Consider the following 57,326-nt stretch of genomic DNA (forward strand, 5'->3'; position numbering starts at 1 on the left):
CGACGTCTCCGCCGACCCGTACCTCGCCGAGCTGTACGGCCCCGAGGCGCAGGCCGTCGACGGCTACCGCCGCGACCGCGGCGTCTTCGACCCGGGCATCACGACCGAGGACACGCTGGGCCTCGTCGTCGAGTACGCCGGCGGCCCGGTGCTCACCTACTCGCTCACCGCCAGCGCCCCCTGGGAGGGGTACCGCGTCGTGGTCAACGGGTCGCGCGGGCGCGCGGAGCTCGAGGTGGTCGAGCGCGGTTCCGTCGTCTTCGGCGCCGACGGCAAGGCGACCGTGGACCCGAGCTTCACCGCCACCTTCGGCAAGGACACCGTGCGTCCCGAGGGCGAGCGGCTCGTCGTGCAGAAGCACTGGGAGCGCGCCGAGGAGCGGCCCATCGTCGCCGTCGGCGCGGGCGGCCACGGCGGCGGCGACGCGCTGCTGCTCTCCGACGTCTTCCGCGGCCGCGTCGAGGCCGACCCGCTGGGCCGCGCCGCAGGCTTCCGCGACGGGCTCCGCGCGTCCGGCATCGGCTACGCCGGCAACCGCTCGCTCGCCACGGGCGACCCCGTGCGCCTCGACGACCTGCGCCTCGGCATCGATCTGTAGGCCCATCGGGCTGTAGGCCCGCCGAGATCGAGGTCTCCGTCGCGGGGTCGACCTACCGAAGGTCGACCTCGCCCCGGAGGCCTCGATCTCGGCGCGGGTGGGTCAGGAGGCCCAGGGGGCGCCGAGCTCGGCGAACGTGCGCTGGGTGCGCGCCACCTCGGCGCACCAGCGCTCGACGTCGGCCACCACGGGCCGGCGGTCGGCGCCCTCGCCGCGCCACAGGACGTGCTCGGCGGCGATCGGGGTGGGGTCGGCGCTCGTGCGGACGGCCTCGAGGACGCGCATGAACGCGCCGGTGTCGCGGACGTCGCACAGCAGCGCGCGGGACTCGTCGGCGCGGGCGGCCAGGAGGTCGTCGAGCAGGGACGTGCGCCCGTACGTCTTGTCCATCTGGGCGGCGTCGGTGCGCAGCAGGAGGCGGTCGTGCTCGTACTCGAGCGCGAGGTCGCCGCGGGTGCCGTGCACGACCACGCGCGCGGGGGAGCGCTCGGGCGCGCAGAGCGTGAGCCCGAAGCCGTAGCGCCGCCCGTGCGCGTCCTGCACGCGGACCGACGACGTGTCGTCGGCCTCGATCGGGTTGGCGCGGTACAGGTCGGTGTCCACCCAGGTGACGTCCCGCGCGGTCGTCGCCCCGCCCAGGCGCAGCGCGGTCGCGACGGCGTGGGCCAGGGGGTTGGTCACGACGCCGTCGACGACGTCCCGCCCGTCCAGCCGACGCCGCCCGGCCCAGGCGGCGCGGCGCCAGTACGACACCGTGCGCACCCACGTGCCGACGGCGCCGAGGCCGACGACGTCACCGATCTCGCCGCGCGCGAGGACGCCCGCCGCGGCGGACAGCGCGTGCGAGCCGAACGTCTGGAACCCCACCTGGCAGCGGCGGCCCGTGCGCTCGGTCACGGCGACGAGCTCGGTGTGCTCGGCGAGCGACGCCGCCGTCGGCTTCTCCAGCAGCACGTCGATGCCCGCCTCCATGGCGGCCCGGGCCAGCGGCAGGTGCGTCGGGATGGGCGTGCTCAGCACCACCACGTCCACGCGGACCGACGGCGTGGACAGCAGGTCGCCGAACGTCGGGAACCAGGGCGCGCCGGCGTCGTGCGCCTCGTGCCCCGGGCCGGGCTCGCGCGGGTCGACGACGGCGGCGAGCCGCGCCCCGCCGGCGCGCTGCAGCTCGAGCACGCGGCGCACGTGCGAGGCGCCGTGGCCGTGCAGCCCGACCACCGCGATCTGCGGGACGAGGCCGTCGGAGGTCGGGTACGTCATCGTCCACCAGTCCTGGGGTGTCGTCGTGGCCCGGCCGGGGACCGGCGGGGCGTGGTTGCCGCGGTGCGTCAGCGCAGCGTGGCGGCGAGGGCGGTCGCCTCGTCGAGCTCGAGCGCGCGGTCCACGAGGGCGGCCACGATCCCGGTCTCGACGGTGCCGCCCGCGGGCACCCGCAGCGGGGTGTCCCAGGCCAGCGCGGGCCCCGCGCCCGGGTACTCGGCGGCGCGCAGGAACCAGTGCCGCGGCGGCGAGGTCTGCGCGATCAGCAGCGTCGTCGAGCGGTCCTCGGCGTACGGGTCGTGGTGCTGCTGCACGAACGCGACCCACGGCGACGCGCTGCCGTGCGCGTGCTCCTCGCCCTCGCCGCCCTCGGACAGCACGACGGTGCGCTGCGCGATCGGCGCGCGCCAGAAGACGCCGCCGTACCCCGCGCCGGGCCGCCCGTTCGTGGCGGGGGAGCGGATCTCCAGCGGGCCGTGCGAGGCGTGCAGGGTGGAGCGCCACTCGAGCGCCCAGCCGTCGTCGCCCAGCAGGCGCGCTCCGAGCCGGCGCTGCTCGTCGAGCAGGGGCTCGCCGTGCTCGTCGTCCCAGCGCACGGAGTCGAGCAGCACGTGCGGGGCCAGCGGGTCGACCTCCGCGCGCGTCGTGACCTGCCGGCCGTGGTTGGGCAGCAGGGTCGGGCCGACGTCGGCGACGAACGTGCGACCGCCCCAGAAGCTGGTGCCGTTGACGTCGGGCACGGCGACGCTCACGCCGTAGTGGTGCCGGTGGTCGACCGGCTCCGACTCGGTGAGGGGCACGCCCGCGAGCGAGTGCACCGGGTGCAGGAACGGGCGCGGGGAGTGGATGGCGGGCAGCCGCTCGCCGTCCACGTACCGCGCCAGCGGGACGCGGTCGCGCGTGTGCCGCAGCACCACCTCGCGCGTCTCGACGGACCACACGGGCCCCGGGTCGACGACCTCGGCGTCGGGCGCCGCGACGGGCGCGGGCTCGGTCACGACCGTGCGCGTGAGCCGGCGGGGCACCGGGCCGGTGCTGGAGCGGGCCTCGAGGCGGGCGGTGAAGCGGGTGGTGGACGCCGCGTGGGCGTCGTCGTCGATGACGGCGTGCAGCTCGCGCCAGGCCTGGCGGCCCAGCTCGGCCTGCGGCACGGACACGGTGGTGAGGGCGGGCGTCGCGTACCGGGCGAGGTCGATGTCGTCGTACCCGGCCACGGAGATGTCGCCGGGCACGGCCACGCCGGCCTCGTTGAGCGCGGCCAGGAGGCCGAACGCGACGAGGTCGTTGTAGGCGACGACGGCGGTGGCGCGGCTCGCGAGCACCGGGCCCGCGGCGGCGTGCCCCGAGGCGAGGTCGGCCCCGACGGCGAGCTCGACCACCTCCAGGTCCGCGTGCCGCTCGCGCGCGGTGGCGAGCCCGGCGCGCCTTGCGGCGTCCGTGGCCGCGGCGCGGGGCCCGGCCAGGTAGGCGAGGCGCCGGTGGCCGAGGCCGACCAGGTGCTCGACGACCTGCACGGTGGCCTCGGCGTAGTCGATGACGAGGCTCGGCGTGCCCGCGTGGTCGACCTCGCGGTTGATCACGGCGGCGGGGGTCACCAGCGGCAGCAGCGCGTCCAGGGCGGCGCCGGGCATGCGCGGGGCGACGAGGATGAGCGCGTCGCAGCGCATCCGTGCCTCCCGCGCGATGGCGGCCTCCTCGGACGGGTCCTCGGCGGCGTCGGCCACGAGCACCCGGTAGCCGTCCTCGGCCGCGGCGGAGGTGACGCCGCGGAGGATCTGCTGGAACACGGGGTTGCCCAGGTCCGGCACGACGAGCGCGACGGTCGTGGTGCGGCCCAGCGACAGGCTGCGCGCCACGTTGCTGGGGCGGTAGTTCAGGTCGATCGCCGCCTCCTGCACGCGGGCGGCGATCGCGGGGTCGACCGTGCTGCGGCCGTTCATCACGCGGGAGACGGTGGCGCGCGAGACGCCGGCGGCGGTGGCGACGTCGGCGATGGTCACCGTCGGTCGCCGCAGGTTCACGTCAGGCATCGATGCCTCCTCGGGCTCACGAGCCGACCGTACACCATTGGAAACCGGTTGCTCTCGTGATACCTTCCCGGGAAGCAACCGGTTTCCGGGCGACGTGGCCCGGGCACCGCGGATCGAGGGAGATCGGGAGGCCGGCGATGACGCCCACCAGCACGCCGCACGGCGAGGTGCCGCGATGGCGGTGATCCAGGAGGTGGCCCGCACACGCGGCGCGGCCAAGGAGCGACGCAGGGGCGACGGCCGGGCCGCCGCGGTCTTCCTCGCGCCGTGGTTCGCCGGGGTGGTCCTCATCACCGCGTTCCCGCTGCTCGCGTCGCTGTACCTGTCCTTCACGGACTACAGCCTGCTCGAGGCCCCCGGCTGGATCGGGCTCGAGAACTACACGCGGATGTTCGACGACCCGCGGTTCTTCCAGGCGCTCAAGGTGACCTTCACCTACGTGCTCGTCTCGGTGCCCCTGCAGCTCGCCGCCGCGCTCGCGCTCGCCGTCGTGCTCGACAAGGGCCTGCGCGGCCTGGCGTTCTACCGGTCGATCTACTACCTGCCCTCCCTGCTCGGGGGCAGCGTCGCCATCGCCATCCTGTGGCGGCAGGTGTTCGGGGCCGACGGCCTGGTCAACCAGCTGCTCGCGTTCGTCGGCATCGAGGGCGTGGGCTGGGTGTCGCACCCGGACTACGCCCTCGGCACCCTCATGGTGCTCAACGTCTGGACGTTCGGCGCGCCCATGGTCATCTTCCTGGCCGGGCTGCGGCAGGTGCCCGCCATGTACTACGAGGCCGCGTCGATCGACGGCGCCGGCCGGTGGCGGAGGTTCCGCAGCATCACGCTGCCGCTGCTCACGCCGATCATCTTCTTCAACCTGGTGCTGCAGCTCATCGGGGCGTTCCAGTCGTTCACGCAGGCGTACATCGTCAGCGGCGGCACCGGCGGCCCGGTCGACTCCACGCTCTTCTACACGCTGTACCTCTACGACAAGGGGTTCGGCTCGTACCAGATGGGGTACGCGTCGGCGATGGCGTGGTTCCTGCTGCTCGTCGTGGCGGGCATGACCGCCGTGAACTTCCTCGCCTCCAAGCTCTGGGTCTTCTACGATGACTGACGCTCCCGCGCGCCCCGAGTCGCGCCCCGCACCCGCCCGCCCCTCGCTCGCCGAGGTGGCCGCCGCCTACCCCGAGCGCCGTCCGCCGCGGCGGCGCGCCTGGGCCGCCGTCCGCCGCGTGTCCCGCCACGTGCTGCTCATCGCGTTCGGCCTCGTCATGCTCTACCCGCTGCTGTGGATGCTGGCGAGCTCCTTCAAGCCCACCTCGCTGATCTTCCGCGAGCCCGGGCTGATCCCGACCGAGTGGGACTTCAGCAACTACACCGACGGCTGGAACGCGCTGCTGCACCCGTTCGGGCACTACCTGCTGAACTCGGCGCTCGTCGTGCTCGGCTCCGTGCTCGGCAACCTGGTCTCCTGCTCGATGGCGGCCTACGCCTTCGCCCGGCTGAAGTTCCGGGGCCGCAACCTGTGGTTCGCCGTCATGCTCATGTCGATCATGCTGCCGATCCACGTGATCATCGTGCCGCAGTACATCCTGTTCTCGTCGCTGTCCTGGATCAACACGTTCCTGCCGCTGATCGTGCCGAAGCTGCTGGCCACGGACGCGTTCTTCATCTTCCTCATGGTGCAGTTCTTCCGCGGCATCCCGAAGGACCTCGACGAGGCGGCCCGGCTCGACGGGTGCGGCCACGGCCGCATCTTCCTGCGGATCATGCTGCCGCTGTCCCTGCCGGCCCTCGCCACCACCGCGATCTTCACCTTCATCTGGACCTGGAACGACTTCTTCAGCCAGCTGATCTTCCTGACGAAGCCGGAGATGTACACCGTGCCGATCGCGCTGCGCACGTTCGTCGACTCCACGAGCAACAGCTCGTGGGGGCCCCTGTTCGCGATGTCGATCGTGTCGCTGGTCCCCGTGTTCCTCGTCTTCCTCTTCGGCCAGAAGTACCTGGTCAAGGGCATCGCCACCACCGGCATCAAGTAGCCCGCCGCTCATCCCACCGCACGGTCCGCACCGTCGTTCGAAGGAGAACCTCATGCGAGTCACAGCCACCCGCGCGACGCGCCGCCGCGGCGCCGCGCTCGTCGCCCTCACGGCGGTCGGGGCGCTCGCCCTGACCGCCTGCTCCGGCGGCGACTCGGGCATCGTGCCCTCCGACCAGGACGGCGGGAAGGACGGCGACGTCGAGATCCGCTTCTCCTGGTGGGGGTCGGACGACCGGCACAAGACGACCCAGGAGATCCTCGACCTGTTCGAGGAGAAGAACCCCGGCATCACCGTCGTGCCGGACTACACCGACTGGGGCGGCTACTGGGACAAGCTCGCCACCGCCACGGCCGGCGGCGACACCCCCGACGTCATCACCCAGGAGGAGCGGTACCTGTCGGACTACGCCTCCCGCGGCGTGATCGCCGACCTCGGTGCGCTCGACATCGACACGTCCGAGATCTCCGACGACATCCTGACCACCGGCGAGGTGGGCGGCACCCTGGTGGGCATCCCGACCGGCGTGAACGCGTACGCGCTGGTGGCGGACCCGAAGATCTTCGCCGACGCGGGCGTGGACATGCCCGACGACACGACGTGGACCTGGGAGGACTACGTCGACGTCGCCGGCAAGATCTCGAAGGGCGCCGGCAAGGGCGTGTGGGGCACGCAGGACTACGGCTTCAACGAGGCCGGCCTCGCCGTCCTCGCGCGGCAGAAGGGCGAGACGCTCTACACGCCGGACGGCAAGCTCGGCGTCTCGAAGGAGACCGTGGCCCAGTTCTTCCAGACGTCGCTGGACCTCATGGCGAACGGCGGCCAGCCCGACGCGTCACGCTCGGTCGAGTACCAGAACGCCGGCCCGGAAGGCTCGCTGCTCGGCACCAACTCCGGGGCCATGGGCGTGTGGTGGAGCAACCAGCTCGGGGCGCTGTCCGACGCCTCCGGCCGGGACCTGGAGCTGCTGCGCCTGCCCGGCGAGTCCGAGGGCGAGCGCACCGGCATGTACTTCAAGCCGGCGATGTACTACTCCGTGTCGGCCAAGAGCGAGCATCCCCAGGAGGCGGCCAAGCTGGTCGACTTCCTGCTCAACGACCCCGAGGCCGCGAAGCTGCAGCTCACCGACCGCGGCCTGCCGGCCAACCTGAGCGTCCGGGAGGCGATCCTCCCCGACCTCACCGCCGCCGACCAGCGGATGGCCGACTTCATGGCCGACCTCGAGGACGACGTCGTGGACAACCCGCCGGTGCCGCCGAACGGCGCCAACGAGATGCAGGACATCATCACGCGCATCAACACCGAGGTGCTGTTCGAGCGGATGACGCCCGCCCAGGCCGCCGACGCCTTCCTCAAGGACGTGGGCGCGGCGATCGGCGGCTGACCGGTCCGTCCGAATCGAGCGTGCTGACGTGATCCTCGAACGGTCCGTCTGAGGATCACGTCAGCACGCTCGATCGCTCTCCGAGTGGTCAGGACGGGTCCACGACGCGCGCGACGACGGCGCAGCGGTCGTCGCCCGGCGCCGCGCCGGTGGCGGCGCGCACGAGCAGGTGGCGCAGGGCGTCGCGCTCGGCGGCGTCCAGCCCGGCGAGCAGGTCGTCCTCGGCCGTCCGGACGCGGGCGTCCAGGTCGGCGAGGACGGCGCGGCCGTGGTCCGTCACGACGATGCGGCGCGCGCGCCGGTCGGCCGGGTCCGGCTGCCGCTCGACGAGTCCGCAGCCGGCGAGCTCGTCGAGCAGGTAGGTCATCACGGTGCGGTCGATGCCGAGCCGGGCGGCCAGCGCCGCCTGCGTGGGCGGGGCGTCGCGCGTGACGGCGGCGAGCACCTCGTAGCCGCGCCCGCCGTGGGGCACGTCGGCGCACGCGGCCGCGACCCGGGCGCTCCACTCCCGCAGCAGCGCGGCGAGGGACCAGCCCAGCGGGGACGGGTCGACCGGGGCGGCGGAGTCGGCGGGGCCGCCGGTGTCGGCCGTGCCGCGCGGGCGGCGGGTCCGGTCGGTCGTGGTGCTCACCTCGCCATCGTACGGGGAATGGGCGGTCGGCCAGAAGAGTTGCCGCTGATATCGTCTGTGCGACAGACGATCTCCCGTCGCGAGCGGGAGCGGTCCTCCCCGCGAAAGGCCCCGCATGACGGACTACGGCCACGACCTGGTCTTCGGCACGTTCCTCACCCCGACCAACCGCGACCCGCAGCAGCCCGTGCGCCTCGCCCAGGTCACCGAGGCGGCCGGGCTCGACCTGGTGACGTTCCAGGACCACCCGTACCAGCCCGGGTTCCTCGACACGTGGACGCTGCTGTCGTGGGTGGCCGCGCAGACCGAGCGGGTGACCGTCGCGGGCAACGTGCTCAACCTGCCGCTGCGGCCGCCGGCCGTGCTCGCGCGCGCCGTCGCGTCCCTCGACCTCCTGTCCGGCGGGCGGGCGGCCCTCGGCCTCGGGGCCGGCGGCTTCTGGGACCCGATCGTCGCGATGGGCGGCACGCGCCTCACGCCGGGGGAGTCCGTGGACGCGCTCGACGAGGCCCTGGACATCATCCGCGGCATCTGGGACGGCCAGGAGCGCCGCCCGCTGCGCGTCGAGGGTGCCCACCACCGCGTCGTCGGCGCCAAGCGCGGGCCCGAGCCCGCCCACGACGTCCCGATCTGGCTCGGCGCGCTCAAGCCCCGCATGCTGCGCCTCATCGCCCGCAAGGCCGACGGCTGGCTGCCGTCGCTCGCCTACCTCAAGGACGGCGACCTGCAGCGCGGTCACGCGATCATCGACGAGGCGGCCGAGGCCGCGGGCCGGCACCCGGCCGAGATCCGGCGCCTGCTCAACGTGCAGGGTGCCGTCAGCGACGAGCCGCGCGGCTTCCTCCAGGGCCCCGTGGAGCAGTGGGTCGACGAGCTGGCCGCCCTCGCGCTCGAGGACGGCATCGGCACGGTCATCCTCGCGGCCGACGACCCGAGCCTCATCCAGGTGTACGGGCAGGAGGTCGCGCCCGCCGTGCGGGAGCTGGTGGCGCGGGAGCGCGCGTCGTCGGGCACGGCCCCGGCGGCGTCCCAGCGCGGTGCGCGGGCGATCGCCCTGCGGCGCCCCGGCATCGACTACGCCGCCGTCCCCGCGGCGCTGGCGGCCACCGCCGTCGAGCCCGGCGATCGCGCGTACGACGGCGTCCGGCACAACTACCTGCGCTCCGGCGCGCCGGGCCTCGTGCTGCGGCCGCGGGACGCGCAGCAGGTGGCCGAGGCCGTGCGGTTCGCGCGGTCGCAGCAGGTGCCGCTGGGCGTGCGGTCGGGCGGCCACGGCATCAGCGGCCGGTCGACCAACGACGGCGGCGTCGTCGTCGACCTCGGCGCGCTCGACCAGGTCGAGGTGGTCGACGAGGCCACCCGGCGGGTGCGGGTCGGCGTCGGAGCCACGTGGGGCCGCGTCGCCGAGGAGCTGGCACCGCGCGGCTGGGCCATCAGCTCCGGCGACTCCGGCGGGGTCGGCGTCGGCGGGCTCGCCACCGCGGGCGGCGTCGGCTTCCTGGGCCGCGCCTACGGGCTGACGATCGACCACGTGGTCGCGGCCGAGGTCGTCACCGCGGACGGCCGCGTGGTGCTCGCGTCGGCCGACGAGCACCCCGACCTGTTCTGGGGCCTGCGCGGCGCGGGCGGCAACCTGGGCGTCGTGACGTGGGTCGAGATCGAGGCCATGGCCCTCGGCGACCAGGGCCACGTCGTCTTCTCCCAGATGACGCTCGACGCGACCGACGTCGCGGGCACCCTCGAGCGCTGGGGCGCCGTCGTCGAGTCCGCGCCGCGCGAGCTCACGAGCTTCCTCATCCTGTCCCCGGGCCGCCGCGGCCGCCTCGCCGACGGCAGCGACGACCAGGGCCCGGTCGCCCAGCTCATGACGGTCTGGGCGGGCGACGACACGGACGCCGCCGTCGAGCAGCTCGAGCGGCTCGCCGGGGCCGGCCCGCTGCTGGCCCACCAGGCGTACCTGCTGCCGTACGCGGGCGTCGTGCAGGCCGGCGAGAAGCACCACCAGGGCGGCGGGGACCCGGCCGTCCGGTCCGGGCTGGTCGCGCACCTGGACGGGCCGACGGCCCGCGCGTTCGAGAAACTGGCCCTGTCGGGCGAGGCGTACTTCCTGCAGGTCCGCGCGACCGGCGGCGCCGCGCACGACGTCGAGGCGGACGCGACGGCGTACGCCCACCGGCACCAGAACTTCCTGCTGTCGGCGATGTCCTCCGACCAGGGCCGGCTCGACGCGGTCTGGGACGACGTCATGGCGCCGTACACCGACGGGCTGTACCTGTCGTTCGACACCGACACCCGGCCCGAGCGGATCACCGACGCCTTCCCCGGGCCCACGCTCGCCCGCCTGCGCGAGGTGAAGCGCGACTGGGACCCCGACAACGTGTTCCGCGCCAACTTCCCGGTGCCGCCCGCCGAGTGATCGCACCGCGCGTGACGTCGGCCGGGTGCGCGAGGATGGGGCCATGCCTCTCGCACCTCGGTACCTGGCCGACGACGCCCGCTACGAGTCGATGACCTACCGCCGCACGGGCCGCTCCGGCCTCGACCTGCCCGCCCTGTCGCTGGGCCTGTGGCACAACTTCGGCGACGTGAACCCGTTCGACACGCAGCGCGCCATCCTGCGCCGTGCCTTCGACCTCGGTATCACCCACTTCGACCTCGCGAACAACTACGGCCCGCCGTACGGCTCGGCGGAGGAGAACTTCGGCCGCCACCTGGCCAAGGACCTCGCGCCGTACCGCGACGAGCTCGTGATCTCCACCAAGGCCGGCTACGACATGTGGCCGGGCCCGTACGGCGACCACGGCTCGCGCAAGTACCTGCTCTCGTCGCTCGACCAGTCCCTGACCCGCATGGGCCTGGACCACGTCGACGTCTTCTACCACCACCGGCCCGACCCCTCGACGCCGCTCACCGAGACGATGGGCGCGCTCGCGTCCGCCGTCCAGCAGGGCAAGGCCACGTACGTGGGCGTGTCGAACTACTCGCCGTCGCGCACCCGCGAGGCCGCGCAGGTGCTCGCCGACCTGGGCGTGCCGCTGCTCATCCACCAGCCCAGCTACTCGATGTTCAACCGGCACGTCGAGATCGCGGACCGCGAGGACGCGTACGACGGCCGGCAGAGCGAGTCCCTGCTCGACGTGGTCGAGGACCTCGGCGTCGGCACGATCGTCTTCTCGCCGCTGTCGCAGGGCCTGCTCACGGGCCGGTACCTGGGCGGCTCGGCGCCGGAGGGCTCGCGCGCGGCCCGCAGCGACTCGCCGTTCCTGTCGTCGTCGAACCTCACCGACACGTACCTGGACCGCGCCCGGGCGCTGAACGCGGTCGCGGAGGGCCGCGGGCAGACGCTCGCGCAGCTCGCCCTCTCGTGGGTGCTGCGCGACGACCGCGTGACGTCGGCGCTGATCGGCGCGTCGTCGGTGGCGCAGCTCGAGGACAACGTGGCCGCGCTGCGCGCCCCGGCGCTCACCGACGAGGAGATCGCCGCGATCGAGCCGCACGCCGTCGACGGCACCGGCCGCTGAGGATCCCGCGGCCGAGAGGGGAGCAGGGATGGTGGTCTGCTGGTTCGTCGGGCTGACGACGCTGGACGTCGTGCACCGGGCCTCGGCCCGCCCGGGCCCGGACGAGAAGGTCACGGCCGTGCGGCAGGACGTCGCGGCCGGCGGGCCCGCGGCCAACGCCGCGGTCACGGCCGCGGCGCTCGAGGCGCACGCCGTCCTGGTGAGCGCCCTGGGCGCCGGGCCCGTCGCCCAGGCGGCGCGGGCCGACCTCGACGAGCGCGAGGTGCAGGTGCACGACGTCGCGGGCCCGGACGAGGAGTTCCCGCTCGCGGTCTCGGCGGTCCTCGTCGACGACGCGACGGGGCAGCGGTCCGTGGTCTCGCCCGACGCGGCCCTCGTCGCGGTGCGCGCCCCGCGGCCCGACGCGATCGCGGGGCTGCCGCGCCCGGACGTCGTGCTGCTCGACGGCCACCACCCCGAGATTGCGCGGGCCGTGCTGGCGCACGTCGCCGAGCTGCGCCCCCGGCCGCTGGTCGTGCTGGACGGCGGCCGGTGGCGGCCGGTGTTCGCGGAGCTGCTGCCCGCGGCGGACGTCGCGGCGCTCAGCGCCGCCTTCACCGTGCCGGCCGAGCTGGCCCCCGGCGCGACCGACGCCGCCCACGGCGCGCTGCTGCTCGGGGCGGGGTCCGTGGTGGTCACCCACGGCGCGGCCCCGGTGGAGTGGGCGCGGCCGCGGCGCGCCGACGACGGTGTCGTCGAGGTCGGGGAGCGGGGCACCGTGCCCGTGCCGGAGGTGGACGTGCAGGACACCCTCGGCGCCGGCGACGCGTTCCACGGCGCGCTGGCCGTGGCCCTCGCCCGCGGGGAGTCGCTGCCCGACGCCTGCGCCACGGCGGTGCGCGTGGCGAGCACGCGCGTGCGGAAGGTCGGCCCGCGGTCCTGGCTCGCGCACCTTCCCGAGCTGACGGAGCCGCACGGAGGGGCGGCCCGACCCGGCCCGGAGCCCGCGCGGGACGACGGGTGACCCCGGCCGCGGCGACGACGGCGGAGCTCGTCGCGCGCGCCCGGCGGCTGGCGGTGCCCGGCGAGCGGCGGGTGCTCGGCATCGTCGGCCCGCCGGGGGCGGGGAAGTCCACGCTCGCACGCGCCGTCGTCGACGGGCTCGGCCCGGCCCTCGCCGTCGAGGTCGGGATGGACGGCTACCACCTGTCGAACGCGGTGCTCGCGGACCTCGGCCGCGGCGCCCGCAAGGGCGCGATCGACACGTTCGACGACGCCGGGTACGCCGCGCTGGTGGCACGCCTCGCGGAGGCCCGGCCCGGCGACCCGCCGGTGTACGCGCCCGTCTTCCGCCGCGAGATCGAGGAGCCCGTCGCGGCCGGCGTGGCCGTCCCCTCCGACGTGCCGCTGGTCGTGACGGAGGGCAACTACCTGCTCGCGCCCACCGGCGCGTGGCCGTGGGCGCGGGCGCGGATGGCGCAGGTCTGGTACCTCGACGTCCCCGACGCCGTGCGCCTCGCCCGGCTCGAGGAGCGCCACCACGCCTTCGGCAAGAGCCGCGACGACGCGCGCCGCTGGGCGAACGGCTCCGACCAGGTCAACGCGGACGCCGTCGCCGCCACGCGCGCCGCGGCCGACGTCGTCGTGCGCTGGGCCGCCTGACCGCCCGCACCCCAGCGTGCCGGAGGGTCAGGCCGTGCGGTCCAGGAGGGCGCGGTCGACGGGGGCGGCGAGCGGCTCGCCGGCCAGGAGGCGCAGCACCTCGTCGACGGCGAACGCGCCCATGCGGTGCAGCTCCAGCCCGATCGAGCCCGCGACGTGCGGGGTGAGCAGCACGTTCGGGTGGTCGTAGAGCGGCGAGTCGGCGGGGAGGACGTCGGGCGTCGTGACGTCGAGGACGGCGTAGACGCGCCCCGCGACCACGGCCTCCGTCAGCGCGTCGGTGTCCACGAGGGCGCCCCGCGCGGTGTTCACGAGCGTCGCGCCGGGGCGCATCGCCGCCAGCTGCCGGGCGTCGATCAGGTGACGGGTCTCGGGCAGGTCGGGGGCGTGCAGGGACACGACGTCGCTCGTGGCCACCAGGGTGTCCAGGTCGACGAGGCGCGCGCCCAGCGCCGCGGCCGTGGCCTCGTCGGCGTACGGGTCGCTGAGGAGGAGGTCGAGGTCGAACGGCGCGAGCAGCTCCAGCACGCGGCGCCCGATCTTCGACGCCCCGACGACGCCGACCGTGCGTCGGTAGTTGCCGGCGTCGGGCACCTCGACGCTCCAGTTCTCCGCACGCCGGTCGGCGCGGTAGCGCGCAGCGATGGGCAGGATCCTCTTGTTGGCGAGCAGGATCGTCGCGACGGTGTACTCCGCGACCGGCTGGGCGTTGACCCCGGCGGCCGTGCTCACGGGGAGGCCCGCGTCCCAGAACTCGGGCGGCAGGTGGTGCCGCACCGAGCCGGCGGCGTGCACGACGCCGCGCAGCCGCGGCGCGTGGCCGAGCGCGTCGCGGGTGATCGGCGGGCACCCCCAGCCCGTGAGCAGCACGTCCGTGCGCGCGAGGACGTCGCGGGCGGCGTCGTCGGTCAGGTCGTGCAGCACGCCCGGCTCGAGGCGGGCGACGGCGCGCAGCCGGTCCAGGTCCTCGGCGGCGAACAGCCGGTCGGGCAGCCCGGGCTGCATGGCCAGGGTCACCGTGGGAACGCTCGGGGTGCTGCCGGGCTGCATGGTCTCTCCTCGTGGCGGGCCGTGGGTCGTCATTGTGCGCGGGCCCGGCCGACCGGGGTCAACCGGATCCGTGCAGAACGAACAGAGTCGGTCACGGGGCGGAGGTCGAGGCGCGCACGACGAGGCGCGGCAGCAGCGTGACCTGCTGCGTCGCCGGCGCCGGGCCGCGGGACAGCCGCCGCACGGCGAGCTCGACGGCGGCCCGCCCGACGTCGTGCTTCGGCGGGGCGACCGCCGTCAGCGGCACGGGCGCGAGGGCCGACATCTCGTCGTCGTAGGCGACGATCGACAGGTCCTCGGGGACGCGCACGCCCTGGTCGGTGGCCAGCCCGAGCAGCACGAGCGCGTCGTCGTCCGCGTGGACCAGGAGACCGCGGGTGCCGGTCTCGGCGCACCGGCTCAGCAGGTCGGCGAGCCGGCGGTCGCGCTCGGCGATGCCGTCGGCCTCGGTCGCCAGCTCGATCGGCGCGAACCCGGCGACCGCGGTCCCGCGCGGTCCGGTGGCGTCGCGGAAGCCGTCGACCAGCCAGGACGACGTGGGCGTCGACGTCCGCACGGCCAGCCCCACCTTCCGGTGCCCGAGGGCGGCCAGGTGCTCGACGGCGAGCCGGGCGCCGGCCGCGTGGTCCGTGCGCGCGTACTCGGCGTCCGGGGCGTCCCGCCACCGCTCGACCAGGACCACGGGGACCCGTGCGGACGCGAGCCAGCGGGGCGGCTCGTCCTGCGGGGGCCGCGCGGTCGCGACGAGGAGCGCGTCGGCGCCCGCGCGCAGCATCCGCTCCACGAGGCGGGCCTCCTCGTCCGCGTCGTACCGGGACACGGCGAGCACCAGGCGCATGCCCGCCCGCGCCGCGGCCTCCTCCGCCCCCGCCACGACGCTCCGGTAGTAGTAGCGCGACGCCGGCAGGATCATCCCGAGCGTGGCGAGCGGCCGGCGCGACCCGGAGCCCCCCGCGGGCAGGGTGGCGCCGCCGTGCACGCGCTCGAGCTCGCCGGCCGCGACGAGCGCCGCGATGTCGCGGCGGACGGTGACCTCGGAGACGCCGAGGCGGCCCGCGAGCTCCGCCACCTTGACGAAGCCGCGCAGGCGCGCCTCGTTGCGGATCAGCTCGTGCCGGTGTGCCGCCAGGCCCGGGCCGCGTGGGTCGCTCATGACCGCGAGCCTATGTTCGGGTCTGTACGACCTCCTTGCCGGTCGGCGGCGCGGCCCGGTTGACTCGTCGCACGCCCGCTCGTCGCGGGCGTCCGCGAGGAGGGGGACACGGTGGGAGAGACGTGGACGCGGGAGCGGTGGGCGGACCTCGCGGACCGGATGCTGCTGGCGGTGCGGCCGTACGCGTCGGCCGGTCACGCGCGCGTCGTCCTGCCCGGCCGGCCCGGCGGGCTCGGCACCGACGTCGACGGCCTCGAGGGGTTCGCGCGGACGTTCCTCGCGGCGGGCTTCCGGCTGGCGGGCGAGCGCGGCGCCGACCCGCTCGGCCTGGCGGACTGGTACGCGCGGGGGCTCGCCGCGGGGACGGACCCGTCGTCCGCCGAGCGCTGGCTGCGCCCCGACGAGCACGGCCAGGCGAAGGTGGAGGCGGCGTCGATCGCCCTCGTCCTCGACCTCACGCGTCCGTGGCTGTGGGACCGGCTGGACGCCGGCGTGCAGGAGCGGGTGGTCGACTACCTCGCCACCGTCGTCGGCGACGACGGGTACGCCGACAACAACTGGGTCTGGTTCCGGATCGTCACCGAGCAGTTCCTCCGGTCGGTGGGCGGCCCGTGGTCGGCCGAGGACATGGAGCGCGACCTCGCGCGGCACGAGGACTTCTGGCGCAACGACGGCTGGTACTCCGACGGACCGCAGCGGGCCTACGACCACTACGTCGGCTGGGCGATGCACCTGTACCCGGTGCTGTGGTCGCGCATGGCCGGCGCGCAGGACCTCGCCGGGCCGCGCGCTCCCGCGTACCTGGAACGCCTGGACCGGTTCGTGGCCGACGCCGTGCACCTCGTCGGGGCGGACGGCTCGCCGCTGGTCCAGGGCCGCAGCCTGGTCTACCGCTTCGCGGCGGCCGCGCCGTTCTGGGTGGGCGCGCTCGCCCAGGTGCCGAGCACGTCGCCGGGGCTGCTGCGCCGGGCGGTGTCGGGCGTCGTGGGCCACTTCGTCGACCGCGGCGCCCCGGACGAGCGCGGCCTGCTCACCCTCGGCTGGCACCACGAGTGGCGCGCGATGGCGCAGGCGTACTCCGGCACCGGCTCGCCGTACTGGGCGAGCAAGGGCCTCCTGGGGCTCGCGCTGCCTGCCGACCACCCGGCGTGGACCGCGCCGGAGGAGCCGCTGCCGGTCGAGGCCGGCGACACCCTGCTGGTGGCCCGCGCCCCGGGCTGGGCGGTCGCGGGCACGCGCGACGACGGCGTCGTGCGCGTCTACAACCACGGCACGGACCACGCGTCCGAGGGCGACGAGACCGGTGACTCGCCGCTGTACGCGCGGCTCGGGTACTCGACGGCGACGTCGCCCCTGCTGGACGCGGAGGGCTGGACGGACCCGCTCGACCAGTCCGTCGTGCTGCTCGACGCCGAGGGGCGGGCCACGCACCGCACGGGCTTCCGCACGCTGGAGGTCCGCACGACGTCCGACCCCGACGACCCCGACAGCCCTGACGGGGACGGCGCGACCGCCGCGATCCTGGCGTCGCGGGCGCGCGCCCACTGGCTGGACGCGGAGCCGGCCGCGTTCGACGCCGGCTCCGGGCTCACCGGGGACGCGCACCCCGCGGGCACGGTCACGACGGTGAGCGTGGTGCGCGGCGCGTGGGAGGTGCGGCTGGTCCGCGTCGAGGAGCCGTCGCCGGTCGCCGTCGCGCTGCGCGTCGGGGGCTGGCCGGTCAGCGGGGACGACGCGCGGCCCGACGGCCCACACGCCGCCCGCGCGGGCGCGCTCCGGTCGACGCTCATGCCGGTCGTTCCGGGCCCCGGAGCAGGAGAGGTCCCGGGCTCCTCTCCGGCATGGCTCGCGGGCGTGGCCGCGGCCGACGACGCCACGCCCCTCGGGTCGCGCACCGCGACGCCGTGGGTGGCCGCGGAGCCGGTCCCCGTCGGTCACTGGCTGGCGGTCGTCGTCGGGCTCCACGGTGGCCTGCGGGACGCTCGCCAGCAGGACGAGCCGGTCGTGCCGGACGTCGAGGTCACGGACGCCCGGTCGGCGGGGACGGAGGTCCGCGTGCGCTGGTCGGACGGCGCCCTCACCCGCGCGGCGCTCCCGGTGGCCTGACCCGCGCCGGCATCGGGCGTGCGGTCGGCACCGGCGCGGGGCCGAGGACGGGCGGGTAGCGGGCGGGGAACGCAGGGCGGGCCGGCTCCGCTCGACGACCGCGCATCCGGCGTGTCGCGCGCCCGCGGACGTTGTCATTTCGCGTGGAGTCGGCCGCCCGCACATGGCGCCTGCTGGGGCGGCGCCGATTCGCCCCTGCCCGATTCTCGACCTGAGCAGGAGCCGCGATCGCTGGGCAGGAAGCGGTGCGGCTGCCCCGGAGGTTCGTGCTGAGCAGGCCTGGAGTCGGCAGAGCCGGACAACGTGCGCGTTTGCGGACCGCACGCAAAACGACAACGTCCGCGGACACGCGGCGCGCCGAGCGACACGGCGAGCGACACGGCGAGCGAGACCGCGCCGTCGCCGGTGACGTGTCGGTCAGAGCGCGCGCCGCGCCTCGTCGATGAGCGGCTGGATCCGGTAGGGGATGAGCTCGCCCATCGACAGCGACGTCTCGGTGCGCTCGACGCCGTCGACGGCGAGGATGGCCGCGTCGATGCGGAACAGGTGGTCGGTGTCCCGGCACACGACCTGCACGCGCAGGTCGGCGGTGCCGCTGCGGCCGAACGCCTGCACCACCTCGGGGATCTGCCGGAGCGCGTCGACGATGCGGCCCAGCTCCTTCTGCCGCACCTCGACCTCGAGGAACGCGGTGAGGGGGTGCCCCAGGAACTGCGGGTTGACCCGCCGGTCGAAGTCGAGGAAGGCGCCGGACTCCTCCAGCCGCGCGAGCCGCGCGTGCACCGTGTTCCGGGACAGCCGCAGGCGTTCCGCGAGCGCGGCGATCGTGGCCCTCGGGTCCTCGGCGAGGGCCGTCAGAAGGCTCAGGTCCACGGCGTCGTAGCTGCGCACATCGACCAGCCTAACGGGGGTGGGCTGCGCACTCTGCGCAGCCGGTCGTGAGGTGCTGGTCGCGCCCTGTGAGCGGCGTTACGTTCGCGGTATCCGGCGCTCGACGAGGAGCTACCGGCGACACGCGAGGTGAGGCGACGATGCCCAGCACCATGGGTTCGACGTCCCGCGACGACCTGTCACGAGCGGGCGGAGCGCGGACGGAGACGGCGTCCGGAACGACGGACGAGACGTATGCAGGCGGCACGGTACGGCTGCTCGACGAGAAGGGCGTGCGGCACCCCGACCCGGGGCTCGACCGCTGGCTGACGGACGTCGACGCGGGCACCGACGAGGCCCGCGCGGCGCTGCTGGCGCTGTACGAGGAGATGGTCGTGGCCCGGCGCATCGACGCCGAGGCGACGGCGCTGCAGCGGCAGGGCGAGCTGGCCCTGTGGCCGCCGCTGCAGGGCCAGGAGGCGGCGCAGGTGGGCTCGGCGGCCGCGCTGCGCGGGGACGACTTCGTCTTCTCCAGCTACCGCGAGCACGCGGTGGCGCGCAAGCGCGGGGTGTCCCCGGTGGACCTGCTGCGCGTGTGGCGCGGGGTCACGGCGTCGGGCTGGGACCCGTACGCGGTGAACATGGCGACGCCGCAGGTCATCATCGGCGCGCAGGCCCTGCACGGCGTGGGCTACGCGCTGGGGATCCAGGCCGACGTCGAGCGCGGCGTCGTCGTCCCGGGCGAGGACGGCTCGGCGGCCGTCGTCGCGTACGTGGGCGACGGCGCGATGAGCCAGGGCGACGTCAACGAGGCGTTCGTGTTCGCGGCCACCTGGCAGGTGCCGCTGGTGCTGTTCTGCCAGAACAACCAGTGGGCGATCTCCGAGCCGGTGACGCTGCAGTCGGGCGTGCCGCTGGTCCGGCGGGCGTCGGGCTTCGGCGTCCCGGGCGTCCGGGTGGACGGCAACGACGTGCTGGCCGTGCTCGCCGTGACCCGCGAGGCGCTGCACCGCGCGCGCACGGGCGGTGGCCCCACGTTCGTCGAGGCCGTGACGTACCGCATGGGCCCGCACACCACCGCCGACGACCCCACCCGCTACCGCGACGCGTCCGAGCTGGACGTGTGGGCCGAGCGCGACCCGATCGCGCGGCTCGCCTCGTACCTGCGCGCGGGCGGCCAGCTCACCGACGACGACGAGGCCCGCGTGCGCGCGGCGGCCGACGCCGTGGCCGCCGAGCTGCGGGCCGGCGTCGTCGCCATCGAGGACCCGCCGCCGCTGAGCGTCTTCGACCACGTGTACGCCGAGGAGCACCCGACGGTGCGCGCCGAGCGCGCGGAGCACGAGGCCTACCTGGCGGGCTTCGCCGACACCACCACCGGCACGACCACCGGCACGACGAGCGGCGAGGGGGCCGACCGATGACGACCCAGACGCTCACCCTCGCCAAGGCGCTCGGCGCCGGCCTGCGCCGGGCGATGACCGACGACCCGTCGGTCATGGTGCTCGGCGAGGACATCGGCCGCCTCGGCGGCGTGTACCGCGTGACCGACGGGCTCCAGGCGGAGTTCGGGCCGCGCCGCGTGGTGGACACGCCGCTCGCGGAGTCCGGCATCCTCGGCACCGCCGTCGGCCTCGCGTACCGCGGGTACCGGCCGGTGGTGGAGATCCAGTTCGACGGCTTCGTCTACGTGGCGTTCGACCAGATCGTCAGCCAGCTCGCCAAGATGCACGCCCGCACCAACGGGAAGGTGACGCTGCCCGTGACGATCCGCATCCCCGTGGCCGGCGGCATCGGCGCCGCGGAGCACCACTCCGAGTCGCCCGAGGCGTACTTCGTGCACACGGCCGGGCTGCGCGTGGTCTCGGTGTCGAACCCGCAGGACGCCGCGACCGTGCTCCGCCAGGCGATCGCGTGCGACGACCCGGTGGTCTTCTTCGAGCCGAAGCGCCGCTACCACGTCAAGGGCGACGTCGACCCGGACCTGCCGCTCGACGACGCCGCCCCCATGGGGACCGCACGCGTCGTGGCGCGGGGCGACGACGTCACCCTGGTGACGTTCGGGTCGCACGTCGCGACCGCGCTCGACGCCGCCGTCGCCGCGTCCGACGAGGGCGTCTCGGTCGAGGTGATCGACCTGCGCTCCCTGTCGCCGATCGACCACGACACGGTCGCCGCCTCCGTGCGGCGCACCGGCCGGCTGGTCGTGCTGCACGAGGGGCCGCGGCAGGCGGGCGTCGGCGCCGAGATCGCCACGAGCATGACCGAGCGCTGCTTCGACTTCCTCGAGGCGCCGCCCGTGCGCGTCACCGGGTACGACATCCCGTACCCGCCGGCCAAGCTGGAGGGCAACCAGGTGCCGGACCTCGACCGTGTGCTCGTCGGCATCGACCGCGTCCTGGGCCGCACCCCGGCGTCGGGCGCCACCGCCGGCGTGGAGGTGGGAGCGTGATGGCGACGCGCGAGTTCCGGCTGCCGGACCTGGGCGAGGGGCTGACCGAGTCCGAGGTCGTCGAGTGGCGCGTCGCGGTGGGCGACGCCGTCGAGCTCAACCAGGTGATCGCCGAGGTGGAGACCGCCAAGGCGCTGGTCGAGCTGCCGTCCCCGGTCGCCGGCGTCGTGCGCGTGCTGCACGCCGAGGAGGGCCAGACCGTCGAGGTGGGCGAGCCGCTGGTGACCTTCGACCTGTCCGGGGCCGCCGAGCTGTCAGGACCAGCCGACGGCATGCCCGGCGCAGGACCCGACAGCTCGGCGGCGGACGAGGGCCCGGAGCCGAACCTCGTCGGGTACGGCGCGCGGCCCGAGCGCACGGGGCGCCCGGCGCGGCGACGCCGGCGCGAGGTCCTCGCCCCGGTGCCGACGGCCGCCCCGGCCGCCGCTGCCGTGCCGCCGAACGGGACGGCGTCCGCCCCCGCGACCTCGGGTGGCCGGGGGGAGCGGCCGCGCTCGACGCCGGTGGTCCGGGCCCTGGCGCGGCAGCGCGGGCTCGACCTGACGACGGTCGTCGGCAGCGGCCCCCACGGGCGCATCACGCGGGACGACGTCGAGGCGGCGTCGGCCCCGGCCGCCCCCGCCGCGGCGCGCCCGGCACCCGCGGCGCGCCCGGCGCCGGCCGGCGAGACGCGCACGCCGGTACGCGGGGTGCGCAAGCGCACCGCCGCGGCGATGGTGGCGAGCGCGGCGGCCCCGCAGGCGTCGGTGTTCCTCACCGTGGACGCCACCGCGAGCATGGAGCTGCTGGCGCGGCTCAAGACGCACCCGATGGCCGGCGGGCAGCGCATCACCGTGCTGGCGCTGGTGGCACGGGCCCTGTGCGCGCTGCTTCCCGCGCACCCGTCGCTCACGAGCCGCTGGGTGGACCTGCCGGACGGCGAGGCCGAGATCGTGCGGCCCGCGCACGTGAACCTCGGCATCGCCGTCGCCACGGACCGGGGCCTGGTGGTGCCGCACGTGCCGGGGGCGGACACCCTGTCGCTCACCGGGCTCGCCGCCGCGCTCACGGACCTCACGACCACGGCCCGCGCCGGCCGCACCACGCCGGAGCGGCTGACGAACGGCACGCTGACCATCACCAACGTCGGCGTCTTCGGCGTGGACGCGGGCACGCCGATCCTCAACCCGGGGGAGCCCGCCATCCTCGGCCTCGGCCAGGTGGTCCGCCGCCCGTGGGAGCACGACGGCGAGGTGGCGCTGCGCCAGGTGACGACGCTCAGCCTCACGTTCGACCACCGCGTGGTCGACGGCGAGCAGGGCGCCCGGTTCCTCGCCGAGCTCGGGGCGGTGCTCGCCGACCCGGCGCTCGCCCTCCTGCTCGGCGGCGACGCCCCGGCCGCCGACGGCCCGACCGAGGGGGAGGCCCCGTGACCGTCCTCGACTCCGCCGTCGACCCCCGCGCCGACGCGGCCCGCGCCAACGACGAGGCCCAGCGGGCGCTCGCGGACCGGCTCCGCGAGCGCACGGCCGCGGCCGCGCTCGGCGGCACGGAGCGGGCGCGCGACCAGCACACGTCGCGCGGCAAGCTGCTGCCGCGCGACCGCGTGGCCCGCCTGCTGGACGAGGGCAGCCCGTTCCTCGAGGTCGCGCCGCTCGCCGCCTACGGCCTGGACGACGGCGCCTGGCCGGGCGCGGGCGTCATCGCCGGCGTGGGGCTGGTGAGCGGGCGGCAGGTGATGGTGGTGTGCAACGACGCGACCGTCAAGGGCGGCACGTACCACCCGCTCACCGTGAAGAAGCACCTGCGGGCGCAGGAGATCGCGCTGGAGAACCGGCTGCCGTGCGTGTACCTCGTGGACTCGGGCGGCGCGTTCCTGCCGCGGCAGGACGAGGTGTTCCCCGACCGCGACCACTTCGGGCGGATCTTCTACCACCAGGCGAAGCTGTCGGCGGCACGCATCCCGCAGATCTCGGCGGTGCTCGGCTCCTGCACGGCGGGCGGCGCCTACGTGCCGGCCATGAGCGACGAGACCGTCATCGTGCGGGACCAGGGCACGATCTTCCTGGGCGGGCCGCCGCTCGTGAAGGCCGCGATCGGCGAGGACGTCTCGGCGGAGGAGCTGGGCGGCGGGGAGCTGCACGCGCGGCGGTCCGGCGTCGTCGACCACCTCGCCGAGGACGACGAGCACGCGCTCGACCTGGTCCGCGACATCGTCAGCACGCTGCCGCCGGACCCCGCGCCGGCGTGGGACGTCGCGCCGTCCCGGGAGCCGGTCGTCGACCCGCAGGGCCTGTACGCCGCCGTGCCGGTGGACGTGCAGCAGCCGTACGACCCGCGCGAGGTGATCGCCAGGATCGTCGACGGCAGCGAGCTGCACGAGTTCAAGCCGGAGTACGGCACCACGCTCGTCACGGGGTTCGCGCGCATCCACGGGCACCCGGTCGGGGTGCTGGCCAACGCGGGCGTGCTCTTCCGCGAGTCGGCGCTCAAGGGGGCGCACTTCGTCGAGCTGTGCGACCAGCGCGGCATCCCGCTGCTGTTCCTGCAGAACATCTCCGGGTTCATGGTGGGCCGCGACGCGGAGGCCGGCGGCATCGCGAAGGACGGCGCCAAGATGGTCACGGCCGTCGCGACCACGCGCGTGCCGAAGCTGACCGTCATCGTGGGCGGCTCGTTCGGCGCCGGGAACTACGCCATGTGCGGGCGGGCGTACTCGCCGCGCTTCCTGTGGTCGTGGCCCGGGTCGCGGATCTCCGTGATGGGCGGGGCGCAGGCGTCGTCGGTGCTCGCCACGGTGAAGCGCGACCAGCTCGCCCGCCGCGGCGAGGAGTGGGACCCGGCCGAGGAGGAGTCGTTCCGCGCGGAGATCCGTGACGGCTACGAGGTGGCCGGCGACCCGTACCACGCCACGTCGCGCCTGTGGGACGACGGCATCGTCGACCCGCCCGACACCCGCCGCGTGCTGGGCCTGGCGCTGGGCGTGTGCGCGCGCACGCCCCTGCCCGGCGCCGACGACGACTCCGAGCCCCGCTTCGGGCTCTTCCGGATGTGAGGGCGATGGACACCCGAGGTCTTTCCGGCACCGCGTTCACCACCGTCCTCGTGGCCAACCGCGGGGAGATCGCGTGCCGCGTGATCGGCACGCTGCGCCGCCTGGGGATCCGCTCCGTCGCCGTGTACTCGGACGCCGACTCCGGCGCCCGGCACGTGCGCGAGGCCGACGTCGCCGTGCGGCTCGGCCCCGCGCAGGCGGCCCGGAGCTACCTCGACGTCGAGGCCGTGGTCGCGGCCGCCGTCGCGACGGGCGCCGACGCGATCCACCCCGGCTACGGCTTCCTGTCCGAGAACCCGGCCCTGGCGCGGGCGTGCGAGCGCGCCGGGATCGTCTTCGTCGGGCCGCCCGTCGCCGCCGTGGAGACCATGGCGGACAAGGCGGCCGCGAAGCGGCTCGTCGCCGCGCACGACGTGCCCGTGCTGCCCGGGACCGTCGACGACGGCCTCGACGACGCGGCCCTGGTCGCCGCGGCCGACGACGTCGGGTTCCCGCTGCTGGTCAAGCCCGTCGCGGGCGGTGGGGGCAAGGGGATGGAGGTGGTGCGCACGGCGGACGAGCTGCCGGGCGCGCTGGCCTCGGCCCGGCGCGTGGCCGCGTCGTCGTTCGGCGACGACGGGCTGCTCCTGGAGCGGCTCGTGGGACGGCCGCGGCACATCGAGGTGCAGGTGCTCGCCGACACCCACGGCTCCGTCGTGCACCTCGGCGAGCGCGAGTGCACGCTGCAGCGCCGCCACCAGAAGGTGGTGGAGGAGGCGCCGTCCCCCGTCGTGGACGAGGCGACCCGAGCGCGGCTCGGCGAGGCCGCCTGCGCGGTGGCGCGGTCGGTCGGCTACGTCGGCGCGGGCACCGTCGAGTTCCTGGCTCCCGGCGACGACCCGAGCACGTTCTGGTTCATCGAGATGAACACCCGCCTGCAGGTGGAGCACCCGGTCACGGAGCTGGTGACCGGCCTCGACCTGGTGGAGCTGCAGCTGCGCGTCGCGGCGGGCGAGCCCCTCGGCCTCGCGCAGGACGACGTCGCCCTGCGGGGGCACGCCGTCGAGGCCCGCCTGTACGCCGAGTCGCCGGCGCGCGGGTTCCTGCCCGCCGCGGGCCGCGTGCTGCGCTACGACGACGCCGGCGCGCCGGCCGGGCCCGGCGCCACGCCCCTGCGCCTGGACAGCGGGCTGCTGCCGGGCGCCGAGGTGACCGGCGACTACGACCCGATGCTGGCCAAGGCCGTCGCCTGGGCGCCCGACCGGGCCCGGGCGGTGGAGCGGCTCGACGGCCTGCTCGCCGACGTCGTCGTGCTGGGCGTCGAGACCAACGCCGGCTTCCTGCGCGACCTGCTCGCCGACGACGACGTGCGCGCAGGCCGCCTCGACACCGGCCTCATCGACCGCTTCGTGGCGGACCGCGGCGAGCCGGCGCTCGACGCGGACGCCGTCGCGGCGGGCCGGGCTCCCGACGCCTCGCTGGTCGCGGCGGCGCTGCTCGCGCTCGCCGGCCCGGAGCACCCGGCCGGTGCGTGGGCCTCGGACGGCTTCCGCCTCAACGGGCGCGCCGCGCCGCGCGGTGCGGTGCTCGTCGACGCGACGGGCGCCGAGCACGCCGTCGCGGTCGCCGGGACCGCGGACGCCGCCGTCGTCACGACCGGCGACGGCGAGCCGGTCCGCGCGTCCTTGCGCCCGCTCGTCGACCCGCGCGCCGACCCGCAGGCCGGCGGCCGCCACATGCTCACCGTCGACGGCGTCACCCGCACCGTGGCGAGCGCGCTCGACGCCACGACCGCGACGGTGTGGGTGCACGTGGACGGGCGGACGTCGTCGTTCGCCGTGCCGGGGCGGGCGGCGCTGGCCGCGCGCCGGCGCGCCGAGCGCGCCCTCACCGGCGGTGGCGACGACGGCGCCGCGCGGTCCGCGGCGGTGCGGGTCGCGATGCCCGGCACCGTGTCCGCCGTGCCCGTCGCGGACGGCGACGTCGTGGCGGCGGGCCAGCCCGTCGTCGTCGTCGAGGCGATGAAGATGGAGCACCCGCTGCTCGCGCCCGTCGCCGGCGTCGTCCGCGTCGACGTGCGCACGGGCGACCAGGTGCGCCTCGACCAGGTCGTCGCCGTCGTCGACCCGCCCGCCGACACCCCTGTGCGCAACCCCGCAAACCCCGCTCCCGCCCCGGCAGACCCCGCCGTCGCGGCAGCACACTCCGACACCCGAGGAGCGTCATGATCAGCGAGACCCAGTCCACCGTGCTCACCGACGAGCAGCGGAAGCTCAGCGCCGTGGTGCGCGAGTTCGCGGACCAGGTGGTGGCCCCTGCGGCCTACCGGTACGACACCGAGCGGCGCCTGCCGGTCGAGATCATCGCCCAGATGGGCGAGCTCGGGCTGTTCGGCCTGCCGTTCCCCGTGGACGTGGGCGGGCAGGGCAAGGACTACGTGTCCCTGTGCCTCGCGGTGGAGGCGCTCGCCCGCGTGGACCAGTCGATCGCGGTGACGCTCGAGGCCGGCGTCGGGCTGGGGATCATGCCGATCTTCCGGCACGGCACGGAGGAGCAGAAGCAGCGCTGGCTGCCCGACCTCGTCTCCGGGCGGGCGCTCGCCGCCTTCGGGCTCACCGAGGCGGGCGCCGGCTCCGACGCCGGGGCCACCCGCACCACGGCCCGGCTCGACGAGGCCGCCGGCGAGTGGGTGATCGACGGCTCCAAGCAGTTCATCACCAACTCCGGCACGCCGATCACCAGCGTCGTCACCGTCACCGCGGTGACGGGCGAGCGGACCGGCGCCGACGGCGACGTGCACAAGGAGCTGTCGTCGTTCCTCGTGCCCTCGGGCACGCCCGGCTTCGCCGTCGGCCCCAGCTACGACAAGGTCGGCTGGCACACCTCCGACACGCACCCGCTGACGCTCGACGGCGTGCGGGTCCCGGCCGGGAACCTGCTGGGCGAGCAGGGGCGCGGCTACGCGAACTTCCTGCGCGCGCTCGACGAGGGCCGCATCGCCTTCGCCGCGCTCGCGACGGGCGCGGCGCAGGGCTGCCTGGAGGAGGCTCTGCGCTACTCGCGCGAGCGCGAGGTCTTCGGCCACGCGATCGGCAGCAACCAGCACATCGCGTTCACGCTGGCGCGCATGCAGGCGCGCGTGCACTCGGCGCGGCTGTGCTGGCTGGACGCCGCGCTCAAGCAGGTGCACGGCAAGCCGTTCAAGGCCGAGGCGTCCGTGGCCAAGCTGGTGGGCGGCGAGGCGGCGATGGCCAACGCCCGCGACGCCACGCAGATCTTCGGCGGCTACGGCTTCCTCAACGAGAACCCGGTGGCGCGGCACTACCGGGACTCCAAGGTGCTCGAGGTGGGCGAGGGCACCACGGAGGTGCAGCTCATGGTCATCGCCCGCGACCTGGGGCTCGCGTCGTGAGCCCCACCGGGGAGGAAGGAGCACGTCATGCGTGACGAGGTGCAGCGGGGGCTGTACTACGACGAGCTGGAGCCCGACGTGCGGTACGTGCACCGGCCGGGCCGCACGATGACGGAGGCGGACGACGTGCTGTTCACGTCCGTCACGATGAACCCGCAGGGGCTGCACCTGGACGCGGCGTGGGCGGCGACGCAGCCGTTCGGCCGTCCCCTGGTGAACTCGATGCTCACGCTGGCCACGCTGGTGGGGCTGTCGGTGGCGCACCTGACGCGGGGCACGCTGGTGGCGAACCTCGGCTTCACGGAGGTGGCGTTCCCGCACCCGATGTTCCACGGCGACACCCTGTACGGGGAGACGACGGTGGCCGACCGGCGGCCGTCGCGCTCGCGCCCGGGGCAGGGGATCGTCACCGTCGAGCACGTGGGCCGCAACCAGGACGGCGACGTCGTAGCGCGGGCGGTGCGCACGATGCTGATGTGGACCCGCGAGGGGCACGAGGAGCACGAGCACCGGCTGGCGGCCGAGCACGGCGGGGGAGTGCTGTGAACCCCGCCCCGTTCACCCTCGGCCCGGCGCTGCTGTTCTGCCCCGCGGACCGGCCCGACCGGTTCGCGAAGGCCCTGGACCGCGCGGACGCGGCGATCCTCGACCTGGAGGACGCCGTCGCGCCCGGCCGCAAGGAGGCCGCCCGCGCCGCGCTCGTGGAGACCCCGCTCGACCCGGACCGGGTGGTCGTGCGGGTCAACGCGGTCGGCACCCCGGACCACGACGCGGACCTGGCGGCCCTGGCGCGCACCCCGTACCGCACGGTGATGCTGCCGAAGGCGGACGGGCGCTTCGTCGGCCCGTTGCTGGCGCCGGACGGGCGCCCCTACGCCGTCGTCGCCCTGTGCGAGACGGCCGCGGGGGTGCTCGCGGCGCCGGCGCTGGCCGCGCGGCCGGACGTCGTCGCGCTCGCCTGGGGCGCCGAGGACCTGGTGGCCTCCCTGCACGGCACGTCCAGCCGGGGCGCCGACGGCGGGTACCGCGACGTCGCCCGGCACGCCCGGTCCGCGGTGCTGCTGGCCGCGGGCGCCGCGGGCAAGGCGGCGGTCGACGCCGTGCACCTGGAGCTCGACGACCTCGCCGGGCTGCGCGCCGAGGCCCTCGACGCCGCGGCCAGCGGGTTCGTGGCGTCGCTGTGCGTGCACCCGAGCCACGTGGCGGTCGTGCGGGCCGCGTTCGCGCCGTCGGAGGCCGAGGTGGAGCGGGCGCGCGAGGTGCTCGCCGCGGCGTCGGGGAGGGCGGAGGCGCTCACCGCGCTGGCCGGTGCCGACGGACGGGACGGCACCGCCGACGCGGGCGTGCTCACGGTGGGCGGACAGATGGTCGACGCGCCGCTCCTGCGGCACGCTGAGGCGGTGCTGCGGCGCGCCGCGCAGGCGGAGCCGGGCACCGAGGACGACGGGCCGCGCGCTCCCGACGGGGCCGCCGGCGGACGTACGGTCGAGGAGAACGGGGGAGCACGATGACGAGGACCACCACCCGGCGGCAGCCCAGCGCCGTGGCCGCGCTGGAGGGCCTGCTGCACGACGGCATGACGATCGCCGTCGGAGGGTTCGGCCTGAGCGGCAACCCGAACGACCTCATCGAGGCGGTGCGCGACTCGGGCGTGCGGGACCTGACGATCGTGTCCAACAACATGGGCGTGGACGGCAAGGGCCTGGGCATCCTGCTGGAGAACGACCAGGTGCGGCGCGTGCTCGCGTCGTACGTGGGGGAGAACAAGCTGTTCGCGCAGCAGTACCTGGACGGCGCGCTCGAGGTCGAGTTCGTGCCGCAGGGCACCCTCGCGGAGCGGCTGCGCGCGGGCGGCGCCGGCATCCCCGCCTTCTACACCCCGACGGGCGTCGGGACGCCGGTGGCGGAGGGCAAGCCGGTCGACGAGATCGACGGTCGCCGCTACGTGCTGGAGCGCGCCATCGTGGCGGACCTGTCCCTCGTGCACGCGCGCCGCGCCGACCGGTTCGGCAACCTCGTCTACCGGTACACGGCGCGCAACTTCAACCCGGTGATCGCGACGGCCGGTCGGGTGACGGTGGTCGAGGCGGAGGAGATCACCGACGAGCCGATCGACCCGGACGTCGTCGTGACGCCGGGCATCTACACGCACCGGCTCGTGCTCGCGCGCGAGCGGGTCAAGGACATCGAGCAGCGGACGGTGCGCCCCGCCACGAACCACAGCCCGGCGGGCACGGCGACGACGGCGGGAGGTGCGGCATGACCTGGACGCGCGACGAGATGGCCGCGGTGGCCGCCGCCGAGCTGCACGACGGCGACTACGTCAACCTCGGCATCGGCATCCCGACGCTGGTGGCGAACCACCTGCCGGCCGGGGTGGGGATCACCCTGCAGAGCGAGAACGGCCTGCTCGGCATCGGCCCGTTCCCGCTCGAGGGCGAGGAGGACGCCGACCTCATCAACGCCGGCAAGCAGACGGTCACGGCGGTGCCGGGGGCCAGCTACTTCGACGCGGCGGCGTCGTTCGCGATGATCCGCGGCGGCCACGTCGACATCGCGGTCCTCGGCGCGCTGCAGGTGTCCGCCACGGGCGACCTGGCGAGCTGGACGGTGCCCGGCAAGCTCGTCAAGGGCATGGGCGGGGCGATGGACCTCGTGGTCGGCGCGCGGCGCATCGTCGCGCTGATGGAGCACGTCGCCCGCGACGGCTCGCCCAAGCTGCGCAGCCGCTGCACCCTGCCGCTGACGGGGGAGGGCGTGGTCGACCGGATCGTCACCGACCGCGCCGTGCTGGACGTGACCGACCACGGGCTGGAGGCCGCGTTCGTGCTGCGCCGGCTCGCGCCCGGGGTGAGCGTCGACGACGTGCGCGAGGCCACCGAGGCGGAGGTCCTCGTGGAGCTGGAGGACGAGAAGGATGTCGGGACGGGTCATGGCGTGCCAACGCCGATCGACTGAGGAGGAACTGTCATGACCGTGATCGTGGGGTACCGGCGGACGGCGTTCGTGCGCTCCAACGGGGCGTTCGCCACCGTGCCGGCGACGGCGCTGGGCGCGCACGCGCTGGCGGGGGCGCTCGCGGCGGCGGGCATCGCGCCCACCGAGGTGGAGATCGTCGTGGGCGGGCAGGTGCTGCAGGGCGGCGCGGGGCAGAACCCCGCCCGGCAGGCGGGCGTCGGCGCGGGGGTGCCGATGACGGTGCCGGCGATCACGCTCAACGCCGTCTGTCTGTCCGGGGCGGAGGCGGTGACGCAGGCGCACCGGCTCATCGCGGGCGGGGAGGCGCAGGTGGTGGCCGTCGTCGGGATGGAGTCGATGACGCTCGCGCCGCACGCGTGGGTGGGTTCGCGGGCCGGGAAGAAGTTCGGCCCGGTGGAGCTGGTCGACACGATGGCGCACGACGGGCTGACCGACGCCTTCGAGCGGGACTCGATGGGGCTCAGCACGGAGCGGCACGGCGAGCGGATGGCCGCCGCGGCGTGGAACACCCGCGCCGCGCAGGACGACCTGGCCCTCGCGTCGCACGCGCGGGCCGCGAAGGCGGCGGACCTGCTGGCCGAGGAGATCGTGCCGTTCGAGGTGCCGGGGCGCCGCGGCGCGGTGGTGGTCGACACCGACGACGGCGTGCGGCCCGACTCCACGATCGAGGGGCTGGCGCGGCTGCGGACCGCGTTCCGCGAGGACGGCACGATCACCGCGGGCAACGCGTCGCAGATCTCCGACGGCGCGGCCGCCCTGGTGCTCATGGCGGACGACGCCGCCGCGGCCCGCGGCCTCACCGGGGTGCGGGTGCGGTCGCACGCGCTGGTCGCGGGGCCCGACGTCGGGCTGCACGCCCAGCCCGCGAACGCGATCGGCGCCGCCTGCGAGCGGGCCGGCGTGTCCCCGCGCGACCTCGCCGCGGTCGAGATCAACGAGGCGTTCGCCGCCGTCGTGCTCGCGTCCGTGGACATGCTCGGCCTCGACCCGGAGCTGGTGAACGCGCACGGCGGCGCCATCGCGCTGGGTCACCCGATCGGCGCGTCCGGCGCCCGCGTCGTGGGGCACCTGGCGCGGCGGCTGGAGCTGCTCGGCCCCGGGTCCGTCGGCGTGGCCGCGCTCTGCGGCGGCGGGGGGCAGGGGTCGGCGGTGCTGCTGGAGGCCTGACCGCCCGGACCGGACCATGAATCGAGCGTGCTGAGGTGATCCTCGAACGACCCGTTCGAGGATCACGTCAGCACGCTCGATGCCGTCCCCGCCGGAGCCGTGGCAGCTCAGCGGACGGCGGCCACGGTCACGAGGACGAACGCGGCGACGATGACGGCGACGCGCACGAGGTGGAGGCGGTTCCACCGGTCCTTCTGCTCGCGCCAGTCCGCGGGGAGCGTGTCGGGCGTCCACTCCTTCGACCGGTCGTTGATGGGGACCAGCAGCGCGACGGACATCACGACGCTGACGAGCATCAGTGCCACGGAGGTCCAGGCGAGGGCCGCGGCCTCGGGGGTGACCAGCGCGGTGCCGGCGACGAGGAGCGTCGCGCCGATGTACCAGAACGGCATGAGGCGCCCGAGCATCCGGCCGCCGCGCGCGCGGGCGAGGACCGCGGCGTCGTCGGGCAGGCCGTCGAAGATCGGGTTCATGACGAACATGACGGACGCCTCCACGCCGACCAGCAGCCCGGTGACGACGACGGCGACGATGGGCGACCACTCCATGACGACCTCTTCCTGGACGTAGGATCTAGCAGTGCTAGGAAACGTATCAGCGATTCGCTAGCAGTGCTAGGGTCGGTTCATGACGACCCCCGCAGCAGCCCGCCGAGCCCGCCAGGTCGAGGAGCGCCGGGAGCGGATCGTCGCCGCGGCCCGCGCCCTCGCCGAGGAGCAGGGGTGGGAGGCCGTGACCACCCGGCGGCTCGCGGACGCGATCGAGCACAGCCAGCCCGTGCTCTACGGGCACTTCCCCCAGGGGCGCACCGAGATCGTCACCGCCGTCGCGCTGGCGGGGTTCGAGGAGCTGGCGGCCGCGCTCGCGCCGTCCGCCGCCGCGCAGGGGAAGGACGCCGACCGCGTGCGCGCGCTCGTGGTGGCCTACCTCGACTTCGCCGCGCGCCACCCGGCCACCTACGACGCGATGTTCCTGCTCCCCGTCGTCGTCCCGTTCGCGGCGGACGACACCCCGGCGGTCATGAAGGAGGGCTTCGCGGCGATCGCCGGCACCCTCGCGGGGCTGCGGCATCCGCCCGCCGACCCCGCGACGGCGGCCGAGATGCTCTGGAGCGCCGTGCACGGGCTCGCCTCGCTGCACCGGGCGGGCCGGCTCTCCGCCGACGCCGACGACCGGCGCGTCGACGCCCTGGTGCGGGCCTTCGCCCCCTGAGGGCCCGTGGGCGCCCCGGACGCGCCGAGGGCCGCCGTCCGGTCGGACGACGGCCCTCGGTGGTGGTGACGGGCGGGGTCAGCCGTCCGTCGCCGGGATGTTCGCCAGCAGGGCGCTCAGCGCGCTGGCCTGGGTGCGCCAGTCGTACACGTTGGCCTTCTCCGACCCGCTGCCGCCGGCCCAGCGCAGGCCGAGCCGGTCGTCACCGTTGCGGTCGTGGGCCCAGACGGACCCCGCCTGCCGGTCGACGAACTCCTGGTACGGGTGGCCGTCGAGGGCGTCGTTGAGGTCGCCCACGTACCGCAGGAAGATGCCCTTGAACTGCTTGGCGTTGTCGTCGCAGGTGCCCGCCGGGTCGCACTCCTCGGTGAGGATCCCGTCGGTGACCAGCTCCGGGTCGGTGGTGCCGGCGTCCGCGAGCTGGCGCACGGTCGCGAGGACCGACGCGTCGCCGGTGGCCCGGTACAGCTCGAGGCCGCCGCCCAGGAACACGCCCTGGTTGTAGGTCCACACGGTGCCGCCGTTGTTCTCGCAGTCACCGTTCAGACCGTCGTTCACCAGCCCGTCGGCGTTGATCATGCCGCTGGAGGTGATCCAGTCCCAGCCGGCCTGGGACCGCCCGAGCCACGTCGTGTCGCCCTCGATGCGGTTGTGGAGCTCGGCGCTCAGCCGCACCCACAGCCCGTTGGTGACGGCGTTCTTGTACGTGCGCTCGTGGTCCCACCACACGCCGCCGCCGCAGGTGCTGGTGTCCCAGTAGCCGTTGACGAACTCGCCGATGGTCTCCGCCATGTCGAGGTACTTCTTGTCGCCGGTGAGGTCGTACGCCTGGACCCAGGCGAGGCCCCACCACTCGGAGTCGTCGATCGCGCGGCTGGTGAAGTTGCCCCACAGCTCGTCGCCGGAGAGCTCGCCCGCGGGGAACTTCCCCTTGTTGCGCTCGAACGTGCGGTCCACCTGCGGCAGGTAGCTCAGGTCGCCGGTGCGCTGCATGTACTCGATGACGGTCTCCGTCGCGACGGCGGAGTTCCACCAGCTCGACGGCCACCAGGCCTTGCCGGTGTCGTAGTCGCCCATGAGCACCTCGGCCGCGCGGGTGGCCCGCACGGTCGACGGCGGGGAGGCGATCAGCTCGTCCAGGAGCGGCAGCAGGGCCGCCTTCGCGAGCTTGCTCGCCTTGTTCTCCTTCGCGTCGGCCACGGTCGAGCGGAGCTCGGCCAGGGCCTTCGCGAGCGGGGCGGCGTGGTTGCCGTCCGCGGCGTCCTGCGCGTCCTCGACCAGGCCGAGAAGGGTGCGCGAGAGACCCTTGTTGACGTCGCCGCTGCGGGTCAGGTCGCCGATCTGGGCCCGGACGAGGTCGAGGCCCTCGCCGTGCCCGACCCACTGCGACACGACCAGCTCGAGGTCCTCGCGGACGCGGTCGGGCAGGCGGCTCTCCGGCGTCGTGTCCATGACGGCCTTGAGCGCGCGCACCTGGGCACGGACGCCGTCGGCGTCACCCTTGCCCTCGGCCGCCCGGGCGGCGTCGAGGACGTCGCCCAGCTCCCGTGCCGTGCGGGCGGGGATCTCGCGGTCGTGCCGGGCGTCGTCGACGACGGCGGCGATCTCCGCGACGCGCGGCTGGTGGGCCAGGAGCTCCAGCTCGGACAGGGCCGTGGCCTTGTCCTGGGAGGAGGTCACGACGATCCGGTAGTGCCCGTAGATCCCCGGGTCGGCCACCGAGAACGCCCGCGTCTGCTGACGCTCGGCGAACTTCTGCCCGCGCCGGGTGTCCAGGGTGACCCACTTCCTGCCGTCGGCCGAGCCCTGCAGGGTCCAGGCCTTCGGGTCCGCGCCCTTCTCGGCCGCCGACGTCAGCGTGTACATGGTCACGCGGGCCGTGCGGCCCTTGAGCTCGTAGGCCACGGAGGGCTTGGCCGAGGTGAACGTCGTCGACGTGGCCGACGTGTCGTCGAACAGCGCGCCGGCCTTCGCGACGGAGTCGTCCGTGGTCGCCGTCCCCTTCTTCGGGCCGGTGACGTCGGCGAGCGGGTCGGGCACGTCGTCGCCCTGCGTGATCGAGGGGAGCGCGTCGTCCTCGCCGGTGCCCCACGCGGACGGCGTCGGGCCCATGTCGAACACGATCGTCCCGCCCGCGGTCAGCTGCTCGTGCGTGAAGGACGTCGACGTCTGGGGCTTGCCGTTCACGGTGACGCCCTGGATGTAGATGTTCTTCGCGCTGTTCTTCGGCGCGCTGAGCACGAGGTCCTTGCCGCCGGCGAGGTGGATCGTCGCCTTCGTGAACAGCGGGGAGCCGATCGCGTAGGTGGGGCTGCCCACCTGCAGCGGGTAGAAGCCGAGCGCGTTGAAGACCTGCCAGCCGGACATCTCGCCGTTGTCCTCGTCGCCGGGGTAGCCCTGGCCGATCTCGCTGCCCACGAAGCCGCGGGCGAGCGCCTCGCGGACGATCTCCTGCGTCTTGGAGGGCTGGCCGACGGCGTCGTACAGGTACGGGATGTGGTGCGAGACCTGGTTGCTCAGGCCCCACTGGCCGATCCGGACGGCCTTGGCCTCGCGCATCTCGTGGATGACGCCGCCGTACGCGCCGGGGTACTGCGCCGTCTCCGGGGTGCTGAAGAACTCGTCGAGCTTGTCGGCGAGCTTGTCCCGGCCGCCGTACAGGTTCGCCAGGCCCTGCGGGTCCTGGACCGCGTGGAACGCGAAGTTCCAGCCGTCGGTCTCCGTGTACGGGCTGCCCCACGCGCGCGGGTCGAAGTCGGCGGCGGACTGCGACCAGCCGCCGTCGGCGTCCTTCGCCCGGAAGAACCCGGTCTCGGGGTCGAACAGGCGCACGTAGTTCTGCGACCGGTTCAGGTAGTACTCGTAGTTGTCCGCGTACTCCTGGTGGCGCGGGTCGGAGGCGTCGGTGGAGTCCAGCAGCTTCTTCGACATCGTCGCGATGCCGTAGTCGTTGAGGTAGTCCTCCAGCGACCACGACGCGCTCTCGTGCGTCGAGGCGGGCGTGTAGCCGAGGAACGTCGCCTGCTCCTGGCCCTTGCGGCCCACGTGCTCGTTCGGCGGCGCCACGGACGCGTTCTTCAGTGCCGCGTCGTACGCCCGCTGCACGTCGATGTCCTCGACGCCCTTGCCCAGCACGTCGGAGAACGCGACGTCGGAGCTGGTGCCGGTCATGGAGTTGGCGTAGCCCGGGGCGGACCAGCGCGAGACCCAGCCCCCGTCGTCGTACTGCTGGGTCATCCCGTCGACCATCTCGGCGGCGTCCCCCGGGTACAGCAGGGAGTACGCGGGCCAGGTGGTGCGGTAGGTGTCCCAGAAGCCGTTGTTGACGAAGACCTTCCCGTCGACGATCTTCGCCCCGGTCCTCGTGGCCGTGGTGCCCGCGGGCGCGGGGTCGAGGCTCGTGCCCGACTGGTCCACGTGCTTCCACTCGGGCGCGGCCGCCGTGCCGACGTTCTCGTGCCCGGAGTTCGGGTACAGGTTGAGGCGGTAGAGGTTCGAGTAGAGCGTGGTGAGCTGGTCGGCCGAGGCGCCCTCCACGTCGATCACGCCGAGCTTGGCGTCCCACAGGTCCTGCGCGCGGTCGCGCACCTGCTCGAACGTGTCGTCGCCGGCGATCTCGAGGTCGAGGTTGTGCTTGGCCTGCTCGACGCCGATGAGCGACGTCGCGATCCGCATCTCGACGGTCCTGGTCGTCGAGGTGTCGAACGTCAGGTAGCCCGCCACCTTGTCGCGGTCCCCGACGGTGAGCTTGTCGCCCGCCGTGGCGGGCCGGTCGAACGTCGCGTAGACGTACATCCGCTTGTAGCCGTTGCTCTGGCTGCCGCCCGCGACGTCGGTGTAGCCGGACAGGGTGCCGGTCCTCGGGTCGAGGGTCAGCCCGCCGTCGTTGCGCACGTTGTCGAACAGGACGTTCGACTCGTCGCCGGTGAACGTGAACCGGAACATCGCCGCGTGGTCGGTGGGGGCGATCTCGGTCTTCATGCCGTCGTCGAACGTGACGCCGTAGTAGTACGGGCGCGCGGTCTCGTTGTCGTGGCTGAAGGTCTTGGCCCGCACGGAGCGGGTCGCGTCGGGCGTGCCGGTCGCGGCGGACGGCATCACCTGGAACATCTGGCGGTCGGCGATCCACGGGCTCGGCTCGTGGCTGAGGTTGAAGGACTCGATCTGCGGCCGGTTCTGGCCGTCGTTGTCCTTCTGGTAGGCGTACAGCCAGTTGGTGGACCCGGAGTCGGTCGACGGCGTCCAGAAGTTGAAGCCGTGCGGCACCGCCGTGGCGGGGATGTTGTTGCCGCGGGAGAAGTCGCCGGTGGAGTTGGTGCCGCGCGTCGTCAGCACGTGGTCCGACGGGTGGTCGGAGGTGCTCTGCGCCGGCGCGTCGGCGATGGAGATGTCGTCGACCCAGCCGCTGAAGTCGGCCGGCCCGGCCGCGTTGTCGTAGCCGACGAGGACGCGGTCGATCGTCTTGCCGGCCGCGACGTCGCCGAGGTCGCTCTGCACGGCGTTCCACTGGTTGACGTACAGCGCCTTGGCGTCGCCCTGGCCCTGCGGGTCGAGGGCGAAGCCGTGGCCGTCGGTGGCGGCGAGGTCGCTGAGGTAGGTCCCGTCGGTGAACGCGAGGTCGACGGCGACGTGCGTGCTGGCGTAGGACTGGTCCTTCTCCGACGCCTCGGGGAACAGCTTGTACGACAGCTGCGTGTCGTCGCCCACGGGGACGTCGACGTCGAGCACGCGGTTGTACGCGTACCCGCGGCCGTCGGCGGTCTGGCTGCCCGCGTAGCGCAGGGCGTGCGTGCCGGTCCAGCCGGCCTGCGTCTTCGCGGCGTAGGCGCTGGCGGGGCCGGTGCCGAGCGTCGTCGCCATCGGGGTGGCCGGTGCGGCCTCGGTGGAGACGAGCCACTCGGCGAGCTGGGTGCCGTCGCTGCCGGAGTTCTCGGTGACCTTGAGGCGGTAGTAGCGGAACGACCTCGGCTCCGCGACCGTGTACTGGCGGGTCTCGAGGCGCTCGGCGAAGCCCTGGTTGGTCCGGGTGTCGAGGGTGGTCCAGGCGTCGCCGTCGTTCGACCCCTCGAGCTTCCAGGACCGCGGGTCGCGGTCGGGGGCGTCGCCCGCGGACGCGAGCGCGTAGGTCGCGACGGGGGCGGCCTTCTCGAGCTCGTAGGTCACCGAGGGTGTCCGGGAGCCGACCAGCCACTTGCTGCTCACGTCGCCGTCGGCCAGGTTGGCCGCGACCTCGTTCGGAGCGTTCTCGCCGCTGGCGGTCACCTTCGCGACGGTGTCCGTGACGTCGCCCGGGAAGTCGATCGTGCCGGGCTTCAGACGCTGGACCGACGCGTCGGCGACGACGACGTCGAGCGCGCCGCTGTTGTGGGTCCGGACCTGGAACTGGGGCCGGCCGCCGCCGCTGGCGGGGCGGGCGATGTCGACGGTCACGGTCTTCGGCTCGGCCGTGAGCGTGACCTCCTCGCCGCCGACGTCGCGGTTGCCGTCGTAGACGTTGAGGAACACGGTGCCGCTGCCGCTGAGGGTCACCGACGCGCGGAGCGGGACGCCGCGCTCGAGGTCGGGCAGCGGCACCTGGACCCAGGTCTCGCCGGCCGACTGCATGGCCCAGTGCATCGCGGAGTCGTCCGCCGCGGCGGTCGGCTCGAGCGTGCCGGGCACGTTGCCGACGCCGTTCTGGAACGGGCCCTCCCAGGCGAGGGCGTCGGTCGCGTCGGCGAGCAGGTTGTCGCCGACCGGGGTGCTGGGGCTGCGCTCCAGCACGGTGGTGCCGACGACGCCCGACGAGCGGGGGCCGTCGGGGCCCTGCTCGGCCTCGCTGTCCCAGGTGGGCTGCGGGTCGTCGGGCTCGAACGACGTGAAGAACGACCCGCCGTCGGCGCTCGGGGCGGCGGGGGCGGCCGTCGCGACGCCCGCGACGCCGACGCCGGTGGCGCCGAGCGCGAGCGCGAGGACGGGCGAGACGGTGAGCTGCAGGCAGCGGGCGCGCCCCGCGGCACGTGGCCGCGGCGGCGCGGTCGGGGGTGGGGTGGTCGGGCGTGAAGGCATCAGTGACCTCGTGGCTCGGGGCGGCAGGGATCGCCACCGACTGACAGCGTTGTCTTTCGGAGCACACCAGACCACAACTCCGGCATTTACTCAATATGAAAGACGAAACTCGTCTGCGTGGTGGGTGGCGCCCGCGCGGCGACTGCGCCACGCTCGGGGCCCGTGACCTCCCCATCGATCGCCCGCATCCTGATCCTGGCCGGCCGCGGCCGCCACGAGGACCCCTGGCACGACCACGCCGCCACGTCGCACCGGCTCGCGCTGGTGCTCTCCGGGCTGGAGGTCGGCGCCGGCACCCCGGACGTCGTCGTGCGGAGCACGTCCCCCGAGGCGCTCGACGACCTCGACGACGTCGACCTGCTCGTCGTCAACGCGGGCACCCCCTGGCCGGGTTTCCGGGAGGCCGGCATCGGACCCGACGACGCGGCGTGGGCGCCGTTCCACGCTCGCCTCGACGCGTGGGCGCGCGGCGGCGGCCGGATCCTCGCCGTGCACCAGGCGGCCAACGCGTTCGGCGACCACCCCGCCTGGGAGGAGGTGCTCGGCGGCCGGTGGGTGCCGGGGACCTCGATGCACCCGCCGCTCGGGCCCACCACCGTGCCGCTCGCGGTCGGTGCCCACCCGATCACGGAGGGCCTGGGGTCCGTCGACGTCGTCGACGAGCGCTACTGCCGCCTGCGGGTGGCGCCGACGTCGCAGGTGCTGGGCTGGGTGACGGACGACGAGGGCGAGCGGCACCCCGCCCTGTGGGTCGCCGACGGGCACGGCGGACGCACCGTCTACTCCGGCCTCGGCCACGACGGGCGCTCCTACGACTCGCCCTCGCACGCCGAGCTGCTGCGCCGCGCGGCGACCTGGCTGCTGGAGGGCTGACGCGTGCGCGTCCTCGGCGTGGGGGTGCTCTTCATCGTGGCGGTCGTCGCGACCACCTACGCGGTCGAGGCGCTGGCCCCCGGCCTTCCGCCCTGGGGCAGGTCACTCGTGATGGCGCCGGTCTTCGTCGTCGGCGGCCTGTCCGTCCGGGCCGCCGCGGTGCGGCGGCGCGCGGAGAAGTCTCGGCGTGAAGTATCTTGACGTCGAGAGACTTCGACGACGAGGAGACGACATGCGACTGCACCACGTCCAGGTGGCCTGCCCCCGCGGCGGCGAGGACGCCGCGCGCGCGTTCTACGGCGCCGGGCTCGGGCTGACCGAGGTGGCGAAGCCGCCGGAGCTGGCGGGCCGCGGCGGCTGCTGGTTCCGCGGCTACGACGCCGCGGGGGTGGTCGTGGCCGAGATCCACGTCGGCGTGGAGGACCCGTTCGCGCCGGCGCGCAAGGCCCACCCGGCCCTGGTCGTCGACGACGCCGGCACCCTCGACGCCACCGCCGACCGGCTCGAGGGTGCCGGCTTCGACGTCGACCGCACCGAGCGTGAGTCGTTCACCGGCTACCTCCGGTTCCACACCCGCGACGGCGCCGGCAACCGGGTCGAGGTGCTCGCCCCCGCCTGACGGCGTCGCCGCGAGACGGCACCCCGGCCTACTGTTGGTTCGGCAGCGGGTGGCCCTCGGAGGCCTGCACCACGACGATCCCCTCCCCGGTGAGCCCCAGCTGGTACGCCTCGCCGGAGCCGCGGCCGATGGCGGCGCCGAGCTTCGCGGTCTTGCGCACGGTGCTGCGGAGCGACGTCGACCAGAGCACCACGCTCTGCATGTCGACGTACGTCGGCTCGTCCACCTGCAGCACCACGGGGGTGCCGTAGGCGGTGACGGCGAGGGCGCCGGAGCCCGTGAACGTGGTGTTGAACAGCCCGCCGCTGAGCATCGACGCGCCTTGGACGCGGTTGATGTCCCAGGTGAGGGTGCTCTCGAAGGCGAGGATGTTGCTGCCGGAGACGGTGACGCTCTCGTTCTCCAGGTACAGGACGAACACCTCGTCCGCGTCCTGCGCGAGGAAGACGTCGCCGCTGCCCGAGACCTTCATGAGGGACATGCCCTCCCCGGTGAAGGCCTTCTTGAACAGCTTGGTGACGCCGCCGGCGCCCTCGTAGGCGAAGTCGACGTCGCCCTGGTAGGCGACCATCGCGCCCTGCTTGGCGAAGAAGAAACCGCCGGAGCCGGCGAGGTCCACCTTGAGCATCCGCGGGTTGACGAGCTGGAAGCTGCCGGGCTCGCCCTGCGGCTCGGTGTGGTTCATGAGGCTGCTGCGCATGGTCTCCATCCTTCCGTCCGGCCGGCCCGCGGGCATCCGCCGGAGGGAGGAGGGCGGGTCGGTCAGGTGGAGGCTTCGAGCCGCCGCCGCAGGTCCGACACCTCGCGCTCCAGGCGTTCGGCCGACCGGTACTGCACGAGCCCTCCGTGGGCGACCGTGCGTGCGGAGTCCTCGTCGCAGCCCAGCGTGACGGCCACGCGCGTGACGGCGTCGTCGTCCGACGCGGCCGCGAGCACCTCGTCGACCAACCGGGGGAGCACGGACCGCGCGGCCAGCAACGCCGTCGTGCGGTCCAGGCGCCGGCGCAGCGCCGTGGCCTCCTCCTGCGGGGAGGACGTCTCCGGGCGGCGGCCGGCGATGTCGGCGGCGGTCAGGTCGAGGGTCAGGGGTGTCTCCGTCCCGAGGCCGATCCCGGGGAGCACGGCGTCGACGAGGGTCTGGCCCGGCCGCGCCCGGGCCCACTCGGAGCCGCCGACCCTCACCGGCAGACGCGCGTACTCGCCCGGGTCGAGCGGGACGGCGAACAGCTCGCTGCCGGCGTAGGCGAAGCCGAAGCCGCCACGTTCCTTCCCGGCGGACCGCAGCACGCCCACCGCAAGGAGGTGCTCCCCCTCCCGCGGCGCCCAGGGCGTGGTCCCCACGTTGACGAGGTCGACCGCGAGGTGGTCGAGGTCGGGGGCGGCGAGCGTCGGGCCCGCCCAGCGCAGGACCAGCCCGCGGGCGCGCTCCGGGTCGACGGGCAGGGCACGGTTCGGAGGGGCCATGCGCCGAGCATCCCAGGACCGCGGGAGCGCGCAAGAGGGCGGGCGAGCGGTGTCAGGACGCCCCGGGGAACCCGGCCTGGCGCCACGCCTCGTAGACGACGATCGACGCGGCGTTGGTGAGGTTCAGCGACCGCCGGCCGGGGAGCATGGGGATCTTCACGCGGTCGGTGACGCGCGGGTGGTCCAGGGCCGCGTCGGGCAGGCCGGTGGGCTCGGGGCCGAACAGCAGCACGTCCCCGGGCCGGTACGCGACGTCGGTGTACGTGGTGGTCGCGTGCGCGGTGAACGCGAAGACGCGGGCGTCGGGCAGGGCGTCGAGAGCGGCGTCGAACGACGGGTGCACGTCCGTGACGGCGAGGTCGTGGTAGTCGAGGCCGGCGCGCTTGAGCTTGGCCTCCGACAGGTCGAAGCCCAGCGGCTCCACGAGGTGCAGGCGCGCCCCGGTGACGGCCGCGAGCCGGATGGCCGAGCCCGTGTTCCCGGGGATCCGCGGCTCGTAGTAGACGACGTGGGCGAACGGGGACGGCGGGGCGGCGGGCTGGTCGGGCACGGCCCGATTCTCCCACCCGGAGGCGTGCGGGTCAGCCGTCCGCCTGCTACTCGGCCGCGGCCGCCTCGGACCCCGGCGCCCCGCCGTTCATCCGGACGACCTCGCCCTTCAGGGAGAAGTCCACCCATCCGGAGTGGTAGTCGTCGGTGGTGGAGACGGCGACGCGGGGCGGGCTGGGCTTCTCGTCGGCGAACACGTAGCGAGCGACGCGCAGGGACGGGTCCTCCTCGTCGATGCCGGTGAGGCGGCCGGCCTCCTCGACGAGCCCCGGCAGCGTGGCCCAGTCGACGTCGGTGGCGTCGAACAGCTCGCGCGGCACGTCCTCCGGCTCCGGCTGGATGAGCGACGGGCCGGTGCGCTCCGCGGTGCCGTCGCGGTACTGCCACTCGTCGGTGGTGCCGGCGCCCGGCGACGTGGGCGCGGTGACGAGCACGAACTGGTCGTACACGCCCACCTCGGTGACGTCCGTGCCCGAGAGCGCCAGGACGGCCTCGATCGCGGGCTCCAGGTTGCCGGGCGTGAACATGGAGGTCTCGGCGGCGGCCGTGGCCTCGCTCTCGGCCCGGATCTCGTCGATCGAGCTGCCCTGGAGCAGCTGGCCTGCCTCGGCCCACGCCGGGTACAGCGCGGCGCCGCCGCCCAGCACGGCCAGCACCGGGAAGACGACGAACGGGATGTGCCGGATCGCGCCGGGCGCGCGGCCCTGGCGCGGGGGCGCCCAGACGTCGGCGACGGGCGCCTCGCGCACCTGCCGGTCGTTCGCCGCGCGCGCCGCCCACTCCGGGTCGGGGCCGTCGTCGATCGCGACCTCCGGGCGCTCGGCGTCGAGCTGCGTCACGACCCGCACCGCCCCCGGCTGCATGGACGGCAGGTGCGCCAGGTTCACGACCCGCCGCGTGGTGGTGCGGTACGGCCCGCGGCCCTGGCGGGGCACCACCAGGAGCTCGATGTCGCACACGGGCTGGTCGTTGACGCTGGACCCGGTCGCGTCGATGCGCACCACGCGGGCCAGCATGGTGCGGCCCGCCGCCTTGGCGGCGGCCGTCTGCCGGGGGTTCGCGACGCCGGTCGACCCCACGACGCTGCCGATGATGGTCAGCGGCAGGCAGATGCTGGCGACGACGATCGCCACCATCCGCAGGGTCGTGTAGAACGCGGCGCCGGTGAGGGCGTCGCCGAGGATCGACGCCGCCAGCACGCCGAGGGACAGAGCGAACAGGCAGCGGATCACCGGAACATTCTGCCTGGTCCGGGGGCGGATTCCGACCGGCCCCAGGTCGGCGGGCGTACGATGGCGGCATGTCGATGCGCGCGTGCTGGTGGTGGCTGCCTCCGCAGCCGTGACCCGACGCGCCCACCAGCACCCGTCCCGAGCTGCCTGTCGCAGCCGGGACGTTTTTCGTGTCCGGACGGACCGACGGGCGGCGAACCTCCGAAGGAGCCGCACCATGTCCGTCCTGTCCGCCCCCGCCCCCGCCGCCTCCACCGTCCCCGCGCCGTCCCCGGCGGCCACGGCGAGCGCCGCCGTCGCGCAGGCCCGCTCGGCCGAGGTCGAGGCCGAGATCGCCCGCGACCCGGGCCGCTTCCGCGTCCTCACCGGCGACCGGCCGACGGGCGCCCTGCACCTCGGCCACCTGCTCGCCACCCTCGACAACCGGGTGCGGCTGCAGGACGCCGGGGTCGAGGTGGTCCTCGTCGTCGCCGACTACCAGGTCATCACCGACCGGGACGACGCCGGCGACCTGCCCGCCGTCGTGCGCGAGGTGGTGCTCGACTACCTCGCCGCGGGCGTCGACCCCGCCCGCAGCACCGTGTTCACGCACTCCGCCGTCCCGGCGCTGAACCAGCTGCTGCTGCCGTTCCTGTCGCTGGTCAGCGTCGCGGAGCTGGAGCGCAACCCCACCGTGAAGGCGGAGGCCGCGGACGCGGAGAGGCGGCAGGGGCGCGGCATGTCCGGGCTGCTGTTCACCTACCCGGTGCACCAGGCCGCGGACATCCTGTTCTGCCACGGCAACCTCGTGCCCGTGGGCCTCGACCAGCTGCCGCACCTGGAGACGACGCGGATCGTCGCACGGCGGTTCAACCAGCGCTACGCGGCCGCGAGCCCGTACTTCCCGGAGCCGGAGGCGCTGCTCACGCCGTCGCTGACGGTGCTGGGGAACGACGGCGCCAAGATGAGCAAGTCGCGGGGCAACGCGCTGGAGCTGCGCGCGTCGGAGGACGACACGGTGCGCTTCTTCCGCCGGGCCCGCACGGACTCCGAGCGGCACATCGCCTACGACCCCGACGGGCGTCCCGAGGTGGCGAACCTGCTGCGGATCGGCGCGCACTTCGCGGGCACGACGCCGCAGGAGCTGGCCGACCAGGTGGGGGACGCCGGTGCCGGCCGTCTCAAGTCCGTCGTGACGGAGGCGGTCGTGGAGGGGCTGCGGCCGCTGCGCGAGCGCCGGCGTGCCCTCGCGTCGGACGGCCCCGCCGTCGTGCGGGACGTCCTCGCGCGGGGCAACGTCCGGGCGAACGAGGTCGCGGACCGCACGCTGGCCGACGTCCGCGAGCTCATGGGCACCGTGTACGCCTGAGCGGCCGGGTCCCTCAGGCGATCCCGTGGAGCGCGTCGCGCGTCACCTCGTGGCCGAGCGGCCGGCCCTCGAGGTGGCGCGCGACCTCGTCCACGACGATGGCGCCCTGGCGCAGGCGGCCCTCGACGGTCGCGGCCGCGTGGTGCGGGGTGAGCAGCACGTTGGGCAGCCGCCGCAGGGGGTGGTCGCGGGGCAGGGGCTCGTCGTCGTACACGTCGAGCGCCGCGTCGATCCGTCCCGTCGTGAGCTCGCGCACGAGGGCGTCCTCGTCGGTCAGCCACGACCGCGCGGTGTTGACCAGCCCCGCGCCGTCCGGCATGAGCCCCAGCTCGCGGGCGCCCACCAGGTGGCGGGTCTCGGGCAGCGTCGGGGCGTGGACCATCGTCACGCGGCTGGTGGCCAGGAGCTCGTCGAGCGGCAGCAGCCCGACGCCCAGGGCCGCCGCGTCGGCCGCCGTGAGCGTCGGGTCGGCGACCACGACCTCGGCGCCGAGGGCGCGCAGCATCGCGATGGCGGCGCGCCCGGTGCGGGACGCCCCGAGCACGCCGACGCGCGAGCCCGCGATCTCGTGGCGCGGCGGCGCGTCCTCCGCGCGCTCCCACGGGTCGCCGTCGTGCAGCGCGTTGTGGAACCGGGGCAGCCGGTGCAGCAGCGCGAGGGCGAACGCGACCGACACCTCGGCGACCGGGCGGGCCATGCCCTGGCCCGCCTGCGTCACCCGGACCCCGCGGTCGAAGAGCTCGGGCGAGACGAACGGCTTCACCGAGGCCCCGGTGTGCGCCACGAGGCGCAGCGACGGGAGGAGGTCGAGCACGGCGGCGTCCAGGCGCGGCGTCCCCCAGGAGATGACGAGCACCCGCGCCCGGGCCCGCACCTGCGGGTCGGCCGCAGCCAGCGCCGCGACCAGCCCCGCGGGCTCGTCCACGGCGACGACGTCGACGGCCGCCTCCAGGGCCGACCAGGCGTCGGGCGCGAAGAACTCGTCGCGCAGCCCGGGGGCGACCGCGACGACGGCCACGGGGCGAGCGGTCCCGGCGGCCGTCATGCGAGCCACGCGTCCCGGTGCTCGGCGATCAGCGCGTCGTCCGCGGCGGCGAGCCACGGGTACGACGCGGTCACGCGGGTCAGCTCCTCGGCCTGCCCGGGGGACAGGGTCTCCGCGGGGTCGAGGCACCAGATGCCGTCGAGCAGGCCCTGGCGCCGCAGCACCTCGTGCACGCCGGCGATGACGCCCGCGAAGTCGTGGGCGGCGTCGAACACCGCGGCGTTCGCGTCCGTGAGGGCGGACTGGCGCGCGACGAGGGTCGCGAGCGCTCCCGGGTCGGGCACGGTGGCGGTGCTCGTGCCGGGCGGCGGGTCGCCGTGCGCGGCGTGGGCCAGGCGCAGCGTCTCGACCGCGCCGGCGGTCCAGACCGCCCACTGACCGAGCAGGCCGCCGACGAACCGGGCGCGGTAGGTGGACGTGCCACCGTCCGGGGCGGCCACCGGCACGTCGAGCCGCGACACGAGGTCGGCCACGATGGCGTCGTCGTTCCCCGTGTACAGGGCGATCTGGTCGCCGCGGCCGGACGCGGCGACGCCCCGCAGCACGTCGAGGGTCCGGTAGCGGTGGAAGGGCGCCGCCTTGATCGCGACGACCGCCTCGATCGACGCGTACTCGCGCCAGAAGCCGACCGACAGGCGCGGGCCGCCGATCGCCTCCTGGAGGTAGAAGCCGATCACGGGCAGCACCTCGCCCACGGCCCGGGCCCGGTCGAGCAGCACCCGCTCGACCTCCTCGCGCGTCCCCGTCAGCCCGGGCACGCGCGGCGCGAGCAGCACGGCGTCGTAGCCCAGGCCGGCGGCGAGCTCCGCCTCGGCGACGGCCTGCCGCACGTCGCCCGCGGCGCCCGCGACCTGGACGAGCGGCCGCGGGCCGGGCTCCGCCGCCCCGGCGGGCGCACGACCGGCGATCGTGTCCCGCGAGACCTCGGCGGCGAGCTCCAGCACGGGGCGGAGGAGGCCGTGCTCGCGGATCTCGAACTGCGTGGTGTGCACGCCCACGGCCACGCCCCCGGCGCCGGCCGCGTGGTAGTAGCGGGTGAGGGCGCGCTGGCGCCGCTCGTCGAGCCGGCGGCCGGCGTCGAGGGCGAGCGGCTGCGCGGGGATCACGGTGCCCGCGCGCAGCAGCGCGCCGACGTCGTCCGCCAGGCGGGGCACCTCGACCGGGGCGGCCGTCATCAGAACTTCCCGTCGCGGACGGCGAACTTGGTCGGCTTGCCCGACGTCGGCAGCCCGGCGGCCAGCCACGCGGCCTGCCACTCCACCAGGGTCCGCAGCGGCACCTGGGGGTAGCCGAAGAGCTCGTGGCAGCGGCTCGCGTCGTTGAGCAGCGCCGTGGGCGACTCGGTGCCCGTGAAGGACACCTCGCGGCCCAGGGCGGCGCCGAGCTGCGTCGCGAGCCGGCGCACGGACGCGGTCTCCGGCCCGGTGAGGTTGATGGCCGTGGCGGGCGCGGACGCGTGCCCGAGGGCGCGCAGCGCGACCTCGTTGGCGTAGCCCTGCCACACCACGTTGACGTGCCCGGTGGTGACGTCCACGGGCTCGCCCGCGAGGATCGGGGAGGCGATGTCGAACAGCACGCCGTAGCGCAGGTCGACGGCGTAGTTGAGCCGGACGGTGGCGACCTTCGTGCCGCGGGTGAGGGCCGCGTGCTCGAACAGCCGCTCGCGTCCCAGGCAGCTCATCGCGTACTCGCCGACGGGCCCCACCGGGTGGTCCTCGGCGCAGCCGCCCGACCCGACCGGCACGAGCGGGTACACGTTGCCGGTGGAGAACGCGGCGATCGTGGAGTCGGCGTAGCGCCGGGCGACGTCGTGCACCAGCGCGGCGTTCGCCGCCCACGCGAGCGACGGCGCGGAGGTCGTGCCGAACTTGGCCCCCACCATGTAGACGACGTCGGCCGCGTCGGGCAGCGCGGACAGGTCGGCGTCGGGGCCCATCAGGTCGGCCGTGACGACGTCCACCCCGGCGTCCCGCAGGGTGTCGGCCTGCGCGGCGTCGGACCAGCGGGAGACGGCGTGCACGGCGTCTCCGGAGCGACCGGCGGCGTCGAGGGCCCGCCGGGCGAGGACGGTGAGGGAGGGGCCCATCTTGCCGCCCGCGCCGAGGATCACGAGGTCGCCCGTGCGGGCGGCCATGTCCTCGACGAGCGCGGGGGACGGGGTGGTGAGCAGGCGCTCCAGCTCGGCCACGGAGGCCGGGGCCGAGAGGCGGGCGGACGGTGCGGTGGTCGTCGTCATGCGTGCGGTCATCCCTTGATTCCGGACATCGTGACGCCCTCCTGGAAGTAGCGCTGGGCCACGAGGTAGGCGGCGAAGATCGGCACGAACGAGATGGTCGCGCCGGCGAGGATCATGTTGAGCGGCACGTCCTGCTGCTGCAGCGAGGCGATGCCGACGGTGAGGGTCCAGTGCTCCGTGCCCTGGCCGATGATGAGCGGCCACAGGAAGTCGTTCCAGTGCCACAGGAAGACGAACGTGCCGAGCGTCGCGAGGATCGGCTTGCACAGCGGCAGGACGATCGAGACGAAGATGCGCCACTCCGAGGCGCCGTCGAGCTTGGCCGCCTCGAACAGCTCGTCGGGCAGGTCCACGATGAACTGCCGCATGAGGAAGACGGCCTGCGCGTTCGCCAGGGTCGGCAGGATGAGGCCCCAGTAGGTGTCGAGGCCGCCCGCCTGCGCGATGAGGATGAACGTCGGGATGAGGGTCACGTGGTACGGCACCATGACCATCGCGAGGAACGACCAGAACATCGTCTCGCGGCCCGGGAACCGCTTCTTGGCGAACGCGTAGCCGGCCATCGCGGACAGGGCGAGCACCGCCACGACCGACACGGCCGAGTAGATCAGCGTGTTGACGAACCACGTGCCGATCCCGCCGGCGGAGAGCACCCGCTCGTAGGCGCCCGTGCCGAGGTTCGTCGGCAGCAGCGACGCGGGGAACTCGATCGCGGCGGCCGGCTTCAGCGACAGGACGACCATCGCGTAGAACGGGAAGATCGTCACGACGGCGGCCACGGAGAGCACGACGTAGCGCACGACCTTGCCGCCGAGGGTCGGCTCCATGCCCGAGCCGCGCGAGCGGCGGCGCCGCGCGGGAGGGCTCGCGGGGCGCGGGGCGGCCGCGGGGGGCGGCGTGGTGACCTGGGTCGTCATGGTCACTTCTCCTTCCCGATGACGGCTCGCTGCACGAGGGCGACGACGAGCGTGAGGACGAACAGGGCGACGCCGAGGGCGCTGGCGTACCCGAGGTCGAAGTACTTGAAGCCCTGGTTGTAGATCTCGTAGACGAGGCTGTAGCTCGCCCGGGCGGGCCCGCCGCCGGTCATCATGTAGACGAGGTCGAAGATCTGGAACGACGCGGTCGTCTCGATGACCGCGAGGAAGAACAGGGTCGGCTTGAGCTGCGGCACGATGATGTTCCAGAACCGCTGCCAGCCGTTGGCGCCGTCGATCGCCGCGGCCTCCTCGAGCTCGCGGGGGAGGTCCTGCATCCGGGCCAGCAGGATCAGCATCCCGTAGCCGAACCGGGACCAGATGGCCACGAGCGCGAGCGCGGGCAGGACGAACGTCGTCGACCCCAGCCACGAGTCGGTCGACAGCCCGAGCAGCCCCATGAGCTTCGACCAGGGTCCGCCGGTCGAGAACACCCAGGTGAAGACGGTCGCCGCGAGCACGAGGCTCGTCACGACGGGCAGGAAGAACACCGACCGGTACAGCCGCGAGCCGCGGAACCCGCGCCGCACCAGCAGCGCCATGAGGGTCGAGATCGCGAGCTGGACCGGGACGATGAGGACGCTCAGCACGATCGTCACGCGCAGCGCGGACCAGAACACCGGGTCGACGACCAGCCGGCGGAAGTTGTCCAGCCCGGTCCACTCGGCACCGGCGCCGATCGTGTAGTCGAAGAAGCTCAGGCCGACGCCGGCGATCGCCGGCCCGAAGCGGAAGAGCAGGAAGAGCAGGAACGCCGGCAGCGCGAACAGCAGGCCGATGCGGGCCTCGCGCCGCGCCATCGTGCGGCGCAGGGCGCCCGGTCGGCCGGGAGGCCGGGGGCCGGTCGCCGCGCCCGGGGCGGGTGCGGTCGGGGTGGTGGTCGTCATGGGTGGTTCTCCTTCGCGGCGCGGGCGCCGGGCGCCGGGAGGCGGGCTCCCGGCGCCCGGCACGTCCGTGCACGGTGCGTCGGTCCGCTCCGGACCCGCGCGGGTGGGTCAGCCGAGCAGGGGCGCAGCCGCCGCGGCGGCGTCCTCGAGCGCCTGCTCCGGGGTCTTCTCGCCGATGAGCGCGGCCTGGATCTCCGGGGCGAGGACGCCCATGACCTCGCGGGACTTCTCGTTGAGGTCGCCGGAGGTGGTGGCGTCGAGCGTGTCCTCGAGGGCCGTCATGGTCTTGTCGCCCTCGTAGAGGCCCGTCTGGTCGCTGTACGGCCCGAACCAGCCGGAGGCCTGGGCGTACTCGGCGCTGACCTCGTCGCTCGTGGCGAACGCGAGCCACTTGCCGGCCGCGTCCAGGTCGTCCGAGCCCTTCATCAGCGACAGCGAGCCGACGGTGCCGTAGCCGATCGACTCGGCCTCCTTGAGGGACGGCAGCACGACCACGTTGTCCTCGCCCCAGAAGGACGCGACGTCGGCCGGACCCTGCTGCCAGGTGCAGGCGATCTTGCCCTGGGCGGTGCGGGTCTGCTCGAACGCCGGGATCGTGGTCAGCAGGTCCTTCTCGACGTAGCCGCCCTCGGCGAGGTCGGTGATGAACTGCAGCGCCTCGACGCCCTCGGGGGAGTCGAACGCGACCCCCGTGCCGTCCTCGGTGAACACCGAGCCGCCCGCCTGCCACAGGAGCGGGTAGAACGACTCGTTGAGCGTCGCGTCGACGGCGCCCCAGTAGTTGGTGACGTCGTAGCCCGCGTCCTTGAACTTCGGCGCCAGCGCCATGAGGTCGTCCCACGTGGCGGGGTAGTTGCCGGACTCGCCGATCGCGTCGAACGCGGCGGCGTTGCAGACCAGGGGCTTCGAGTTCATGATCAGCGGCGACCCGAGCATGGCGTCGTCGATCGTCACGGCGGCCTTGGCGTTCTCGCGCAGCCCGGCCGACTGGTCGGTGACGAAGTTGTCGACGGCGGCGAGGGACTTCGCGTACTTCGGCAGCTGGTCGGGGATGAGGTAGACGACGTCCGGCCCCTTGTTGCCGGCGATGGCGGTCGCGAGCGTCTCGTCGCGGCCGGCCCAGGGGTAGATCTCGACGTTCACGTCGACGTCGGGGTTCTCCTTCGTGAACTCCGCGATCTTCTCGTCCCAGAACTTCTTGTGGGCGGCCTCGTCCGCGATGACCGGGTAGGTCCACATGGTGACGGAGCCGGAGGCGGCACCGTCCTCGGGCTCGGGGACGGCGTCGCCGCCCGTGGTGCCGCCGCCGCACGCCGTGAGGGCGCCGAGCGAGGCGAGGGCGAGGGCGGCGGTCCAGCCGCGCCGGATCGTGCGCTGGGTCATCGACTTCTCCTTCGGGAGTGCCCGGGCCGCTCCAGTGCGTCCGGGCGATGGGCTGTGTCGGGTGTCGAGCAGGTCGGTGCCGTCCGGGGGGACGGGTCGGTCGGCGACGGTCACCGGGCGGGGACGTCGACGACGGTGCGGTGGTGCCGGGACTCCTCGGCGGCGAAGACCGCGAGGTGGGACTGGAGGGACTCGACGGCGCCGGAGCGCACGTGGCTCGGGTCGCCGGTGGCGACGGCGCGCACGAAGGCGTCCATGACGCCGCTGTCGCCGCCGCCGTGGTCGTCGGCGGCGTTGGTCGCGCCGTGGTGGCCGCCGTCGTGCACGGTCACGCTCCCGTCGCGGAAGTCGGTGACCCGCACCTTCTCGCCGTCGCCGTCGAGGCAGCCGTGGGTGCCGAAGATCTGCGTCTTGCGGTGGTCCTGCTCGCTGAACGCCGTCATCGTGAAGGTGGCGGCGGAGCCCCCGTCGAGCTCCATCGCGACGACCTGGTGGTCCACGACGTCGTTGTCGGAGGCGTAGACGCAGCGGCCGTAGTCGCCGGTGCGCAGGGCGTCGAGGACGCCCGCCTCGTCGGTCGCGTCGGTGATGACCGAGACGGGCCAGATCGGGCCCTGCTCGCGCAGCGTGGGCAGGTAGAGCCGGGGCGCCGAGTAGGGGCAGGTGGGCTCGAGGGGGCAGTCGAGGCACCGGTCCGCGGCGCCCTCCGGCCGCTCCTCGGGGCGGAAGTGCTTGAGGGAGCCGAAGCTCGCGACGCTCGTGATGCGCTTGCCGGTGACGTACCGGATCCAGTCGAGGTCGTGGCTCGACTTGGCGAGGAGCATCGGGCTGGACGTCCGCTCGGTGCGCCACGGGCCCCGCACGTACGAGTGGGCGTCGTGCCACCAGCCGACCGGCTCCAGGTGCTGCACGTTGACGATCTCGCCGAGGACCCCGGAGTCCACGACCGACTTCACCAGGTCCGTGTACGGCATGTAGCGCATGACGTGGCAGACCCCGAACAGGGTGCCCGCCGCCTCGACCGCGTCCACGACGGCGCGGCACTCCTCCGGGCTCGGGGCCAGGGGCTTCTCCACCAGGACGGCGTAGCCCTGGGGGGCCAGCGCGACAACGGGGTCGCGGTGCTCGCGGTCCTGCGTCGCGACGATCACCATGTCCGCGACGCGGCCGTCGGCATGGTCGGTGCCGGCGGCGACGAGGTCCCGCCAGCCCTCGAGCTCGAGCACCTCGGGCGTCGTCTCACCGGCTCCCGCGCGGGACTCGCGGGCCTGCGCGGCGACGAGGCCGCGCTGGTGGGGGCGCGGGTCGGCGACCGCGACGAGGCGCGCCCGGTCGGGGTGCGCCGCGATCCAGCGGGCGTACGTCTGGCCGCGGTTCCCCGCGCCGACGAGGGCGACGGTCACGACCTGGGGGGTGGGGGTCACGTGCGGTCCTTGCTCCGTTGCGATGGGTGCTGCGTGGGGTCGTACTGTGGGTGCCCGTCCCGCGCGGGGGCGGGCGCCCGTCCAGAGAATCTGCTATTTGCTATAGCACTCTGCCAGAGGGATGTTACGCCAGACGGGCCCGGGTGTTAACTCCCTCACGACGGCCGGTCCACCTGGTACCGATTTGTGACCTCGATCCCGGCGGCGGCCGGGAGCGGCCCCCACGGCGGCCGGGTCCCGCCCGTCCCCGCGCCGAGTGGGGCGGGGCGGGGACGGGCGGGGACCAGGGAGCCGGACGGGGCGCGCCGTCAGAGGACGAGCGAGCCCGCCGTCGTCACGCGCGGGCCGTCCTCCGGGAACGCGGTGCGCGTGACGCCCTGCTCGACCGTCCCCGTCTGCACGAGCGTCGATCCCTCGCCGAACGCCGAGGGTGCGAGCTCGACCCGCCCTCCGGCGAACCGTGAGCCGACGGCGGCCCAGCGGTTCGTGCCCTGGGTCAGCACCGCGTGGGCCGTGCCGTCCCCGGCCGTGGACGCGAGCCCGTCGAGCGCCCACGTCACGGTGGCCGCCGCCGCCCTGCGGGACAGGAACGCCCCGCCGGCGGGGGCGCCCTCCAGGCGCGCGCCGCCGCCGGCGCGCACGGTCTGGTCCTTGGCGCCCGCGGCCACCAGGGCGACGTTCCGCAGCACGCCGCCGCGCACCGTGACGTCGCCGGAGACCGTGAGGGTGCCCGCGCCCTCCGCGGCCTCGAGGACGCAGTCCTCGAGCACCACGGCGCCGGACCCGGCGAACGACGCGTTCTTCAGCCCGCTCAGCGCGGTGCGCACCAGGTGGACCGGTCGCGTCACGTTCGCCTGGGTGACCGGGGTGTCGGGCAGGACGGCGAACCGCGACCCCTCGATGACGTTCGGTCGCGCGGAGCGGTCCGAGGCCTGCGAGACGATGAGGGTGTCGTCGGCCTGGCAGCCGCGCAGCTGCACGCCGTCGGCGTTCACCCACATCATCCCCGAGCCGGCCAGGCCCTCCTTGCGGATCACCTGCACGTCGGTGAGCGTGAGGTCGGTGACCTTGACGCGGGCCACGAACCACGAGCACACGTGCCGGGTGACGGTGATGCGCTTGGCGGAGGAGCCCCACGCCGCGCCGGAGTTGGCGAACGTCATGAGGCCGGAGTTCCCCACGTACGTGAGGTCGTGCTCGTACTGGCCGTGCGTGACGAACGGGCCCTGGTCGTCGCCGTCCCCGTGGCAGTTCTCCACGAGCCCGTACGACGACGCGGTCCAGTCGTTGAGGTGTCGCGCGTTGCTCGTGTGGCAGTCCACGACGTGCCCGTAGTTGCAGTAGATCTGCTGGGTCAGGTAGCCCGCGCCGCCCCACGTCACCGACGCCGGGTTGGTGAGGGAGCAGCCCGACGTGCGGAAGAACGTGCTCCACCGGCGCATGACGAGCGGCCAGAAGGTGGCCACGCCGTGCACGTCCTCCACGTCGCAGCCGACCGCGTACTCGTAGGCGATCGGGTGCGAGCCCGTGTACTGGTCGCCGTCGGGCCGGCCCACGAACGACAGGTGGCGCACGTGCACCTGCTCCACCGGCTCCACGCGCGTCCAGGTCAGGGTGCGCCCCTTGGCCAGCTCCCAGCCCGCCTTGTAGTTGACGCGCACGTGGGTGGCGTCGACGACCTGCGTCACCTGGACCAGGCGCTGGAGCTCCTTCTCCCAGCGGCCCGACAGCGCGTTCACCTCGAGGGCGTACCACTGCCCGACCTCGAACCGGGACGAGTCGGCGACCTCGTAGTCGTCCCGGAGCTCGGGCATGACCGCGGTGAGCGTGTTCGTCCGGACGTCGTCCGTGACGGTGCCCCGGAAGAACAGCACCGCGGCGAACGGGTCGTCCTGCCCGGCGTCCTCGATGCCCTCGGTGGTCATCGTGTGCCCGCCGAAGTCGAGCTCGAGGTGCGAGCGCGTGAAGCGGTGGCGGCGCACGAAGGCGAGGTCGCTGTGCGCCTCGATGCGGCTGACGCTCGCGTCGCCGACGAGGGCGTCCAGCGCGTCGTCGGCCGGGGCCTGCGGGCCGAAGAGCCCGAACCAGCGGAAGTCGGCGGTGCCGGTGTGCAGGGTGTGCCAGCGGCCCCTCGCCCCGGCGTCCGCGGGCGCGAGCACCGTGCCGCCGTTGGGTCGGGCGGTGGAGCGGGCGTCGTAGCGCACGAGCCGCGCGGCCCCGTCGCCGGCCTTCGCGTGGCCGAGCAGCTGGGCCACGGTGCCGTCGTCGAGCTTCTTCGCCTGCCAGCCGACGAGCTGGGCGACGGTGGCGGCGACGACGACGTCGGTGGCGGGCTTGTCGGCCTTGTCGGCCTTGTCGGCCTTGGCGGCCGCGAGCGGTGCGGCGCTCGCCGCGGTCGTGCCCGCGGCGGCTCCCGCGACGACGAGCCCGCCGATGCCCGCGACGCGCAGCAGCGCGCGCCGCGAGGGGACCTCGGTCGCCTCGGTGGTGGGGGTGGTGGGGGTGGTGGTCATCGTCCGTCCTTCCTTCGGTACGGGTGGGGCGGTGGTGCGGGTCAGCCGAGCGACGCGTGCAGCACGGTCGCGGGGCCGGGCTGGGGGACGGCGTCGACGCCGTCGAACGTGCACCCGGCGTGCAGCACGGGCGAGGCGGCGTCGAGGTCGAGGCGCCCGCCGGCGAACCGGGTGCCGGTGGCCTGGTACGAGGACGGGCCGGCGTCGAGGGCGACGTGCGCGGCGCCGCCCGGCACCGTGAGGTCGGCGCCGCGCAGGTGCACGGCGACGGCACCGGTCCCGGCCCGGGACACGAGGGCGCCTGCCGTGGTCGTGCCCGTCATCGTCGTGCCGTCGACGGTGAGGCGCTGGTCGCGGGCGCCGCTCAGGACGATCCCGGCGCCGGTCCACCGGCCGCCGCGCACGGTGACGTCCGCCGACCCGACGCTCATCGGGGCGGCGACCTCGTCGCCCGTGGCCCCGACGACCTCGCAGTCCGTGAAGGTCACGGGACCGGGGCCGCGCAGCACGGTGCCGTCGACGCCGGTGAACCGGGTCCGCACGAAGTGCACGGGGCTCGTCACGGGCGTCTGGTGCAGCACGGAGCCGGGCGGCAGCGCGAAGGAGCAGTCCTCGACGACGGTCGGGCGGGACGACAGGGCGGACCGCTGCCCCACGGCGAAGAACCCGGCCGAGCAGCCGCGCAGCCGGGCGCCGTCGGCGTTGATCGTCAGGGTGGCCTGGGGGTCGAACGTCGAGCGGGCCACGACGTGCACGTCCTCCAGGGTGAGGTCGGTGATCTTCGTGCCGACCACGAACCACGACGCCACGTGCCGCCGCACGGTGATCCGCTTGGCCGCCGTGCCCCACTGCGCGCCCGAGTTGGCGATGTCCATGAGCCCGCTGCAGCCCGAGAACACGAGGTCGTGCTCGTACTGGCCGTGCGTCGTGAACGGGTTGCCGCCCTCGTCGTCGCCGTCGCCGTGGCAGTTCTCCACGAGGCAGTAGGCCGAGGCCGTGAGGTCGTTGAGGTGCCGGGCGTTGTGGCTCCGGCAGTCGACGACGTGCCCGTACAGGGAGTAGATCTGCTGCGTGAGGTAGCCGGCGCCGCCGTAGAAGACGGTCGGGGGGTTGGACACCGAGCACCGCCGGGTGACGAAGTGCGTGTTCCAGCGCCGCATGATCACCGGCCACCAGGTGCGCTCGCCGTGCACCTCCTCGACGTCGCACCGCACCGCGTACTCGAAGGCCACGGGGTGCGAGCCGGTGTACTCCCGGTCGTCCGGGAGCTCGCCCTCCTCCGGGCCGTCGAAGGGGCCGGCGCCGAGGAAGCGCAGGTGCCGCACGTGGACCTGCTCGACGGGCTCCACCGGCGTCCAGGTCAGGGTGCGGCCCGCCGGCAGCTCCCAGCCGTTCTTGTAGTCGACGCGCACGTGCGTGCCGTCCACCACCTCGGTCACCTCGACCAGCCGCTGCAGCTCGCGCTCGTCGCGGCCGCCCCCCGGCCGGGGGTCGGACTGCACGGCCCACCACTGCCCGACGGCGAACGCGGCGGAGTCGGCCACCTCGAAGACGTCCGCGAGGTCGGGCAGCGGGGCGGTGAGCACCCGCGTCTGGGTGGCGTCGCCGACGCGGCCCCGGAAGAAGAGCAGGGCGCCGAACGGGTTGTCGTGGCTGTTGCGCTCGATGCCGTCGGTGTCGACGGTGTGCCCGCCGAAGTCGAGCTCGAGACGGGAGCGCGTGAACGTGTGCCGGCGGCGGAACAGCAGGTCCGTGTGCGCCTCGATGCGTGTCACCGCGGGGTCGCGCACCAGGGCGTCGAGCGCGTCGTCCGCGGGGCTCTCGGGGCCGAGGTGCCCGAACCAGCGGAAGTCCGCGGTGCCGGCGTGCACCGTGTGCCAGCGCCCGGTGGTGCCCGCGTCGCGCGGGGCCAGCACGGTGCCGCCGTTCGCGGCGGTGGTCGACCGGGCGTCGAAGCGCAGCAGCCGGCCGGCGCCGTCGCCGGGGGCGGCGTGGCCGAGGAGCCGCGCGACGGTCCCGTGCGCGAGGTCGCGGGAGCGCCAGCCGGTGAGCTCGGCGAGGTGGGCCGCGACGCGGGTCGGGGCGGAGCGGTCGGGGCGGGTCTGGGGTGCGCCGGCCGCGCGGCCGGTCGTGGTGTTGGAGGTCAAGGGAGACACCCTTCGGGACGGTCGGGACGACGGTCCGTCCGGGGCGAGCGACGGGGGTGGTGCTCCGCGTGCCGG

Annotated in this window: 46 protein-coding genes (1 of these 46 running past the window's edge); 25 read left to right on the plus strand and 21 right to left on the minus strand. The window is 74.6% G+C overall.

Annotated elements, in window-relative coordinates:
* Positions 1-598 carry the end of a Gfo/Idh/MocA family protein gene (locus ACFU9A_RS06240; protein WP_430574389.1) on the plus strand. Its footprint begins 770 nt before the window's first position, so only the last 598 of its 1,368 coding nucleotides appear in the window; its start codon lies off the left edge, out of view; the stop codon is at positions 596-598.
* Positions 599-700: 102 nt separating this feature from the next.
* Here the strand turns inward: ACFU9A_RS06240 and ACFU9A_RS06245 are convergent, their stop codons facing one another.
* On the minus strand, positions 701-1,858 hold the full coding sequence (locus ACFU9A_RS06245) for a Gfo/Idh/MocA family protein (RefSeq protein ID WP_430574390.1): 1,158 nt from the start codon (positions 1,856-1,858) through the stop codon (positions 701-703).
* Between the two features lie 68 nt (positions 1,859-1,926).
* On the minus strand, positions 1,927-3,888 hold the full coding sequence (locus tag ACFU9A_RS06250) for a DUF6807 family protein (RefSeq protein WP_430574391.1): 1,962 nt from the start codon (positions 3,886-3,888) through the stop codon (positions 1,927-1,929).
* 175 nt (positions 3,889-4,063) lie between these two features.
* On the opposite strand from ACFU9A_RS06250, the gene ACFU9A_RS06255 reads away from it, so the two are divergent.
* Genes ACFU9A_RS06255 through ACFU9A_RS06265 form a run of 3 tightly spaced genes read left to right on the plus strand, consistent with a single transcriptional unit; the run spans position 4,064 to position 7,299 of the window.
* The gene (locus ACFU9A_RS06255) at positions 4,064-4,987 is read left to right on the plus strand and encodes a carbohydrate ABC transporter permease (RefSeq protein ID WP_430574392.1); all 924 of its coding nucleotides are present in this window, start codon (positions 4,064-4,066) and stop codon (positions 4,985-4,987) included.
* Complete coding sequence (locus ACFU9A_RS06260; protein WP_430574393.1) at positions 4,980-5,915, plus strand: carbohydrate ABC transporter permease; 936 nt, start codon at positions 4,980-4,982, stop codon at positions 5,913-5,915. Before ACFU9A_RS06255 ends, ACFU9A_RS06260 begins: the two co-directional genes overlap by 8 nt.
* A gap of 52 nt (positions 5,916-5,967) precedes the next feature.
* Positions 5,968-7,299, plus strand: coding sequence for an ABC transporter substrate-binding protein (locus tag ACFU9A_RS06265; protein WP_430574394.1), 1,332 nt, complete (start codon positions 5,968-5,970; stop codon positions 7,297-7,299).
* A gap of 88 nt (positions 7,300-7,387) precedes the next feature.
* Here the strand turns inward: ACFU9A_RS06265 and ACFU9A_RS06270 are convergent, their stop codons facing one another.
* Complete coding sequence (locus ACFU9A_RS06270; RefSeq protein WP_430574395.1) at positions 7,388-7,930, minus strand: MarR family winged helix-turn-helix transcriptional regulator; 543 nt, start codon at positions 7,928-7,930, stop codon at positions 7,388-7,390.
* A 115-nt stretch (positions 7,931-8,045) separates the two neighbouring features.
* Here ACFU9A_RS06270 and ACFU9A_RS06275 point away from each other — a divergent pair, with 115 nt between their 5' ends.
* The 4 genes from ACFU9A_RS06275 to ACFU9A_RS06290 are packed head-to-tail and all read left to right on the plus strand — an operon-like array spanning position 8,046 to position 13,092.
* Positions 8,046-10,346 (plus strand): LLM class flavin-dependent oxidoreductase, encoded by a 2,301-nt coding sequence (locus ACFU9A_RS06275; RefSeq protein WP_430574396.1) that lies wholly within the window; start codon positions 8,046-8,048, stop codon positions 10,344-10,346.
* 43 nt (positions 10,347-10,389) lie between these two features.
* Positions 10,390-11,451, plus strand: a complete 1,062-nt coding sequence (gene mgrA / locus ACFU9A_RS06280; RefSeq protein ID WP_430574397.1) for an L-glyceraldehyde 3-phosphate reductase — start codon at positions 10,390-10,392, stop codon at positions 11,449-11,451.
* Between the two features lie 28 nt (positions 11,452-11,479).
* Entirely contained in the window at positions 11,480-12,454 is a 975-nt protein-coding gene (locus ACFU9A_RS06285) for a carbohydrate kinase family protein (protein WP_430574398.1), read from the plus strand.
* The gene (locus tag ACFU9A_RS06290) at positions 12,451-13,092 is read left to right on the plus strand and encodes a nucleoside/nucleotide kinase family protein (protein ID WP_430574399.1); all 642 of its coding nucleotides are present in this window, start codon (positions 12,451-12,453) and stop codon (positions 13,090-13,092) included. Before ACFU9A_RS06285 ends, ACFU9A_RS06290 begins: the two co-directional genes overlap by 4 nt.
* Before the next feature lie 27 nt (positions 13,093-13,119).
* On the opposite strand, the gene ACFU9A_RS06295 is transcribed toward ACFU9A_RS06290, so the two are convergent.
* Together ACFU9A_RS06295 and ACFU9A_RS06300 are read right to left on the minus strand one after the other, a co-directional pair.
* Entirely contained in the window at positions 13,120-14,142 is a 1,023-nt protein-coding gene (locus ACFU9A_RS06295) for a hydroxyacid dehydrogenase (protein ID WP_430574400.1), read from the minus strand.
* Positions 14,143-14,233: 91 nt separating this feature from the next.
* On the minus strand, positions 14,234-15,295 hold the full coding sequence (locus ACFU9A_RS06300) for a substrate-binding domain-containing protein (protein ID WP_430574401.1): 1,062 nt from the start codon (positions 15,293-15,295) through the stop codon (positions 14,234-14,236).
* Positions 15,296-15,406: 111 nt separating this feature from the next.
* Between ACFU9A_RS06300 and ACFU9A_RS06305 the strand changes: the two genes are divergently transcribed.
* On the plus strand, positions 15,407-17,401 hold the full coding sequence (locus ACFU9A_RS06305; RefSeq protein WP_430574402.1) for a DUF2264 domain-containing protein: 1,995 nt from the start codon (positions 15,407-15,409) through the stop codon (positions 17,399-17,401).
* 417 nt (positions 17,402-17,818) lie between these two features.
* Here the strand turns inward: ACFU9A_RS06305 and ACFU9A_RS06310 are convergent, their stop codons facing one another.
* Positions 17,819-18,292, minus strand: a complete 474-nt coding sequence (locus tag ACFU9A_RS06310) for an Lrp/AsnC family transcriptional regulator (protein WP_430574403.1) — start codon at positions 18,290-18,292, stop codon at positions 17,819-17,821.
* Between the two features lie 140 nt (positions 18,293-18,432).
* On the opposite strand from ACFU9A_RS06310, the gene pdhA reads away from it, so the two are divergent.
* From pdhA to ACFU9A_RS06365, 11 genes are read left to right on the plus strand one after another with little or no spacing between them, the layout of a single operon-like run.
* The gene (gene pdhA / locus ACFU9A_RS06315) at positions 18,433-19,695 is read left to right on the plus strand and encodes a pyruvate dehydrogenase (acetyl-transferring) E1 component subunit alpha (RefSeq protein WP_430574404.1); all 1,263 of its coding nucleotides are present in this window, start codon (positions 18,433-18,435) and stop codon (positions 19,693-19,695) included.
* Positions 19,692-20,723: an alpha-ketoacid dehydrogenase subunit beta gene (locus ACFU9A_RS06320; RefSeq protein ID WP_430574405.1), complete on the plus strand. Its 1,032-nt coding sequence runs from the start codon at positions 19,692-19,694 to the stop codon at positions 20,721-20,723. Before pdhA ends, ACFU9A_RS06320 begins: the two co-directional genes overlap by 4 nt.
* Positions 20,723-22,135, plus strand: a complete 1,413-nt coding sequence (locus ACFU9A_RS06325) for a dihydrolipoamide acetyltransferase family protein (RefSeq protein ID WP_430574406.1) — start codon at positions 20,723-20,725, stop codon at positions 22,133-22,135. The genes ACFU9A_RS06320 and ACFU9A_RS06325 overlap by 1 nt, the downstream gene beginning before the upstream one ends.
* Entirely contained in the window at positions 22,132-23,757 is a 1,626-nt protein-coding gene (locus ACFU9A_RS06330) for a carboxyl transferase domain-containing protein (RefSeq protein WP_430574407.1), read from the plus strand. The genes ACFU9A_RS06325 and ACFU9A_RS06330 overlap by 4 nt, the downstream gene beginning before the upstream one ends.
* A gap of 5 nt (positions 23,758-23,762) precedes the next feature.
* Positions 23,763-25,964 carry a biotin carboxylase N-terminal domain-containing protein gene (locus tag ACFU9A_RS06335; RefSeq protein WP_430574408.1) on the plus strand — a complete coding sequence of 734 codons (2,202 nt, stop codon included), beginning with the start codon at positions 23,763-23,765 and terminating at the stop codon, positions 25,962-25,964.
* Complete coding sequence (locus ACFU9A_RS06340; protein WP_430574409.1) at positions 25,961-27,148, plus strand: acyl-CoA dehydrogenase family protein; 1,188 nt, start codon at positions 25,961-25,963, stop codon at positions 27,146-27,148. Before ACFU9A_RS06335 ends, ACFU9A_RS06340 begins: the two co-directional genes overlap by 4 nt.
* Positions 27,149-27,175: 27 nt before the next feature.
* Positions 27,176-27,694, plus strand: coding sequence for a MaoC family dehydratase (locus ACFU9A_RS06345; protein ID WP_430574410.1), 519 nt, complete (start codon positions 27,176-27,178; stop codon positions 27,692-27,694).
* Positions 27,691-28,659, plus strand: coding sequence for an HpcH/HpaI aldolase/citrate lyase family protein (locus tag ACFU9A_RS06350; RefSeq protein WP_430574411.1), 969 nt, complete (start codon positions 27,691-27,693; stop codon positions 28,657-28,659). The genes ACFU9A_RS06345 and ACFU9A_RS06350 overlap by 4 nt, the downstream gene beginning before the upstream one ends.
* Positions 28,656-29,411 carry a CoA transferase subunit A gene (locus ACFU9A_RS06355; RefSeq protein ID WP_430574412.1) on the plus strand — a complete coding sequence of 252 codons (756 nt, stop codon included), beginning with the start codon at positions 28,656-28,658 and terminating at the stop codon, positions 29,409-29,411. The genes ACFU9A_RS06350 and ACFU9A_RS06355 overlap by 4 nt, the downstream gene beginning before the upstream one ends.
* Positions 29,408-30,106, plus strand: a complete 699-nt coding sequence (locus tag ACFU9A_RS06360) for a 3-oxoacid CoA-transferase subunit B (protein WP_430574413.1) — start codon at positions 29,408-29,410, stop codon at positions 30,104-30,106. The genes ACFU9A_RS06355 and ACFU9A_RS06360 overlap by 4 nt, the downstream gene beginning before the upstream one ends.
* Before the next feature lie 12 nt (positions 30,107-30,118).
* Positions 30,119-31,294, plus strand: a complete 1,176-nt coding sequence (locus tag ACFU9A_RS06365; RefSeq protein ID WP_430574414.1) for an acetyl-CoA C-acyltransferase — start codon at positions 30,119-30,121, stop codon at positions 31,292-31,294.
* 107 nt (positions 31,295-31,401) lie between these two features.
* Here ACFU9A_RS06365 and ACFU9A_RS06370 read toward each other — a convergent pair whose 3' ends face one another.
* Complete coding sequence (locus tag ACFU9A_RS06370) at positions 31,402-31,842, minus strand: anthrone oxygenase family protein (RefSeq protein ID WP_430574415.1); 441 nt, start codon at positions 31,840-31,842, stop codon at positions 31,402-31,404.
* Positions 31,843-31,921: 79 nt separating this feature from the next.
* Between ACFU9A_RS06370 and ACFU9A_RS06375 the strand changes: the two genes are divergently transcribed.
* Entirely contained in the window at positions 31,922-32,506 is a 585-nt protein-coding gene (locus ACFU9A_RS06375; protein ID WP_430574416.1) for a TetR/AcrR family transcriptional regulator, read from the plus strand.
* A gap of 78 nt (positions 32,507-32,584) precedes the next feature.
* On the opposite strand, the gene ACFU9A_RS06380 is transcribed toward ACFU9A_RS06375, so the two are convergent.
* Positions 32,585-38,554 carry a GH92 family glycosyl hydrolase gene (locus tag ACFU9A_RS06380; RefSeq protein ID WP_430574417.1) on the minus strand — a complete coding sequence of 1,990 codons (5,970 nt, stop codon included), beginning with the start codon at positions 38,552-38,554 and terminating at the stop codon, positions 32,585-32,587.
* 162 nt (positions 38,555-38,716) lie between these two features.
* On the opposite strand from ACFU9A_RS06380, the gene ACFU9A_RS06385 reads away from it, so the two are divergent.
* From ACFU9A_RS06385 to ACFU9A_RS06395, 3 genes are read left to right on the plus strand one after another with little or no spacing between them, the layout of a single operon-like run.
* Positions 38,717-39,427 carry a ThuA domain-containing protein gene (locus tag ACFU9A_RS06385; protein WP_430574418.1) on the plus strand — a complete coding sequence of 237 codons (711 nt, stop codon included), beginning with the start codon at positions 38,717-38,719 and terminating at the stop codon, positions 39,425-39,427.
* A gap of 3 nt (positions 39,428-39,430) precedes the next feature.
* Positions 39,431-39,628: a hypothetical protein gene (locus ACFU9A_RS06390; RefSeq protein ID WP_430574419.1), complete on the plus strand. Its 198-nt coding sequence runs from the start codon at positions 39,431-39,433 to the stop codon at positions 39,626-39,628.
* A 31-nt stretch (positions 39,629-39,659) separates the two neighbouring features.
* Positions 39,660-40,046: a VOC family protein gene (locus ACFU9A_RS06395; protein WP_430574420.1), complete on the plus strand. Its 387-nt coding sequence runs from the start codon at positions 39,660-39,662 to the stop codon at positions 40,044-40,046.
* A 28-nt stretch (positions 40,047-40,074) separates the two neighbouring features.
* Here the strand turns inward: ACFU9A_RS06395 and ACFU9A_RS06400 are convergent, their stop codons facing one another.
* From ACFU9A_RS06400 to ACFU9A_RS06415, 4 genes are all read right to left on the minus strand, one after another.
* Positions 40,075-40,746 (minus strand): AIM24 family protein, encoded by a 672-nt coding sequence (locus tag ACFU9A_RS06400; protein ID WP_430574421.1) that lies wholly within the window; start codon positions 40,744-40,746, stop codon positions 40,075-40,077.
* A 62-nt stretch (positions 40,747-40,808) separates the two neighbouring features.
* Positions 40,809-41,510, minus strand: a complete 702-nt coding sequence (locus tag ACFU9A_RS06405) for a hypothetical protein (protein ID WP_430574422.1) — start codon at positions 41,508-41,510, stop codon at positions 40,809-40,811.
* A gap of 52 nt (positions 41,511-41,562) precedes the next feature.
* Positions 41,563-42,060 carry a tRNA (cytidine(34)-2'-O)-methyltransferase gene (locus tag ACFU9A_RS06410; protein ID WP_430574423.1) on the minus strand — a complete coding sequence of 166 codons (498 nt, stop codon included), beginning with the start codon at positions 42,058-42,060 and terminating at the stop codon, positions 41,563-41,565.
* 46 nt (positions 42,061-42,106) lie between these two features.
* Positions 42,107-43,291 (minus strand): hypothetical protein, encoded by a 1,185-nt coding sequence (locus ACFU9A_RS06415; protein WP_430574424.1) that lies wholly within the window; start codon positions 43,289-43,291, stop codon positions 42,107-42,109.
* Between the two features lie 217 nt (positions 43,292-43,508).
* On the opposite strand from ACFU9A_RS06415, the gene trpS reads away from it, so the two are divergent.
* Positions 43,509-44,639, plus strand: a complete 1,131-nt coding sequence (gene trpS / locus ACFU9A_RS06420) for a tryptophan--tRNA ligase (protein ID WP_430574425.1) — start codon at positions 43,509-43,511, stop codon at positions 44,637-44,639.
* A 13-nt stretch (positions 44,640-44,652) separates the two neighbouring features.
* Here the strand turns inward: trpS and ACFU9A_RS06425 are convergent, their stop codons facing one another.
* The 9 genes from ACFU9A_RS06425 to ACFU9A_RS06465 all read right to left on the minus strand — a co-directional run bounded on the left by ACFU9A_RS06425 (position 44,653) and on the right by ACFU9A_RS06465 (position 57,251).
* Positions 44,653-45,684 carry a hydroxyacid dehydrogenase gene (locus ACFU9A_RS06425; RefSeq protein WP_430575349.1) on the minus strand — a complete coding sequence of 344 codons (1,032 nt, stop codon included), beginning with the start codon at positions 45,682-45,684 and terminating at the stop codon, positions 44,653-44,655.
* Positions 45,681-46,859: a dihydrodipicolinate synthase family protein gene (locus tag ACFU9A_RS06430; protein ID WP_430574426.1), complete on the minus strand. Its 1,179-nt coding sequence runs from the start codon at positions 46,857-46,859 to the stop codon at positions 45,681-45,683. Before ACFU9A_RS06430 ends, ACFU9A_RS06425 begins: the two co-directional genes overlap by 4 nt.
* The gene (locus tag ACFU9A_RS06435; RefSeq protein WP_430574427.1) at positions 46,859-47,920 is read right to left on the minus strand and encodes an NAD-dependent epimerase/dehydratase family protein; all 1,062 of its coding nucleotides are present in this window, start codon (positions 47,918-47,920) and stop codon (positions 46,859-46,861) included. The genes ACFU9A_RS06430 and ACFU9A_RS06435 overlap by 1 nt, the downstream gene beginning before the upstream one ends.
* Before the next feature lie 8 nt (positions 47,921-47,928).
* Complete coding sequence (locus ACFU9A_RS06440) at positions 47,929-48,837, minus strand: carbohydrate ABC transporter permease (protein ID WP_430574428.1); 909 nt, start codon at positions 48,835-48,837, stop codon at positions 47,929-47,931.
* Positions 48,838-48,839: 2 nt separating this feature from the next.
* Positions 48,840-49,784, minus strand: coding sequence for a carbohydrate ABC transporter permease (locus ACFU9A_RS06445; protein WP_430574429.1), 945 nt, complete (start codon positions 49,782-49,784; stop codon positions 48,840-48,842).
* Positions 49,785-49,892: 108 nt separating this feature from the next.
* Positions 49,893-51,167 (minus strand): ABC transporter substrate-binding protein, encoded by a 1,275-nt coding sequence (locus ACFU9A_RS06450; protein ID WP_430574430.1) that lies wholly within the window; start codon positions 51,165-51,167, stop codon positions 49,893-49,895.
* Between the two features lie 110 nt (positions 51,168-51,277).
* Positions 51,278-52,591 (minus strand): Gfo/Idh/MocA family protein, encoded by a 1,314-nt coding sequence (locus tag ACFU9A_RS06455; protein ID WP_430574431.1) that lies wholly within the window; start codon positions 52,589-52,591, stop codon positions 51,278-51,280.
* Between the two features lie 308 nt (positions 52,592-52,899).
* Positions 52,900-55,104, minus strand: a complete 2,205-nt coding sequence (locus tag ACFU9A_RS06460; RefSeq protein ID WP_430574432.1) for a peptidase C14 — start codon at positions 55,102-55,104, stop codon at positions 52,900-52,902.
* Between the two features lie 41 nt (positions 55,105-55,145).
* Positions 55,146-57,251, minus strand: coding sequence for a peptidase C14 (locus ACFU9A_RS06465; RefSeq protein WP_430574433.1), 2,106 nt, complete (start codon positions 57,249-57,251; stop codon positions 55,146-55,148).
* Positions 57,252-57,326 lie beyond the last annotated feature (75 nt).

Origin of the sequence: Isoptericola sp. NPDC057653, assembly GCF_042799955.1 — a bacterium.
Lineage (GTDB): Bacteria > Actinomycetota > Actinomycetes > Actinomycetales > Cellulomonadaceae > Isoptericola.

Coding starts and splice junctions, on each gene's coding strand:
- ACFU9A_RS06245 (WP_430574390.1), bottom strand. CDS start 1,858: ATGACGTACCCGACCTCCGACGGCCTCGTCCCGCAGATCGCGGTGGTC.
- ACFU9A_RS06250 (WP_430574391.1), bottom strand. CDS start 3,888: ATGCCTGACGTGAACCTGCGGCGACCGACGGTGACCATCGCCGACGTC.
- ACFU9A_RS06255 (WP_430574392.1), top strand. CDS start 4,064: ATGGCGGTGATCCAGGAGGTGGCCCGCACACGCGGCGCGGCCAAGGAG.
- ACFU9A_RS06260 (WP_430574393.1), top strand. CDS start 4,980: ATGACTGACGCTCCCGCGCGCCCCGAGTCGCGCCCCGCACCCGCCCGC.
- ACFU9A_RS06265 (WP_430574394.1), top strand. CDS start 5,968: ATGCGAGTCACAGCCACCCGCGCGACGCGCCGCCGCGGCGCCGCGCTC.
- ACFU9A_RS06275 (WP_430574396.1), top strand. CDS start 8,046: ATGACGGACTACGGCCACGACCTGGTCTTCGGCACGTTCCTCACCCCG.
- mgrA (WP_430574397.1), top strand. CDS start 10,390: ATGCCTCTCGCACCTCGGTACCTGGCCGACGACGCCCGCTACGAGTCG.
- ACFU9A_RS06285 (WP_430574398.1), top strand. CDS start 11,480: ATGGTGGTCTGCTGGTTCGTCGGGCTGACGACGCTGGACGTCGTGCAC.
- ACFU9A_RS06295 (WP_430574400.1), bottom strand. CDS start 14,142: ATGCAGCCCGGCAGCACCCCGAGCGTTCCCACGGTGACCCTGGCCATG.
- ACFU9A_RS06300 (WP_430574401.1), bottom strand. CDS start 15,295: ATGAGCGACCCACGCGGCCCGGGCCTGGCGGCACACCGGCACGAGCTG.
- pdhA (WP_430574404.1), top strand. CDS start 18,433: ATGCCCAGCACCATGGGTTCGACGTCCCGCGACGACCTGTCACGAGCG.
- ACFU9A_RS06320 (WP_430574405.1), top strand. CDS start 19,692: ATGACGACCCAGACGCTCACCCTCGCCAAGGCGCTCGGCGCCGGCCTG.
- ACFU9A_RS06325 (WP_430574406.1), top strand. CDS start 20,723: ATGGCGACGCGCGAGTTCCGGCTGCCGGACCTGGGCGAGGGGCTGACC.
- ACFU9A_RS06335 (WP_430574408.1), top strand. CDS start 23,763: ATGGACACCCGAGGTCTTTCCGGCACCGCGTTCACCACCGTCCTCGTG.
- ACFU9A_RS06340 (WP_430574409.1), top strand. CDS start 25,961: ATGATCAGCGAGACCCAGTCCACCGTGCTCACCGACGAGCAGCGGAAG.
- ACFU9A_RS06345 (WP_430574410.1), top strand. CDS start 27,176: ATGCGTGACGAGGTGCAGCGGGGGCTGTACTACGACGAGCTGGAGCCC.
- ACFU9A_RS06355 (WP_430574412.1), top strand. CDS start 28,656: ATGACGAGGACCACCACCCGGCGGCAGCCCAGCGCCGTGGCCGCGCTG.
- ACFU9A_RS06360 (WP_430574413.1), top strand. CDS start 29,408: ATGACCTGGACGCGCGACGAGATGGCCGCGGTGGCCGCCGCCGAGCTG.
- ACFU9A_RS06365 (WP_430574414.1), top strand. CDS start 30,119: ATGACCGTGATCGTGGGGTACCGGCGGACGGCGTTCGTGCGCTCCAAC.
- ACFU9A_RS06370 (WP_430574415.1), bottom strand. CDS start 31,842: ATGGAGTGGTCGCCCATCGTCGCCGTCGTCGTCACCGGGCTGCTGGTC.
- ACFU9A_RS06375 (WP_430574416.1), top strand. CDS start 31,922: ATGACGACCCCCGCAGCAGCCCGCCGAGCCCGCCAGGTCGAGGAGCGC.
- ACFU9A_RS06380 (WP_430574417.1), bottom strand. CDS start 38,554: ATGCCTTCACGCCCGACCACCCCACCCCCGACCGCGCCGCCGCGGCCA.
- ACFU9A_RS06395 (WP_430574420.1), top strand. CDS start 39,660: ATGCGACTGCACCACGTCCAGGTGGCCTGCCCCCGCGGCGGCGAGGAC.
- ACFU9A_RS06400 (WP_430574421.1), bottom strand. CDS start 40,746: ATGCGCAGCAGCCTCATGAACCACACCGAGCCGCAGGGCGAGCCCGGC.
- ACFU9A_RS06405 (WP_430574422.1), bottom strand. CDS start 41,510: ATGGCCCCTCCGAACCGTGCCCTGCCCGTCGACCCGGAGCGCGCCCGC.
- trpS (WP_430574425.1), top strand. CDS start 43,509: ATGTCCGTCCTGTCCGCCCCCGCCCCCGCCGCCTCCACCGTCCCCGCG.
- ACFU9A_RS06425 (WP_430575349.1), bottom strand. CDS start 45,684: ATGACGGCCGCCGGGACCGCTCGCCCCGTGGCCGTCGTCGCGGTCGCC.
- ACFU9A_RS06430 (WP_430574426.1), bottom strand. CDS start 46,859: ATGACGGCCGCCCCGGTCGAGGTGCCCCGCCTGGCGGACGACGTCGGC.
- ACFU9A_RS06435 (WP_430574427.1), bottom strand. CDS start 47,920: ATGACGACGACCACCGCACCGTCCGCCCGCCTCTCGGCCCCGGCCTCC.
- ACFU9A_RS06440 (WP_430574428.1), bottom strand. CDS start 48,837: ATGACGACCCAGGTCACCACGCCGCCCCCCGCGGCCGCCCCGCGCCCC.
- ACFU9A_RS06445 (WP_430574429.1), bottom strand. CDS start 49,784: ATGACGACCACCACCCCGACCGCACCCGCCCCGGGCGCGGCGACCGGC.
- ACFU9A_RS06450 (WP_430574430.1), bottom strand. CDS start 51,167: ATGACCCAGCGCACGATCCGGCGCGGCTGGACCGCCGCCCTCGCCCTC.
- ACFU9A_RS06460 (WP_430574432.1), bottom strand. CDS start 55,104: ATGACCACCACCCCCACCACCCCCACCACCGAGGCGACCGAGGTCCCC.